53 protein-coding genes (2 of these 53 cut by a window edge) are annotated in these 56,921 nt (G+C 67.2%); 13 read left to right on the top strand and 40 right to left on the bottom strand.

Annotated elements, in window-relative coordinates:
• Window positions 1-904, top strand: partial view of a nicotinate phosphoribosyltransferase gene (locus FHX53_RS04835; protein WP_343050822.1) — the 3' portion only. Its footprint begins 434 nt before the window's first position; only the last 904 of its 1,338 coding nucleotides appear in the window; its start codon lies beyond the left edge, outside the window; its stop codon occupies window positions 902-904.
• Between the two features lie 30 nt (window positions 905-934).
• Here FHX53_RS04835 and FHX53_RS04830 read toward each other — a convergent pair whose 3' ends face one another.
• Genes FHX53_RS04830 through FHX53_RS04820 form a run of 3 tightly spaced genes read right to left on the bottom strand, consistent with a single transcriptional unit; the run spans window position 935 to window position 4,224 of the window.
• Complete coding sequence (locus tag FHX53_RS04830) at window positions 935-2,611, bottom strand: tripartite tricarboxylate transporter permease (protein WP_182490234.1); 1,677 nt, start codon at window positions 2,609-2,611, stop codon at window positions 935-937.
• Window positions 2,612-2,623: 12 nt separating this feature from the next.
• The gene (locus FHX53_RS04825; protein WP_246335493.1) at window positions 2,624-3,211 is read right to left on the bottom strand and encodes a tripartite tricarboxylate transporter TctB family protein; all 588 of its coding nucleotides are present in this window, start codon (window positions 3,209-3,211) and stop codon (window positions 2,624-2,626) included.
• Window positions 3,211-4,224, bottom strand: a complete 1,014-nt coding sequence (locus FHX53_RS04820) for a Bug family tripartite tricarboxylate transporter substrate binding protein (protein WP_182490233.1) — start codon at window positions 4,222-4,224, stop codon at window positions 3,211-3,213. Before FHX53_RS04820 ends, FHX53_RS04825 begins: the two co-directional genes overlap by 1 nt.
• 159 nt (window positions 4,225-4,383) lie before the next feature.
• Here FHX53_RS04820 and FHX53_RS04815 point away from each other — a divergent pair, with 159 nt between their 5' ends.
• From FHX53_RS04815 to FHX53_RS04800, 4 genes are all read left to right on the top strand, one after another.
• Window positions 4,384-6,012: an ATP-binding protein gene (locus tag FHX53_RS04815; RefSeq protein WP_343050821.1), complete on the top strand. Its 1,629-nt coding sequence runs from the start codon at window positions 4,384-4,386 to the stop codon at window positions 6,010-6,012.
• A complete protein-coding gene (locus FHX53_RS04810) occupies window positions 6,009-6,707 on the top strand; it encodes a response regulator (protein WP_182490232.1) in 699 nt (232 codons plus the stop codon). The genes FHX53_RS04815 and FHX53_RS04810 overlap by 4 nt, the downstream gene beginning before the upstream one ends.
• Before the next feature lie 69 nt (window positions 6,708-6,776).
• Complete coding sequence (locus tag FHX53_RS04805) at window positions 6,777-7,781, top strand: TIGR03885 family FMN-dependent LLM class oxidoreductase (RefSeq protein ID WP_182490231.1); 1,005 nt, start codon at window positions 6,777-6,779, stop codon at window positions 7,779-7,781.
• On the top strand, window positions 7,778-9,436 hold the full coding sequence (locus tag FHX53_RS04800) for an alpha-amylase family protein (RefSeq protein ID WP_182490230.1): 1,659 nt from the start codon (window positions 7,778-7,780) through the stop codon (window positions 9,434-9,436). The genes FHX53_RS04805 and FHX53_RS04800 overlap by 4 nt, the downstream gene beginning before the upstream one ends.
• Before the next feature lie 57 nt (window positions 9,437-9,493).
• Here FHX53_RS04800 and FHX53_RS04795 read toward each other — a convergent pair whose 3' ends face one another.
• Window positions 9,494-10,414 carry an IS481 family transposase gene (locus FHX53_RS04795; protein ID WP_182490229.1) on the bottom strand — a complete coding sequence of 307 codons (921 nt, stop codon included), beginning with the start codon at window positions 10,412-10,414 and terminating at the stop codon, window positions 9,494-9,496.
• A gap of 80 nt (window positions 10,415-10,494) precedes the next feature.
• Complete coding sequence (locus FHX53_RS04790; protein ID WP_182490573.1) at window positions 10,495-14,208, bottom strand: AAA family ATPase; 3,714 nt, start codon at window positions 14,206-14,208, stop codon at window positions 10,495-10,497.
• A 106-nt stretch (window positions 14,209-14,314) separates the two neighbouring features.
• Here FHX53_RS04790 and FHX53_RS04785 point away from each other — a divergent pair, with 106 nt between their 5' ends.
• Window positions 14,315-15,406 (top strand): GNAT family N-acetyltransferase, encoded by a 1,092-nt coding sequence (locus tag FHX53_RS04785; RefSeq protein ID WP_182490228.1) that lies wholly within the window; start codon window positions 14,315-14,317, stop codon window positions 15,404-15,406.
• 21 nt (window positions 15,407-15,427) lie between these two features.
• On the opposite strand, the gene mutM is transcribed toward FHX53_RS04785, so the two are convergent.
• The 13 genes from mutM to FHX53_RS04720 all read right to left on the bottom strand — a co-directional run bounded on the left by mutM (window position 15,428) and on the right by FHX53_RS04720 (window position 27,928).
• Window positions 15,428-16,381, bottom strand: a complete 954-nt coding sequence (gene mutM / locus FHX53_RS04780; RefSeq protein ID WP_182490227.1) for a bifunctional DNA-formamidopyrimidine glycosylase/DNA-(apurinic or apyrimidinic site) lyase — start codon at window positions 16,379-16,381, stop codon at window positions 15,428-15,430.
• Entirely contained in the window at window positions 16,381-17,016 is a 636-nt protein-coding gene (gene rnc / locus FHX53_RS04775) for a ribonuclease III (protein ID WP_220476232.1), read from the bottom strand. The genes mutM and rnc overlap by 1 nt, the downstream gene beginning before the upstream one ends.
• A gap of 112 nt (window positions 17,017-17,128) precedes the next feature.
• Window positions 17,129-17,332 carry a 50S ribosomal protein L32 gene (rpmF, locus tag FHX53_RS04770; RefSeq protein WP_055856078.1) on the bottom strand — a complete coding sequence of 68 codons (204 nt, stop codon included), beginning with the start codon at window positions 17,330-17,332 and terminating at the stop codon, window positions 17,129-17,131.
• 49 nt (window positions 17,333-17,381) lie between these two features.
• A complete protein-coding gene (locus tag FHX53_RS04765; RefSeq protein ID WP_182490225.1) occupies window positions 17,382-17,921 on the bottom strand; it encodes a YceD family protein in 540 nt (179 codons plus the stop codon).
• A gap of 96 nt (window positions 17,922-18,017) precedes the next feature.
• Window positions 18,018-19,385 (bottom strand): aspartate aminotransferase family protein, encoded by a 1,368-nt coding sequence (locus FHX53_RS04760; protein ID WP_425488302.1) that lies wholly within the window; start codon window positions 19,383-19,385, stop codon window positions 18,018-18,020.
• A gap of 40 nt (window positions 19,386-19,425) precedes the next feature.
• Complete coding sequence (locus tag FHX53_RS04755; protein WP_182490224.1) at window positions 19,426-20,658, bottom strand: FAD-binding domain-containing protein; 1,233 nt, start codon at window positions 20,656-20,658, stop codon at window positions 19,426-19,428.
• Between the two features lie 99 nt (window positions 20,659-20,757).
• The gene (locus FHX53_RS04750; protein WP_182490223.1) at window positions 20,758-21,915 is read right to left on the bottom strand and encodes an ABC transporter substrate-binding protein; all 1,158 of its coding nucleotides are present in this window, start codon (window positions 21,913-21,915) and stop codon (window positions 20,758-20,760) included.
• Between the two features lie 72 nt (window positions 21,916-21,987).
• On the bottom strand, window positions 21,988-22,788 hold the full coding sequence (locus FHX53_RS04745) for an ABC transporter permease (protein ID WP_343050819.1): 801 nt from the start codon (window positions 22,786-22,788) through the stop codon (window positions 21,988-21,990).
• A gap of 23 nt (window positions 22,789-22,811) precedes the next feature.
• Window positions 22,812-23,630, bottom strand: a complete 819-nt coding sequence (locus FHX53_RS04740; protein WP_182490221.1) for an ABC transporter ATP-binding protein — start codon at window positions 23,628-23,630, stop codon at window positions 22,812-22,814.
• Window positions 23,627-24,550: an ABC transporter permease gene (locus FHX53_RS04735; protein WP_425488301.1), complete on the bottom strand. Its 924-nt coding sequence runs from the start codon at window positions 24,548-24,550 to the stop codon at window positions 23,627-23,629. The genes FHX53_RS04740 and FHX53_RS04735 overlap by 4 nt, the downstream gene beginning before the upstream one ends.
• Window positions 24,547-25,563: a TIGR03842 family LLM class F420-dependent oxidoreductase gene (locus tag FHX53_RS04730; RefSeq protein WP_182490220.1), complete on the bottom strand. Its 1,017-nt coding sequence runs from the start codon at window positions 25,561-25,563 to the stop codon at window positions 24,547-24,549. Before FHX53_RS04730 ends, FHX53_RS04735 begins: the two co-directional genes overlap by 4 nt.
• Before the next feature lie 29 nt (window positions 25,564-25,592).
• Window positions 25,593-27,056 carry a dihydropyrimidinase gene (hydA, locus tag FHX53_RS04725; RefSeq protein WP_182490219.1) on the bottom strand — a complete coding sequence of 488 codons (1,464 nt, stop codon included), beginning with the start codon at window positions 27,054-27,056 and terminating at the stop codon, window positions 25,593-25,595.
• Between the two features lie 23 nt (window positions 27,057-27,079).
• Window positions 27,080-27,928: a nitrilase-related carbon-nitrogen hydrolase gene (locus FHX53_RS04720; RefSeq protein WP_182490218.1), complete on the bottom strand. Its 849-nt coding sequence runs from the start codon at window positions 27,926-27,928 to the stop codon at window positions 27,080-27,082.
• 202 nt (window positions 27,929-28,130) lie between these two features.
• On the opposite strand from FHX53_RS04720, the gene cofD reads away from it, so the two are divergent.
• From cofD to FHX53_RS04705, 3 genes are all read left to right on the top strand, one after another.
• Window positions 28,131-29,138 carry a 2-phospho-L-lactate transferase gene (cofD, locus tag FHX53_RS04715; RefSeq protein WP_182490217.1) on the top strand — a complete coding sequence of 336 codons (1,008 nt, stop codon included), beginning with the start codon at window positions 28,131-28,133 and terminating at the stop codon, window positions 29,136-29,138.
• Window positions 29,139-29,257: 119 nt separating this feature from the next.
• A complete protein-coding gene (locus tag FHX53_RS04710) occupies window positions 29,258-29,716 on the top strand; it encodes a hypothetical protein (RefSeq protein WP_182490216.1) in 459 nt (152 codons plus the stop codon).
• Entirely contained in the window at window positions 29,713-30,585 is an 873-nt protein-coding gene (locus FHX53_RS04705; RefSeq protein ID WP_182490215.1) for an N-acyl homoserine lactonase family protein, read from the top strand. Before FHX53_RS04710 ends, FHX53_RS04705 begins: the two co-directional genes overlap by 4 nt.
• Here the strand turns inward: FHX53_RS04705 and FHX53_RS04700 are convergent.
• Window positions 30,548-31,573, bottom strand: a complete 1,026-nt coding sequence (locus tag FHX53_RS04700; RefSeq protein ID WP_182490214.1) for a substrate-binding domain-containing protein — start codon at window positions 31,571-31,573, stop codon at window positions 30,548-30,550. The genes FHX53_RS04705 and FHX53_RS04700 overlap by 38 nt on opposite strands.
• A 240-nt stretch (window positions 31,574-31,813) precedes the next feature.
• Between FHX53_RS04700 and hisD the strand changes: the two genes are divergently transcribed.
• The 4 genes from hisD to FHX53_RS04680 all read left to right on the top strand — a co-directional run bounded on the left by hisD (window position 31,814) and on the right by FHX53_RS04680 (window position 36,462).
• Window positions 31,814-33,166 carry a histidinol dehydrogenase gene (gene hisD, locus FHX53_RS04695; protein ID WP_246335491.1) on the top strand — a complete coding sequence of 451 codons (1,353 nt, stop codon included), beginning with the start codon at window positions 31,814-31,816 and terminating at the stop codon, window positions 33,164-33,166.
• Window positions 33,167-33,240: 74 nt separating this feature from the next.
• Window positions 33,241-33,984, top strand: coding sequence for a glucose 1-dehydrogenase (locus FHX53_RS04690; protein WP_182490213.1), 744 nt, complete (start codon window positions 33,241-33,243; stop codon window positions 33,982-33,984).
• Window positions 33,985-34,003: 19 nt separating this feature from the next.
• The gene (locus FHX53_RS04685; RefSeq protein WP_182490212.1) at window positions 34,004-34,975 is read left to right on the top strand and encodes a 3-hydroxyacyl-CoA dehydrogenase family protein; all 972 of its coding nucleotides are present in this window, start codon (window positions 34,004-34,006) and stop codon (window positions 34,973-34,975) included.
• A 152-nt stretch (window positions 34,976-35,127) separates the two neighbouring features.
• Window positions 35,128-36,462, top strand: coding sequence for an aspartate aminotransferase family protein (locus FHX53_RS04680; protein WP_220476206.1), 1,335 nt, complete (start codon window positions 35,128-35,130; stop codon window positions 36,460-36,462).
• Window positions 36,463-36,482: 20 nt separating this feature from the next.
• Here FHX53_RS04680 and FHX53_RS04675 read toward each other — a convergent pair whose 3' ends face one another.
• From FHX53_RS04675 to FHX53_RS04575, 21 genes are all read right to left on the bottom strand, one after another.
• Window positions 36,483-37,826, bottom strand: a complete 1,344-nt coding sequence (locus FHX53_RS04675) for an acetyl-CoA carboxylase biotin carboxylase subunit (protein WP_182490210.1) — start codon at window positions 37,824-37,826, stop codon at window positions 36,483-36,485.
• On the bottom strand, window positions 37,823-38,071 hold the full coding sequence (locus FHX53_RS04670; RefSeq protein ID WP_182490209.1) for an acetyl-CoA carboxylase: 249 nt from the start codon (window positions 38,069-38,071) through the stop codon (window positions 37,823-37,825). Before FHX53_RS04670 ends, FHX53_RS04675 begins: the two co-directional genes overlap by 4 nt.
• Window positions 38,068-39,090 (bottom strand): 5-oxoprolinase subunit C family protein, encoded by a 1,023-nt coding sequence (locus tag FHX53_RS04665; RefSeq protein ID WP_182490208.1) that lies wholly within the window; start codon window positions 39,088-39,090, stop codon window positions 38,068-38,070. Before FHX53_RS04665 ends, FHX53_RS04670 begins: the two co-directional genes overlap by 4 nt.
• Window positions 39,087-39,989, bottom strand: coding sequence for a 5-oxoprolinase subunit B family protein (locus tag FHX53_RS04660; protein WP_182490207.1), 903 nt, complete (start codon window positions 39,987-39,989; stop codon window positions 39,087-39,089). The genes FHX53_RS04665 and FHX53_RS04660 overlap by 4 nt, the downstream gene beginning before the upstream one ends.
• A 4-nt stretch (window positions 39,990-39,993) precedes the next feature.
• A complete protein-coding gene (locus tag FHX53_RS04655) occupies window positions 39,994-40,734 on the bottom strand; it encodes a LamB/YcsF family protein (protein WP_220476205.1) in 741 nt (246 codons plus the stop codon).
• A gap of 8 nt (window positions 40,735-40,742) precedes the next feature.
• Window positions 40,743-41,870, bottom strand: a complete 1,128-nt coding sequence (locus FHX53_RS04650) for a phosphotransferase (protein WP_182490205.1) — start codon at window positions 41,868-41,870, stop codon at window positions 40,743-40,745.
• A 68-nt stretch (window positions 41,871-41,938) separates the two neighbouring features.
• Complete coding sequence (fabG, locus tag FHX53_RS04645; protein WP_182490204.1) at window positions 41,939-42,670, bottom strand: 3-oxoacyl-ACP reductase FabG; 732 nt, start codon at window positions 42,668-42,670, stop codon at window positions 41,939-41,941.
• Window positions 42,671-42,713: 43 nt separating this feature from the next.
• Window positions 42,714-44,039: a phenylacetate--CoA ligase family protein gene (locus tag FHX53_RS04640; protein ID WP_182490203.1), complete on the bottom strand. Its 1,326-nt coding sequence runs from the start codon at window positions 44,037-44,039 to the stop codon at window positions 42,714-42,716.
• A gap of 2 nt (window positions 44,040-44,041) precedes the next feature.
• Window positions 44,042-45,064, bottom strand: coding sequence for an LLM class flavin-dependent oxidoreductase (locus tag FHX53_RS04635; protein ID WP_182490202.1), 1,023 nt, complete (start codon window positions 45,062-45,064; stop codon window positions 44,042-44,044).
• A 33-nt stretch (window positions 45,065-45,097) separates the two neighbouring features.
• On the bottom strand, window positions 45,098-46,144 hold the full coding sequence (locus tag FHX53_RS04630) for an LLM class flavin-dependent oxidoreductase (RefSeq protein WP_182490201.1): 1,047 nt from the start codon (window positions 46,142-46,144) through the stop codon (window positions 45,098-45,100).
• A gap of 72 nt (window positions 46,145-46,216) precedes the next feature.
• The gene (locus FHX53_RS04625; protein WP_425488305.1) at window positions 46,217-46,987 is read right to left on the bottom strand and encodes an enoyl-CoA hydratase-related protein; all 771 of its coding nucleotides are present in this window, start codon (window positions 46,985-46,987) and stop codon (window positions 46,217-46,219) included.
• A 108-nt stretch (window positions 46,988-47,095) separates the two neighbouring features.
• On the bottom strand, window positions 47,096-48,277 hold the full coding sequence (locus FHX53_RS04620) for a CaiB/BaiF CoA transferase family protein (protein ID WP_182490199.1): 1,182 nt from the start codon (window positions 48,275-48,277) through the stop codon (window positions 47,096-47,098).
• Between the two features lies 1 nt (window position 48,278).
• Window positions 48,279-49,319 (bottom strand): LLM class flavin-dependent oxidoreductase, encoded by a 1,041-nt coding sequence (locus tag FHX53_RS04615; protein WP_182490198.1) that lies wholly within the window; start codon window positions 49,317-49,319, stop codon window positions 48,279-48,281.
• 2 nt (window positions 49,320-49,321) lie between these two features.
• Window positions 49,322-50,350, bottom strand: a complete 1,029-nt coding sequence (locus FHX53_RS04610; RefSeq protein WP_182490197.1) for an LLM class flavin-dependent oxidoreductase — start codon at window positions 50,348-50,350, stop codon at window positions 49,322-49,324.
• Between the two features lie 97 nt (window positions 50,351-50,447).
• Complete coding sequence (locus FHX53_RS04605) at window positions 50,448-51,362, bottom strand: EthD domain-containing protein (RefSeq protein ID WP_182490196.1); 915 nt, start codon at window positions 51,360-51,362, stop codon at window positions 50,448-50,450.
• Complete coding sequence (locus FHX53_RS04600) at window positions 51,359-52,858, bottom strand: rhodanese-like domain-containing protein (RefSeq protein WP_182490195.1); 1,500 nt, start codon at window positions 52,856-52,858, stop codon at window positions 51,359-51,361. The genes FHX53_RS04605 and FHX53_RS04600 overlap by 4 nt, the downstream gene beginning before the upstream one ends.
• Window positions 52,859-52,899: 41 nt before the next feature.
• Window positions 52,900-53,772, bottom strand: a complete 873-nt coding sequence (locus FHX53_RS04595; RefSeq protein WP_182490194.1) for a sulfurtransferase — start codon at window positions 53,770-53,772, stop codon at window positions 52,900-52,902.
• Window positions 53,773-53,782: 10 nt separating this feature from the next.
• Entirely contained in the window at window positions 53,783-54,634 is an 852-nt protein-coding gene (locus FHX53_RS04590) for an SDR family NAD(P)-dependent oxidoreductase (protein WP_220476204.1), read from the bottom strand.
• Window positions 54,635-54,637: 3 nt separating this feature from the next.
• On the bottom strand, window positions 54,638-55,663 hold the full coding sequence (locus FHX53_RS04585) for a ketopantoate reductase family protein (protein ID WP_182490193.1): 1,026 nt from the start codon (window positions 55,661-55,663) through the stop codon (window positions 54,638-54,640).
• Between the two features lie 8 nt (window positions 55,664-55,671).
• Window positions 55,672-56,550: an MBL fold metallo-hydrolase gene (locus tag FHX53_RS04580; RefSeq protein ID WP_182490192.1), complete on the bottom strand. Its 879-nt coding sequence runs from the start codon at window positions 56,548-56,550 to the stop codon at window positions 55,672-55,674.
• A 111-nt stretch (window positions 56,551-56,661) separates the two neighbouring features.
• A protein-coding gene (locus FHX53_RS04575; protein ID WP_182490191.1) for a substrate-binding domain-containing protein crosses the window boundary here: on the bottom strand, window positions 56,662-56,921 show its 3' portion. Its footprint extends 1,048 nt past the window's final position; only the last 260 of its 1,308 coding nucleotides appear in the window; its start codon lies beyond the right edge, outside the window — the gene reads right to left on this strand; its stop codon occupies window positions 56,662-56,664.

The raw sequence follows: 56,921 nt of genomic DNA, 5'->3' as shown, positions 1-56,921 counted from the left end.
TGACGGGCGCCCTCTGGCCGAGATGGGCTCGCGCCGCACGGGCGAGGAGGCCGCCGTCGCCGCCGCGCGCGCCGCCTACATCGCCGGATTCAGCGCCACCTCGAACCTCGAGGCGGGGCGGCGCTGGGGAATCCCGACGATGGGCACCGCGGCGCACTCGTTCACCCTTCTGCACGACAGCGAGGAGGAAGCGTTCCGCGCCCAGGTCGAGTCGCTCGGCGCCGGGACGACCCTCCTCGTCGACACCTACGACGTGCGCGCCGCCATCGAGACAGCCGTGCGCGTCGCCGGCCCGTCGCTCGGGGCGGTTCGCTTGGATTCCGGCGATCTGCCCGAGCTCGTGCGCGAGGTGCGCGCGCAGCTCGACTCGCTCGGCGCCACCGGCACGCGCATCACCGTCACGAACGACCTCGACGAGCACACGATCGCGGCCCTCCGCGGTGCTCCCGTCGACAGCTTCGGCGTCGGCACCGCGGTCGTCACGGGCTCGGGCTCCCCCGCCGCCGGGTTCGTCTACAAGCTCGTCGCGCATCGCGGCGACGCCTCCGAGCAGTGGATGCCCGTGGCGAAGAAAAGCCCGGAGAAGGTGTCGCTCGGCGGCGCGAAGCGCGGCGAGCGGCTCCTGCACGACGGGCGGGCCCTCGCCGAGCACGTCCTCGTCGACGACGATCGGGACGGAGTGCCCGAGGCGGACGAGGGGACGCCCGCGGACGGCTCGCACGGCGGCACCGTGCGCCCCCTCACGGTCGCCCTCGTGCGCGACGGCGAGATCGACGAACGCTGGGTGGGGCCCGAGGGCGTTCGACGGGCGCGCGTGCACCACGCGGCCGCGGTCGCCGAGCTGCCGCTCGAGGCCTTCCGGCTCGGACGCGGCGAGCCCGTGCTTCCGACCGTCGTGCGCTGACGCCGGTCGACCACGGGCCCGCCGGGCGGGTCAGCCCTCCTCGTCGTCCGAGCGCCGCGCGCGCCACCGGCCGCGTCGCACCGGCTCGTCCGGCTCGGGAGGGATCACGAGCTGCGAGGTCGTGATGTCGGTCGGGCGGTCGCCCGGCCCCCACATCCGGTTGACGGCCGCCGAGACCGAGGTCTCCGCCGCGAGCGCCGACCCCAGTGCCCGCTCCATTCGGCTCTGCCTGCGCCGCAGCCACAGGCCGACGACGATGAGCAGGATGAGGGCGATGTAGCAGGTGGCGGCGAACGGCCGCGTGAAGAGCGAGGTCAGATCGCCCTGGTTAAGCTGCAGCGATCGCCGCAGCTGAGCCTCCCCCATCGGCCCCAGTATGAGCCCGACGACGAGCGGCGCGATCGGGTACCCGTAGCGCCGCAGGAAGAAGCCGAGCACGCCGATGAGCAGCAGGATCACGATGTCGGTCAGGGCGAAGTTCACCGCGAACGCGCCGAGCACCGCGAACGTGAGGATTCCGGCGTAGAGGTACGGGCGGGGGATCTGCAGGAGCTTCACCCAGATGCCGACGAGCGGCAGATTGAGCACGAGGAGGAGAACGTTGCCGATGTAGAGGCTCGCGATGAGCGCCCAGACCAGCGCCGGCTGGTTTTGGAACAGCTGCGGGCCCGGCTGGATGCCGTACGACTGGAACGCCGAGAGGATGATCGCGGCGGTCGCGGTCGTCGGAAGGCCGAGGGTCAGCAGCGGCACGAGCACGCCGGCGGCTGCGGCGTTGTTCGCCGACTCCGGGCCGGCGACGCCCTCGATGGCGCCGCGTCCGAACTCGTGCTTGTGCCTGCTGAGCTTCTTCTCGGTCGCGTACGACAGGAAGGTCGCGACGTCGGCACCCCCGGCGGGAATGGTCCCGATCGGGAAGCCGATCGCCGTGCCGCGGAGCCAGGGGCGCCACGAGCGGCTCCAGTCGGCGCGCGTCATCCAGTTCCGCCAGCCGCGCGCCACCGGGATGAGCGCGACCGGCCCGCGGCGCATCCGCGAGGCGACGTAGAGCGTCTCGCCGACCGCGAAGACGCCCACGGCGACGAGAACGACGTCGATGCCGTCGGCGAGCGGCAGGAGCCCGAATGTGTAGCGGGCCTGACCCGTGAGCACCTCGGTGCCGATGAGTCCGATGAAGAGCCCGATGCCGAGCGACACGAGACCGCGCCAGACCGACGACCCGAGCAGCGCCCCCACCGTCACGAACGCGACGACGATGAGCGCGACGTAGTCGGCGGGCGCCAGATTCACCGCCCAGGCGGCGAGGATCGGCGCAAGCAGGGTGAGACCGACCGTGGCGATCGTGCCGGCGACGAAGGACCCGATCGCCGCGGTCGCGAGCGCCGCTGCGCCGCGGCCCATCTTGGCCATCTTGTTGCCCTCGAGCGCCGTGACGATCGAGGCGGATTCGCCCGGCGTGTTGAGCAGGATGCTCGTGGTGGAGCCGCCGTACATGCCGCCGTAGTAGATGCCGGCGAAGGTGATGAGAGCCGCCGTCGGCTCGAGCGTGTACGTGAGCGGCAGCAGCAGCGCGACCGTCATCGCCGGTCCGATGCCGGGCAGCACGCCGACGGCGGTGCCGATGAGCACGCCGAGGAACGCGTAGAGCAGGAACTCGGGGTTCAGCGCGGTCTGGAAGCCTTCGAGCAGGAGGAGCAGATTGTCCATGACGGTGCCCTTCTAGATTCCGAGGATCGGGCCGAGAAGAGGTCCGGCCGGAAGGGAGAGACCGAGCCCCAGGCCGAACCCGAGCTGGATCGCGAGGCCGAGAGCGAGGCCGACGAGCGCGGCGACCCACCAGCGGGCCGCGCCGAGAGCCCACGCGGCGATCGCGAAGAGCACGGCCGCGGCGAACGCCCAGCCGATGATCGGGATGAGGGCGATGTGGGCGATGATCGCGATGACGATCTTCGCGAGGGTCAGCCAGTCCGTTCCCACGGTCGCGTCGATGTCCTCGCCCTCCTCCTGCGCGCCAAGGCGCCCACGGAGCACCTCGACGAGCACGCCGAGGGACGAGACGATCAGGATGCCTCCGACGAGGTACGGGAAGGCCGTGGGGCCGACCGCATTAGCGGAATCCGGCACCCGGATGCTCGAGGCGCCGACCACGGCGAAGAGACCGAGCGCGAGGGACAGCCCGGCGAAGACGAACTCGCCGAGGCGCCCCCGCCCGCGCGAGGCGTCGACGGGATCGGCAGTGTCCGTGCCCGCCCCGGAGGGGCCGGGCCGCTCGGGCCCGACCCCTCCGCGCATCGACGAATCGCTCATCAGCTGGCCAGCAGGCCGATCGTGCGCAGCGTCTGCCCGATCTCGGCGATGTTGGCGTCGACGAAGTCGGCGAAATCATCGCCGACGAGGAAGGCGTCTGCCCACCCTCGAGTCTCCCGCGTCTCCGTCCAGGCGTCCGAGGCGTGGAGCTCCTCGGCGAGCGATACGAGGGCGGCGCGCTCCTCGTCGCTGATGCCGCCGGGAGCGAGGAGCCCGCGCCAGTTGGTCAAGACGACGTCGTAGCCGGCGTCGGTGATCGTGGGTGCGTCGGGGAGGGCCTCGACCGGCTCGGCCGACGACACTGCGAGCGCTCGCATCGTCCCCGCGTCGACGTGCTCGACGAACTCGCCGATGCCGGAGATCCCTGCGCTCACATTGTTGCCGAGAATCAGCGTGACCGCCTCGCCGCCCCCGGAGTTCGGGATGTAGTTCAGCTGCGCGGGGATCTCGGCCGGGTCGAGGCCCGCGGACTCCAGCAGGAGGCCGGCGAGGATGTGGTCGGCGCCGCCCGCCGATCCGCCCGTGACCGTGACGCTCTGACCGTTCTCGACGATGTCGTCGACGAGGTCCTCCAGAGTCTCGTACGGCGACTCGGCGGGAACGACGACGACGAGCGCCTCCTCCGTAAGTCGCGCAATGGGCGTCGTGTCCTCCAGTCGGCGCTCCGAAGCGTTCGTCTCGACGGCACCCACCATCACGAGGCCCGTGACCATCAATGTGTACGGATCGCTCTCGTTGGCCAGCGCGGCGAGACCGACCGTGCCGCCGGCGCCACCGATGTTCGTGACGGGGGCAGAGTCGACGATTCCGTCGGAGGTGAGCACCTCACTCACGGCACGGCCGGTCTGGTCCCAGCCGCCACCCGGGTCGGCGGGAACGATGATCTGGACGGAGTCCGGAGCGACTGCCTCTCCTGCGGGGGCGTCGGGCCCGGGGGCCGCGGTGGGCGTGGTGCACGCCCCGAGCGCGACGGCCGTCGCTGCGGCGACGAGGACGGTGGTGAACGTTCGCATGGGGTTTGTCTCCTCATTGAGAGCCCGCGTCGTCGCGGGCGGTGAACATGCTGCGTGATCGATGACCGTAGGGCGGGAACGAGCGCCCCGCGATGCGCCGAGGGCTTGTGTAACTATTGGTCGCTCTGGAACTTCTGGTCGGCGGTGCAGACTGGGGTCGTGGGCCGATCGATGTCGCTGCGCGTCCAGCTCCTGCTGCTGCAGGCGCTCATCGTCGTCGCGACCGTCGCCGGCACCGGCGTGCTCGTGGGCGCCCTCCAGGAGCGGCTGCTGCGCGACGCCTATCTCGACAGGATGACCGCCGTCGCGCAGTCCGTCGCCCGACTGCCGATCATCCTCGACGCGTACGGCTCTGCGGATCCGAGCGCGGTGATCCAACCCGTCGCGGAGGTGATCCGGGAGGCCTCGAACGTCACGTACGTTGTCGTGACCGACGCTGAGGGCATCCGCTTCTCGCACCCGAACCCCGCGCGCATCGGCGAGCCCGTCTCGACCGACCCCTCGGTGCCGCTCTCCGGCGAGATCTTCGTCGGCACCGAGACCGGCACCCTCGGCGAGTCGTGGCGCGTGAAGGTACCGGTCTTCGCCGACGACCGCGAGATCATCGGCGCCGTCTCGGTCGGGATCCTCGAGAGCGCGCTCCGCGAGGAGTACGCGGGAAGCCTCACCCCGCTGCTCGCCGCGCTCGGCGGGGCCGCACTGCTCGGCGTGGTCGGCGCCGCGGTGGTCACCGCGATCATCCGCCGCCGCATCTATCGGCTCGAGCCGAAGGAGATCGCCTCGCTCGTGGACGCCAACGAGATCATGCTCCACGGCCTGAGCGAAGGGGTCGTGGCGGTCGACGGAGCGGGCGTCATCACGGTCGCGAACGATGCCGCGCGCGAGCTGCTCGGCACGGGTGATCGCGAGCTCGTCGGCCGACCCGCCGCCGAGGTGCTCGAGCCGGGACTCCGCGCCGTTCTCGACGACGGCGAGCGCGACGGGCGGCTCGTGCTCGTCGGCGAGCGCATCCTCGTCGCCCGCAGCACCGGGCGACAGCGCGACGACGGGCGCGCGGTGGATGCGACCCTCCTCGTGCGCGACCACACCGAGCTCCACGACGCGGTGCGCCAGATGGAGGGCGCGCAGTCGCTCACCGACGGGCTCCGAGCCCAGGCGCACGAGTTCCAGAACACCATGCACGTCGTCGGAGGCCTCCTCGAGCTGGGCCTGCCGCAGGACGCGCTCGCCGTCGTCCGGCGCGAGGGCCGGGGAGGCTCGCTCGGCTCCGACGCCGCCGACGCCCTCCAGGACGAGCCGGAGCTGGCCGCCCTGCTGATGGTCAAGCGCATCCAGGCGCGCGAGCGCGGGATGTCCCTCGAGGTCGACGTCGCCCCTCGCCCGGAGGGCGCCGACGGGCGGCGCACGGGCCTCATCGGCGAGGGCGACCTCGTGACGATCGTGGGCAACCTCGTCGACAACGCCATGGAGGTTGGCGGAGTCGGCACGCGCATCGTCCTTCTCATCGCCTGGACGCACGATCGCGTGACGATCACCGTGGAGGACGACGGGCCCGGCGTGCCGCTCGATCTGCGCCGTCGCGTGTTCGATGTCGGCGTGAGCACGAAGGACGCGTCGGACTCCGCCGGCCACTCCTCCCAGCGCGGCATCGGCCTCGCCCTCGTCCGCCGCATCGCGGAGAGGCATCGCGGCTCGGTCGCCGTCGACGACTCCCCCGCACTGGGCGGAGCGCGCTTCGTCGTCGATCTGCCCGCCGTGCGTCCCGCGCACGAGGAAGCCACCCGATGACCGCGCAGCCGAACGTCGTGGTCGTCGACGACGACGTCGCGGTCGCGGCTCTGCACGAGCGGTTCGTCGTCGCGCACGGTCGCTTCCACGTCGCCGCGGTCGCCCACACCGGACCACTCGCTCTCGAGGAGATCCGGCGCATCCGCCCGGACCTCGTCCTGCTCGACTTCTACCTGCCCGGGCTGAGCGGGCTGGAGCTGCTCCGCGAGCTGCGCGCGGGCGGCGGACAGCAGCCCGAGGTGATCGCCGTGACGGCCGCGCGCGACGTGGAGAGCGTGCGACAGGCGCGCGCCGCGGGAGTGCGGCACTACCTCGTGAAGCCGTTCGGCCCCGCGCAGCTGCACGATCGGCTCGACGAGATCCTGCTGGAGCGCTCCGTCCTCGAGCGGAGCCCGGCGAGCGCTCACCTCGACCAGTCGTCGATTGACGCCCTCCTCGCAGGCGCGTCGCGACGCCCGACGCCCCTGCCGAAGGGCCTGAGCGCCGAGACCCTCGCCGCCGTCGACCGCGCTGTGCCGCCCGACGGCCAGCGGTCGGCGACGGAGATCGGCGAGAGCGTCGGGATCTCCCGTGTCGCCGCACGGCGCTACCTCGAGCACCTCGCCTCGATCGGCCGCGTCGAGCGCTCGCTCGACTACGCAACGGCGGGCCGTCCGAGCGTGCGCTACCGAGCCAGCCGCGCGGCGCGAAGCTGAGCGCGCGGAGAGAGTCCTCTCCACCGGGTGTCGGATCTCCGTAGGGTCGGGGGGTTCGAAGGAGGACGCATGACCCGCATCGGATTCCACGCTTCGCACGAGCAGATCGAACCCCGCGCCCTGCTCGAGGCCGTCGCCCTCGCGGAGGAGATCGGCTTCACGGACGCGATGGGCAGCGACCATTTCGCGCCATGGAGCGAGGAGCAGGGCGAATCCGCCTTCTCCTTCGCCTGGATGGGCGCCGCGCTCGAGCGCGCGAAGAGCATGCTCATCGGCCAGGTGCACGCCCCCGGCCAGCGCATCCACCCCGCCATCAGCGCGCAGGCCATCGCGACCCTGGAGGCCATGAACCCCGGCCGCTACTGGGTCGCCCTCGGCAGCGGCGAGAACCTCAACGAGCGCATCACGGGCGACCCGTGGCCGCCGAAGGAGGTCCGCAACGCGCGGCTGCGCGAGTGCGTCGACGTCATCCGCGCCATGCTCGCCGGTGAGGAGGTCACCCACGACGGCCTCGTGCGCGTCGACCACGCGCGTCTCTGGACCCGGCCGGACGCCCCTCCGCCCGTCCTCGCGACCGCCGTCACGCCCGAGACCGCGGCATGGGCCGCCGAGTGGGCCGACGGTCTCATCACCGTCAACCAGAGCGACGAGAAGCTGCGCCGCGTGAGCGACGCCTACCGCGACGCCGGGGGGCGCGGCGACGTGCTCGTGCAGATTCACGTCTCCTGGGCGCACACCGAGCAGGAGGCTCTCGACTCGGCCTTCCACGAGTGGCGCACCAACGTCTTCGCCCCTCCCCTGTGCTGGGATCTCGACTCGCCCCGCGCGTTCGCACAGGCCGCGGCGCACGTGCGACCGGACGACGTGCGCGCCTCCGTCGTCGTCACCGACAGCGCCGACCACGTGGTCGAGTCCGTCGGGCGGATGCTCGACACGGGCTACGACGGCGCGTACATCCATCACGTCCCGGTCGAGCAACGGCCCTTCCTCGAGCAGGTCGCGCCGAGAATCCTCGCCGCATTCACGGAGCGAGCAGAGCCGGCAGGAGCAGTACCGATGGGAGCGCGAGCATGAGACTCACCGACACGGGCGACCTGTGGTGGAAGACCGCCGTCGTCTACTGCCTCGACATCGAGACCTTCATGGACTTCAACGACGACGGCGTCGGCGACTTCGAGGGTCTCGCCCACCGCATCGACTACCTCGCAGAGCTCGGCGTGACGTGCCTGTGGCTCATGCCCTTCTACCCGACCCCGGGGCGCGACGACGGCTACGACATCATCGACTTCTACGGGGTCGATTCGCGGCTCGGCCACCATGGCGACCTCGTCGAGGTGCTGCGCACGGCGAAGGATCGCGGGATGCGGGTCATCGCCGACCTCGTGGTCAACCACACCTCCGACCAGCACCCGTGGTTCAAGGCGTCGCGCTCGAGCAGGGACAACCCGTTTCGCGACTTCTACGTCTGGCGCGACGAGATCCCGAAGGGGGCGCCGACCAACGTCTTCCCCGACAAGGAGGACGGCGTCTGGCAGCTCGACGAGAAGACCGGCCAGTACTACCTGCACAACTTCTACCACCACCAGCCCGACATCAACCTCGCGAATCCGAAGGTGCGCGACGAGATCGCGAAGGTCATCGGGTACTGGATGGAGCTCGGCTTCAGCGGCTTCCGCGTCGACGCCGTACCGTTCCTCCAGCAGGACGGCGACCCGGGCGTGGACCCGCACGAGCTGCTGCGGTCGCTGCGCAAGTACCTCACCCGTCGTGCGGGCGACTCAGTGCTGCTCGGTGAGGTCAACCTGCCCTTCGAGGAGCAGTACGAGTACTTCGGCGGCGAGGCATCCGACGAGCTGACCATGCAGTTCGATTTCGTCGGCATGCAGAATCTCTACCTCTCGCTCGCCCGACAGGATGCTCGGCCCCTCGCCGATTCGCTGCGCGAGCGCCCCGTCCTGGCCCAGGAGTCGCAGTGGGCGAACTTCGTGCGCAACCACGACGAGCTCACCCTCGACAAGCTCACTGAGGCGGAGCGCATGGAGGTCTTCGAGGCGTTTGCCCCTGACGAGGGGATGCGCGTGTTCGATCGGGGCATCCGCCGCCGACTGCCGACGATGCTCGCCGGAGACCCGCGCCACGTGCGCATGGTCTACAGCCTGCTGTTCTCGTTGCCGGGCACGCCCGTCATCTTCTACGGCGAGGAGATCGGCATGGGCGAGAACCTGGAGCAGCCCGGTCGGCTCGCCGTGCGGACGCCCATGCAGTGGAACTCGGCCGCGAACGGCGGATTCTCACGGGCTCGCTCGCGCCGGCTCGTGGCCCCTGTGACGCCCGACGGCTTCGGCCCCGCGCACGTGAACGCCGCCGACCAGCGCACAGACCCCGACTCGCTGCTCGCGTTCTTCGAGAAGCTCATCCGCCGCTACCGCGCTTCCGTCGAGATCGGGTGGGGCGAGCTCACGATCATCGACGCGGGCGTGGACTGCGTGCTCGTGCATGCGATCCAGGGCACGGAGGGGAGCATGATCGCGGTGCACAACTTCTCCTCCGACCCGCAGGTGATCGACTTCGCGCTGCCGAACGGCATGGGGTCGAATGCCGAGCTCGTCGAGCTGCTGCGCGACGGCGGGGTCGTCGCCGACGAGAAGGGGCGCGTCTCTCTCGCGCTCGAGGCGTTCGACCACCGCTGGCTGCGCGTTCACTCCACCGACGACAAGCGCCTCAGCTGACCGCGCACGTGCGGGGATCTGCAGGGGCACGCTAGCTGTAGTTCCCAGTGACGTTGTTCATGCCGCCGCGAGTGCGGTGATCGGGCTTCTGTGGCCGAGAGAGCCATGGGGTCGCTGCGTGTTGTAGTAGCGCACCCATTCTGGCAGGACCGCCCGACGATGCTCACTGTCGCGATAGGTCGCCGCGTAGGCCCACTCCCGTAGCAGGGTCTGGATGAACCTTTCGGCCTTCCCGTTCGTGCGCGGCCGGTAAGGACGAGTACGAATGTGGACCAGCCCCACCTCGGCGCAGGTCGCAGCCCAGAGTCGAGAGACGTAAGCGGAGCCGTTATCGGTCATCACCTCCTGCACTGTGACGCCGCGGGCGGCGAACCACGCGATCGCGCGACGCAGGAACCCGACCGTGGTCGCAGCGGTCTGATCGGCCAGCACCTCGACATAAGCCAGCCGGGTGGCGTCATCCACGGCGACGTGCACCGCCTCCCAGCCGGCGCCGGCGCTGCGGCGATCTGCTCCCTGGCCCAGAGCTCGCTTGCCGGGGCGGCGGAAGCGGCCCAGGGTCTTGATGTCGAGGTGGATCAGCTCTCCCGCGTGCCGACGGCAGTAGCGGTTCGCCGGCTCCGGCGGGTCGAGCTTGGAGAGCCTATTCAAGCCGACGCGGGCGAGCACGGCGCAGACGGTGGAGACCGCCATCCGAAGCAGCGCGGCGATCGTGGAGGCGGTCTTGCGCAGCCTCCGCAGCTGCACGATCACCGCCTCCACCCGTGCCGGGGTTCTGTTCGGTGACGACTTCGGCCGTGAGGGACGGTCGGTGAGGTTTTCGCCGGCATCGAATCGGGCCAACCATTCGTAGGCGCGACGCTCGCTGATTCCACCGGCGAAGGCCGCGTCGGCGACTTTCCAGTTCAGTTCCCGGACGCGTCGACACAGCAGCCGGCGACCTTCCACAGACAAACGGGCATTAGCGTGAAGCTCCATCGGGCTCCTTCAGGTGAGAGCAACTAGACACCCTCAAGCCTGGAGGAGCTCGACCTGAACAACCTGCCTGGGAACTACAGCTAGCTCGCGCGCTCCTCAGGCGCCTGCACGCGCTGACCGACGACGGCGCTCACGCCGTCCTGCCGCATGCTCACGCCGTAGAGGGCGTCGGCGATCTCCATAGTGCGCTTCTGGTGCGTGATGATGATGAGCTGCGAGCTCTCGCGCAGATCGCGGAAGATCGTCAGCAGCCGGCCGAGATTCGCGTCGTCGAGCGCCGCCTCCACCTCGTCCATGATGTAGAACGGGCTCGGTCGGGCCTTGAAGATCGCGATGAGAAGCGCGACAGCCGCGAGCGAGCGCTCGCCGCCCGAGAGCAGGCTGAGCCGCTCGATCTTCTTGCCCGCGGGCTTGACCGTGACCTCGATGCCCGTCGTGAGCATGCTCTCGGGGTCGGTCAGGAGCAGCTGGCCGGTGCCGCCGGGGAAGAGGATCGGGAAGACCCGGTCGAAGGCATCCTTCGTGTCGGCGAACGCGGCGGCGAAGATGTGCTGCATCGTGTCGTCGAGCTCGTCGATGATCGCGAGCAGGTCGCGGCGCGTGTTCGCGAGATCGGTGAGCTGCTCGCTGAGGAACTTGTGGCGCTGCTCGAGAGCGGCGAACTCCTCGAGGGCGAGCGGGTTCACGCGGCCGAGCTGGCTGAGCTTGCGCTCGGCGCGCGCGAGGCGCGCCTGCTGCTCGGCACGGTCGAAGGGGCGCCCCGCGAGAGCCCCCGACGCATCGACGCCGGCGGCGGACGCGGCGAGCGGGTGCGCGCGGCCCTCGGCGACGAGCTCCGCGACACGAGCCGACTCCTCGTCGGTCGTGGGGTCGAAGAGCGGGGCATCCGGATCGGGGCTCACGCGGGAGGCGGCCTCGGCGGCGACCGCATCGGCGACTGCACGGGCCGCAGCGGTGAGGGCGTCGTCATCCGGCACCCGCACCGCGGGGCCGTACTCGGCGACGAGCACGTCCTCGACGAGACCGAGCTCGTCGCCCGCGCGCTCGAGCAGCTTCGAGAGGTGCAGCTTCTTCTCGTAGATCTGCAGCTCGAGACCGTGGACGTTCTCGGTGATCGCGTGCATGCGCTCGCGCAGCGCCGACTCGGAGCGGCGCAGCTCGCCGAGCTCCTCGTTCTGCTGCTGGCGCTCGGTCTCGGCGCGGTGGAGTTCGACGCGGGCCTCGGCGACGGCGCGGTCGACGGCGGCGAGCACGGCGGGGACCGCGTCGGCGACGCGTGCGGCGCGCTCGACCTGCCTCTGGCGGAGGACAGCGCGACGCGCGGCCTCCTCGGCGGCAGCGCGCTCCGCCTCGCGGCGGCGCTCGAGCTGCACGGCCCGGTCGCGCTCGGCGCGGACGCGCTCGCGCGCGGTCTCGAGCTCGATGCGGCGCTCCATCTCAGTCGCGCGGGCGGTCTCGAGCTCGCCGACGAGCCCGTCGCGCGCGCTCGCGTCGAGCATGGGGCGCGGGCGCGCCGCGAAGTCGGCGTGGGCGCTCTCGGCGCGCGAGACTCCGGACTCGGCCTCGCGCACGACCTCCTGCGCCTTCTCGAGCGATGCGGCGAGGCGCGCAGCCTCGGCATCGGCCGCATCTGCCTGGGCGCGGGCGCGCGAGACCTGCTCGCTGCGGGCCGCGCGGCGGGCATCCTGGTCGCGGACGGCAGCGAGCGCCTCGGTCGCGGTGCGACGCGCGTCGGCGAGCGCAGTGCGCGACTCGTCGAGGCCGAAGCGGGCGCCCTCGATGCCCGTCGAGACGTCGGCGAGACGCTCGGCGGCGGCATCGCGCTCAGCAGCGAGCTCGAGCCGGCTGCGGCCCGCGCCGGAGCCGCCGCGGAGGACGGAGCGCGTGAGCACGTCGCCCTCGCGCGTGACGACGTTGACCGCATCAGTCACGGCGCCGAGCCGCTCGATCGCGGGCCAGGCGGCGCGCGCAGCGGCGAGATCGTCGGCGATGAGGGTGCGCGAGAGCAGGTCGGCGACGCCGGGCGGGGCGGTGACGACGTCGATCGCGGGAACGAGCCCGCCCGTCGAGCGGAGGACCGACGTCGGCGCCGACGCGGTGCGCAGCTCGGCGAGGACGACCTCGACGCGTCCGGCCTCGGCCTCGCGCGCGCGCTCGAGGGCCGCGAGACCGGCGTCGAGGTCGTCGACGAGCACCGCTTCGGCGAGCGTGCCGAGGGCTGCGGCGATCGCGGTCTCGAAGCCGGGCTTCACCTGCAGGTGGTCCGCCACGAGACCCCGCACGCCCTCCGAGCCCATGAGACCCGAGGCGCCGTCGCCCGAGTCGATCGCCTGCGAGAGGGCGCTCACGCGAGCGGCGAGGGCGTCGCGCTCGCGCTCGAGGGCGTGCAGGGAATCCCGTTCGGAGTCGATCGTCGACGACAGCGCCGCGACGCGCGCGTCGGCGGCGCCGAGGGCGTCGTCGAGCTCGGCGTCGGCGTCCGCGGCGTCCTCGAGCGCGGGGAGCGCGGCGAGCTCGGCGCGCGACGACTCCTGGCGGGCACGCGCGGCCTCGAGCGAGTGCTCGTGGCGCAGCAGCTCGCCGCGTGCGGCCGCGAGCGTCGAGCGCGCGACGTCGACGCGGCTCGCGAGCCCCGCGAGCTCGAGGTCGTGCTGCGAGACGAGCGCCGACTGCGCCGCGATCTCCTCGTCGAGCGAGTCGAGGGCGGCGCGCGCGGTCGCGGTGCGGGCGGCGGCCTCGCCGACGGCGCGCTCAGCGTCCGCGACGCCCGACTGCAAGGTCTCCGCCTCGGCGAGCGCCGCGTCGACCATGGCCTGCGTGACGGTCGACTGCATGCCGGGAAGCTCGGACTGCTGGCTCAGCAGCGTGAGCTTCTGCTGCGCGAGCGAGCTGAGCGAGCGGACGCGCTCCTGCACCTGCTCGAGCGCGAACGAGGTGCGGCGCGCGGTATCGACGGCGTCGCCCACCATCTGGCTCTCGATCCGTGACACGCGGATGCGCGCCTGATCGAGCTGCTCCTGCACGACGATGCGCTCGCTCGTACGCTCGCTCTCGCTGCGCTGGTGATCGGCGAGTGACGAGCGCAGTGACACGACCTCGTCCGCGAGGAGGCGCGCGCGGGCATCCCGCACGATCGCGGCGATCGTCTGCGCCTCGCGCGCGATCTCGGCCTGCCGACCGAGCGGGGTCAGCTGGCGGCGGATCTCGCCCGCGAGATCGTTGAGGCGCGTGAGGTTCGACTGCATCGCCTCGAGCTTGCGGACCGTCTTCTCCTTGCGGCGACGGTGCTTGAGGATGCCGGCGGCCTCCTCGATGAAGCCCCGGCGCTCCTCCGGGCTCGCGTGCAGCACGGTGTCGAGCTGGCCCTGGCCGACGATGACGTGCATCTCGCGGCCCAGACCCGAGTCGCTCAGGAGCTCCTGCACGTCGAGGAGGCGGCACGACTGCCCGTTGATGGCGTACTCGCTGCCGCCGTTGCGGAACAGCGTGCGCGAGATCGTGACCTCCGTGTACTCGATCGGGAGCATCCCGTCGGAGTTGTCGATCGTCAGCTGCACCTCGGCGCGACCGAGGGGCCCGCGCGTCGCGGTGCCGGCGAAGATGACGTCGCTCATCGTGCCGCCGCGGAGGGTCTTCGCGCCCTGCTCGCCCATGACCCAGGCGAGCGCGTCGACGACGTTCGACTTGCCCGAGCCGTTCGGGCCGACGACGCACGTCACGCCCGTCTCGAACTGGAAGGTGGTCGGCTGCGCGAACGACTTGAAGCCCTTGAGAGTCAGGCTCTTCAGGTGCACGCGGCGCTCCGTCTCGGGGGTCGGTGGTCGGTGGTCGATCGTCCCTACCGTAGCGGCTCGGTGCGCTGTAGCCTGGCGGGCTGGCCGACGGTTCAGGAGGCGCACGATGACGACGTTCACGATCGAGCAGTTGAGCATCCCCACGAGCCTCGACGCCCCCGGGGCGGAGGACTTCCGCGCGAGCGTCGACGTCCGCAACGCGGTGCGCGTCCACGATGCCGGCACGGACGACGTCGCGGCGAGCGCCGAGCTGCTCCTGCCCGGCTGGCTCGACCCCCACGAGCCGAAGACCCTGCTCGTCGCGCGCGTCGACGGGCGCATCGTCGCGCGCGGGGTGTGCGAGCGGCGCGTCGACGAGACCGAGACGGCGTGGATGATCGCCGAGGTGCTGCCCGAGTTCCGCGGTCGGGGCATCGGGCGCGCGCTGAGCCTCGCACTCGAGGAGGCGGCGCGGGCCGAGGGGCGCTCGAAGTTCATCGTGTACGCGCCCTCGCCCGAGCCCGCGGGCGGGTCGGGCGCGATCGAGCAGGTGGATGCTCCCACCGGGTTCGGCTCCGTCCCCGCCGGCAACCCCGAGGTGCGGCTGCTGCGCGACCTCGGCTACACGCTCGAGCAGGTCGAGCGCGGCTCTCGTCTGCAGCTCCCCGTCGACACGAAGCTTCTCGCTGCCGCGACGGCTCGCGCTCGCGCATCGGCGCCGGAGGCGGAGTACCGCCTGCACTCGTGGGTCGATCGCACGCCCGCGCAGTGGCGGGAGGACGTCGTGCACCTCCTCACCCGTATGAGCACCGACGCGCCGAGCGCGGGGCTCGAGGAGCCGGAGGATACGTGGACGATCGAGCGCCTCCTCACCGACGAGGAGGCGAACGCCGGCGTGCGGGTCGCGCTCACCACGGCTGTCGAGCACGTGCCGTCGGGCGCGCTCGTGGGGTTCACCGAGATCGCCGTGCCGGCCGAGGAGCACCGCTCGCCCTGGCAGGAGGACACGCTCGTCCTGCGCGAGCACCGCGGGCACCGCCTGGGGCTCCTGCTCAAGGCCGATAACCTGCGACTGCTGCAGGAGCGCCACCCCGATCGTCGGGCGATCACGACCTACAACGCCGAGGAGAACCGCCACATGCTCGACGTCAACGAGGCGCTCGGGTTCCGGCCGTTCATCTACGAGGGCGCGTGGCGAAAGGACCTGAGTCTGACGTAGCGACGACCGCGGTTGTCCGTTTCAGTCCGCGCCGCGCACCGCGCGCAGGCGCTGGCAGCGGGGGCAGAAGTGCGACCCGCGGTTCATGAACTGCTCGCGCACGAGCATCCGCCCGCAGCGCGAGCACGGCGAGCCGTGCTGCCCGTAGGCGCGCAACGAGTGGCTGAAGTACCCGGAGGCGCCGTTGACATTGACGTACTGCGCGTCGAAGCTCGTGCCGCCCTCCTCGAGCGCGCGGCGCAGCACCGTGCGAACCTCGCCGAGCAGCTCGCGCGCCTTCCGCGCAGAGATCGTCGACGTCGGCTGGTCGTAGTGCAGGCGCGCCGCCCACAGCGACTCGTCGGCGTAGATGTTTCCGATGCCGCTCACAAGTCCCTGGTCGAGCAGGGCGCGCTTGATCCCCGTGCGGCGGGTGCGGAGCGCCGCGAGGAACCGCGCCTCGTCGAAGGCGGGATCGAGCGGGTCCCGCGCGATGTGCGCCACCTGCCCCGGCACGAGGGGTAGGGCGCTGCCGTGCCCGCCGGGCGCGCCATCGGGCGTGCGTCCGAGCGGGTCGAGCGCCATCGATCCGAAGATGCGCTGGTCCACGAAGTCGACGCGCAGATGTCCATGATCGGGATGCGCGACGCCGAGCACGATGCGCGTGAGCGGGGCGACCTCGGCGTCGACGCTCCGCAGCAGGACCTGGCCGCTCATGCCGAGGTGGACGACGACGGCCTCGACCGGGTCGCCGAACGCGCCCGACTCACCCGCCGGAGCGGCGCCGCCGACGGCCACGGGCATCCACAGGAATTTGCCCCGGCGCACGGCCGAGTCGATGCGGGCGCCGGTCAGTCGGTCGACGAAGTCCTCCGCCGGGCCGTCGTGCCGGCGCAGCGAGCGCTCGTCGAGCACGCGCACGGAGATGATCGTCGAGCCCGTGATGGCGGGGGCGAGTCCGTGCCTGACGACCTCGACTTCGGGCAGCTCGGGCATCAGGCCGAGAAGGGGCCCTGAAGGGTCGTCCAGGCGAAGAGCGCCGCGGCCATCTCGGCCTGCTTCTTGCTCGTGCCCTCGCCGGAGGCGATCGCCTCGCCGGACAGGTGCACCGTCGCGATGAACCGCTTCGAGTGGTCGGGGCCGGTTTCGGTGAGCTCGTAGACGGGTAGCCCGTGGCCGAGTTGGGCGGCGAGCTCCTGGAGGGAGGTCTTCGGGTCCATGGCCGCGCCGAAGCGCGAGGGGTCGGCGACGAGGGGCGCGACGAGGCGCAGGACGAGGTCGGTCGCGGCATCGTCGCCGAGGTCGAGGAAGGTCGCACCGATGAGCGCCTCGAGCGTGTCGGCGAGGATGGACGACTTGTCTCGGCCGCCCGTGAGCTCCTCACCCTTGCCGAGCTTGAGGTGGTCGCCGAGACCGATGGCGCGGGCGACCTCCGCGAGCGCGACCGCCGAGACGAGCGAGGCGCGGCGCTTGGCCAGGTCGCCCTCGTCGAGGTCGGGGTAGCGCGAGTAGAGCATGACCGTCACGGCCTGCCCGAGGATGGCGTCGCCGAGGAACTCCAGGCGCTCGTTGTTGCGGGGCGCGTTGTTCTCGTAGGCCCACGAGCGGTGGGTCAGCGCGACCTCGAGCAGCTCGGGGTCGACGGAGACGCCGAGCGCCCGCGTGAGCTCCGAGCGATCAGGAGTGCTCTCGCGGGCGCGAGCGGGCGTCCGACTCTGCTGAGACGACGCGGCGCCGGACACCTCAGACGTCGGCGACCTTGCGGCCCTTGTACTCGAGGAACAGCGGGGTGCCCGCCGAGTCCTCGACCACGCGGGCGCGGTGCGGCAGGCTGTAGACGACCTTGCCGTTCTCGATGGTCTTGACGAGGGTGGGAACCTCCGCCTTCCACTGCGAGCGGCGCGCGTGGGTGTTGGCGCGCGACTTCTTCCGCTTGGGAACAGCCATGATCTCTTCTCTCTCTCGTGTCAGCGCGCGAGGGCGCCGGAGTCTTCCGTCAGTTCGTGCTCTGGTCGGTGCTGTCGCTGGTCTCTGCGGCAAAGCCCTGCAGAGCGGCCCAGCGCGGATCGATGATCTCGCGCGGCTTCCGCTCCGGGTGGTCGGCCAGGCGCTCGCCGGTCTCGGGATCGAGACCGGGGCAATCGGGTCGGCACACCGGCTGGAACGGCAGCGACAGCACTACCGCATCCCGAACAACAGGTTCACAATCCACGTGGTTGTCGTGAACCGTGTAGTCGAAGGCGTCGTCAGGAGAATACGCGAAAACCTCCTGGAATTCGACTTCGAGCGGCAGCTCGACGCGGTCCAGGCAGCGCACGCACTCGCCCACGGCGGTAGTCGTGACGGTCGCGGAGACGAGGATCCCCTCGTGCAGGCCCTCGAGCCGAAGGTCGATCTCGGTGGGCGTCCCCTGCGGAACCGTGACGACGGAGGCCCCGAGCTGCTCGGGCACGTCGAAGGCGAGCGACTTCTCGCGCATCTCGCCTGCGCGGTGCATGAGGTCGCGCACGTCGACGCGGTAGGGGGAGGTAGGCATAACGCTCCATTCTCGCACGACGGCGGGCGAGCATCCGATTCGAGGATGCCCGCCCGCCGTCGATGCGGACGCGTCGCGCTCGGCGCGCGGGGGCCGTCAGCCGGCCGCGACGGCCGCGAAGGCCTCGTCGTAGGCGACGAGCGCGCGCTCGACCTCCTCCGGCGTGACGATGCACGGCGGCACGACGTGGATGCGGTTGTCGGCGGCGAACGGCAGCACGTGCCGCTTCATGAGCTCGGCCTTGAGCTTCCCGATCACGGCGGCCGGCACGGGCTCGCGCGTCGCGCGATCGGTGACGAGATCGAGAGCCCAGAAGACGCCGAGGCCGCGCACCTCGCCGATCATCTCGTGCTTCTCGGCGAGCGCCCGCAGGCCGGGCCCGAGGTGCTTCTCGCCGATCATCTTCGCGTTCTCGACGATTCCCTCGTCGGTCATCGCGTCGATCGAGGCGACGATCGAGGCCATCGCGAGCGGGTGGCCCGAGTAGGTGAGGCCGCCCGGGAAGACGCGCTCGTCGAAGGCCGCGGCGATGTCGGGCGAGATGACGACGCCGCCGACGGGCACGTAGCCGGAGTTCACGCCCTTTGCGAAGGCGATGAGGTCGGGCACGACGCCCTCGGGGTTGACGGCCTCGCCCTGCCAGGCGAACCACTCGCCCGTGCGGCCGAAGCCGGCCATGACCTCGTCGGCGATCCACACGATGCCGTACCGGTCGCAGATCGCGCGGACGCCCGCGAGGTAGCCGGCGGGCGGCGAGAAGATGCCGGCCGTGCCGGGCACCGACTCGAGCACGATCGCCGCGATCGTGTCGGGGCCCTCGGCCTGGATCGTGCGCTCGAGGTGCTGGAGGGCGCGCTGGCACTCCTCCTGCTCGGTCGTCGCGTGGAACTCGCTGCGGTACAGGAACGGCCCGAACACGCGCAGGTGGCCCCACGCGTACTCGTTGGGCATGCGCCGCCAGTCGCCCGTCGCGGCGATCGCGGCGCCGGTGTTGCCGTGGTAGCTGCGGAAGGTCGAGAGGACCTTGTGCTTGCGGGTCGTGAGGCGCGCCATGCGGATGGCGTTCTCGATGGCGTCGGCGCCGCCGTTGGTGAAGAAGACCTTCGCGAAGCCGGGGCCGGCTTTCTCGACGATGCGCCTGGCCGCCTCGCCGCGCACGAGGTTGGCGTGCGCGGGGGCGACGGTCGCGAGCTCGGCCGCCTGGTGCTGGATCGCCGCGACGACCTTCGGGTGCGAGTGGCCGATGTTGGTGTTGACGAGCTGGCTCGAGAAGTCGAGGTAGCGCTCGCCGTCGTACGTCCAGACATCGCAGCCCGCGGCGCCCGCGATGACGAACGGGGCGAGGGCGCCCTGAGCGCTCCAGGAGTGGAAGACGTACTGGCGATCGAGCTCGAGGGCGCGGGCGCCGTCGGCCGGGTCGAGGTCGGGCTGGGTGGTGTGCGACCGGTTCATAGTGTCGGTCATCGCTATCGGTCCTTGAGTCGGAGGGACGGGATGGTGCTCATTATCGTCCGTCGCGGCCGATTCGCTGAGTGCGCAGGAGCGCAGGGATCCGTTCGCGGAACGGGAAGAACCCGCGCGTCGCGTGCGGCCATGCCGTCGCATCCCACTCGCGCAGCAGCATCGTGAGCGGCAGCCCCTCGGCGGCGAGCTCGGCGGAGGCCTCGTCGAGCCGCGCGCGGGCGGGGCCGACGGGCGCGTGCGGCGTCACGATGGCCGTCGCACCGTGGGCGCGCGCCCACTCGATGAGCGCGGATGCCCGGATCCCGTCGAGCGCGCTCGCCGGTGCCCCGAAGGCGGTCGCCGCGCGATCGCGGCCATCGGCGAGCGCGTGCGCGGTGAACTCGGCCACGAGCGGGCCGCGCATCCCGATCGGGGAGCGCTCCTCCCCCGCCGCCGGGCTCGCGACGGCCACGACCTCGGCACCGGCCGTCTCGAGCTGCGCGGCGAGGCTCTCGGCGTGCAGGTCGTCCTCGTGCAGCAGGAGCGCGACGCGCCCGCGCGGCGGCGCGACGACGACCGGCGGCGCGGCGGGCGGCGGCACGGGCGCGTCGTCGCTCACCGCGACCGCCTCGGCCGCGAGCCCCGTGGGCCGGAAGCGGCCCTCGGTCGCGAAGTCGATGTTCTGCGCCGTCGCGAGGTAGGTCTTGCCGACGGTCTGCAGGCCCGCGACCCACCGCCACGACAGGGTGTTGGAGGCCGGGTCGCCGTCGAGAAGGTGGCGCAGGAAGAAGTCGGCGCCGAGCTGCCACGGCAGGCGCAGCGTGAAGATCCAGATGCTCGCGAACCACATGCGGGCGTGGTTGTGCAGATAGCCGTACTCGACGAGCTCCCGCGCCCAGTCGTCGAAGCCCTCGATGCCGGTGCGCCCGGCGATGGCGTCCTCGTAGGTCGCGAGCTCGGCGGCGCTCAGCGCCTCGAGCGCCGGCGCGATCGCCGCCGTGCACCGCGCCCACACGCTCGGCCGAAGCTCGAGCCAGCCCTTCCAGTACGTGCGCCAGTAGACCTCCTGCACGAACTTCCCCGCCGCGTCGAGCGAGTGGCGCTCGAGCACCGCCTCGACGACCTCGCGCTCGGTGATGAGGCGGTGCCGCACCCACGGCGAGAGCGTCGAGACGTTCGCGCGATCGTTCGGGCCACGGTCGACGTTGCGCTCGGCGGCGTAGGCGCGACCGGCTCGGGGGACGAAGTCGGCGAGCCGCTCCCGGCCCGCGGCGCGCGTGGCGTCGAACGTCATGGGGACATCGTGCGGCCTGTCGGCTGGGAGCCGGGGGCGGGGAAGGGGCGGGATGCTCGACTCGAGCATCCCACCCCCGCAGGTGGTGAGGCGCAGCGGCTAGTTGCCGCCCTCCATGAGCTCGACCTCGATGGGCTCGAAGCCCTCGCCGAACACGTCGACGCCCTCCTCATCGAGCTCGGCGAGAGCCTGCTCGATGTACTCGTTCGTCCAGACGCCCTCCGCGGGCTCTTCGGTGATGAGGCTCGCGCCCGACTCGTTGACAGCGCTCAGCGCGGCGGCGACGGTGTCGTCGAACGCGGCCTCGTCGATGTAGCCGATGCCGTCCGGCGCCGGCCAGATGAGCTTGTTGGTCTCGTTGACCATCCATAGCTCGTGGCTCGGGCCCCAGCCGGAGCCGGCGTCGATCGTGATCTGCGCGGCGTCCTCCGGGTTCTCGGCGGCGTACACCCAGCCCTTGATGACGGCCTTGAGGAAGGCGACCGTGGTCTCCTGGTACCCCTCGTCGCTCTCGAGGCGCTCGGTGTCGGCCCAGATGGCGTCCTGCAGCATCGCGCCGACGGTCTCCTCGTAGCTGATGACGGTGAGGTCATCGGCCGTGTAGAGCTCGCCGGTGTCGGGGTTCACCGTCTCGAGCACCTGCGCGTACTCGTTGTACGTCATCGCCTGCGCCGCGTCGATGTCGCCGGAGAGGAAGGCGTTCATGTTGAAGTCCTGCGTGATGATCTCGACGGTCGACGAGTCGAGACCCTCCTCGGCCATGGCCGCGAAGATCTCCCACTCGTTGCCGAAGCCCCACGAGCCGATCTTCTTGCCCTCGAAGTCGGCGACCGACTCGATGCCGCTGTCGACCCACGCGACCTGCAGCGTGCCGGAGCGCTGGAAGATCTGCGCGATGTTGGTGACGCTCGCGCCGGCCTCGATCGAGCCGAGCACCTTCGGCACCCAGGCGATCGCGTAGTCGACGTCGCCGTTCGCGAGGGCGTCCTGCGGCACGATGTCGCCGCCGGAGGGGATGATCTCGACGTCCAGGCCGGCCTCCTCGAAGTAGCCCTGGTCCTGCGCGGCGAAGTAGCCGGCGAACTGGCCCTGCGGCAGCCACTGCAGCTGCAGCTTGACCTCGGTGAGCTCGTCGCCGCCGGAGCCGCCCGAGCCGCCGTCGGTGCCTCCCGTGTCGGCGGCGCAGGCGGAGAGTGCGAGCGCGGCGGTGAGGCCGAGCGCGCCGATCGTCGCGAAGCGACGGGTGCTGTGGATCATGTCGTGTCCTTTCAGTGATTCCCGGGTGGTGTGGTGCGGGGTCTGGTGGTCAGGAACGGCGGTGCGCTCGCGTCAGGTGCGACGCGCGACGGCGCGCTCGATGGCGAGCGCGACGAGGTAGAAGGCGAGACCGAGAACGATCGCGGCGACGACGTAGGCCCAGGCGCGGGCGTACGCGCTCGAGGCGGCCGAGGTCGAGATGAGCCCGCCGAGCCCGCCGCGCGGGCCGCCGAAGTACTCGGCGACGAGGGCGGAGATGACGGCGAGCGACGACGCGAGGCGGATGCCCGTGAACGTGAAGGGCGCGGCGGTGCGCAGCGTGATGGTCCGCATCGCCTGCCAGGGCGTCGCGGCGTACGCGCGCATGAGGTCACGGTGCACGGGGCGCGTCTGCCGGAGCCCGCGCGCGGTGTTGATGAAGACGGGCACGAAGGCGGCGAGCGCCGCGATGAGCTGCCTGCCGGTCTGCGCGTCCGCGCCGAAGGCGGTATTGAGCACGGGCGCGAGGGCCACGATCGGGACGACCGCGAGGGCGGCGACGATCGGGGCGAGCATCCCGTCGACGATGCGCGCGGCGGAGGCCAGCAGCGCCGCGACGATGCCCACGATCGTGCCCGCCAGCAGGCCGATGAGCGCGTTGAGGCCCGTGAGCCCTGCCGCGCTCGCCATCGACGGCGCGAACTGGGCGATCTCCTCGCCGATCGCCGCGGGGCTCGGCAGCAGGTACGCCTCGATGAGGCCGCTCCCGGCGAGCAGCTGCCACAGCACGATGACCACGACGCCGAGGATGACCGGCGCGAGCACGCGCTCGGCCGAGCTCGGGGCGCGCTCGACGGCGGGCGCGTTCCGGCTCGCGGTCGCTCGACTCGCCACGGCCCGGCTCGTCGTCACCCGGCTCATCGCGTCTCGACTCCGCGCGGCCCCGTGACCGGGGCGCCGTGGAGCGCCTCACGGACCGCGGTGATCATCTCGAAGAACGCGCCGTCCTCCCGCAGGTCGTCGGCGCGGTCGGCGGCGCGGCCGAGGCGCATCGGCACGATGTCGGCGATGCGGCCGGGGCGGGGAGACATGACGACGACGCGATCGCTCAGGTACACGGCTTCGGGGATGGAGTGCGTGACGAAGACCACCGCGGCGCCCGTCTCGGCGGCGATGCGCAGCAGCTCGGTCTGCATGTACTCGCGCGTCATCTCGTCGAGCGCGCCGAAGGGCTCGTCCATGAGCAGGAGGGCGGGCTTCTCGGCGAGGGCGCGGGCGATCGCGACGCGCTGCTGCATGCCGCCGGAGAGCTGATCGGGGAACTTCTGCGCGAAGTCGCCGAGGCCGACGAGCGCGACGAGCTCGTCGACGCGCGCGGCGCGCTCGGCCGGCCCCACGCCGTGCAGCTCGAGCGGAAGGGCGATGTTGCCCGTGACCGTGCGCCACGGGAGGAGGCCCGCCTGCTGGAACGCGATGCCGTAGCGCTGGTCGAGCCTCGCCTGGTGGGCGCTCGTGCCGAAGACCTCGACGGTGCCCGAGCTCGGCGAGTCGAGGTCGGCGATGATCCGCAGGAGCGTCGACTTCCCGCATCCGGATGGCCCGATGAGCGAGATGAACTCGCCGGGTGCGACGTCGAGATCGATTCCGCTGAGCGCGACGACCTCGCCCTGCTTGGTCGAGAACGTCTTGTCGACTCCCCGCGCGCTCACTGCGGTCGGGGTGCTGGTCGGGGTCATGGCGTCGCCTCCGCGCGTCGGTAGTTCCGGAAGATGAGGCCGAGGATCGCGACGGATCCGGCGGCGATGAGTCCGAGCGCCACGGCGCCCGCGATCGGCGCCCACGCCTTCGCCGGGTCGCCGCTCGCCTGCCCGGCGTACTGGATGATGAGGCGCCCGATGCCGCCCTGCAGGCCCGTGGAGACCTCGGCGACGATCGCCCCGACGACGGCGTTCGCCGCCGCGAGTCGGAGCGCCGGCAGCAGGTAGGGCACGGCGGCGGGGAGCCGGACGCTCCGCAGCGTCGCCCACCAGCCGACCGAGTAGGTGCGCAGCAGCTCGAGGTGGATCGCGTCGGGCGCCTGCAGCCCGCGCAGCGCGCCGACGGCGACGGGGAAGAAGGCGAGGTAGCTCGCGATGACGGCGACGCTCATCCAGTCCTGCCACTCGAAGGCGCCGATCTCGATGCGCGAGCCCCAGCTCCGCACGAGCGGCGCGAACGCGATGAGCGGCACCGTCTGGCTCAGGACGATCCACGGCAGCATCGCCGACTCGGCGAGGCGCCAGCGCTGCATGACGAGGGCGAGAGCGATGCCGACGACGACGCCGACGACCCAGCCCGCGGCCGCGATGCCGAGCGTGAGCGAGGCGGCGAGCACGATCTCGAGCCACAGCGGTCTCGCCCCGTCGGCGCGCGTGACGGGCTCGGCGAGGCGCGAGGCCATGTCCCACAGGTGCGGCATGGCGAGGTCGCTCGTGCGCGGCAGGATGCGCGCGTCGGCGATGACGAGCCCGTCGGCCGGGCCGAGCGCCTTGTACAGCTCCCAGATCAGACCGAGCACGACGATGCCGAGCAGCCCGTAGCCCCACAGCCGCAGTCGCGCGCCGCGATCGCGCGCGCGCCGGCGCGGCGGCGTGAGGGCGATCGCGGCGTCGGTCACGCCGTGGCCCGCTTCGCGCCGCGCAGCGCGGGGATGATCGTCTCGCCGTAGACGCGCAGCGTCTCCTCCTTGTTGTCGTGCTGGAGGTAGCCGGCGAACTGGTCGACCCCGAGGTCGCGGAGCGCTTCGAGCTTCTCGATGTGGTCGTGCGCCGAGCCGAGCACGCAGAACCGGTCGACGATCTCGTCGGGCACGAAGTCGACGTGGTCGTTGCCCGCCTTGCCGTGCGTGTTGTAGTCGTAGCCCTCGCGCCCGGCGATGTAGTCGGTGAGGGCCCGCGGCACGTCGCTGCCCTCGCCGTGCTTGGCGACGATGTCGGCGACGTGGTTGCCGACCATGCCGCCGAACCACCGTGTCTGGTTGCGCATGTGATCCCAGTCGGTGCCGATGTACATGGGCGCCGCGACGCAGAACGTGATGCTCATCGGGTCGCGTCCGGCGTTGTCGGCGGCCGTCCGCACCGTCTCGATCATCCACTTGGCGATGTCGAGGTCGGCGAGCTGCAGGATGAACCCGTCGCCGACCTCGCCCGTGAGCTTGAGCGCGAGCGGGCCGTACGCGGCGACCCACACCTCGAGCTCGCTGCCGTGGCTCCACGGCAGCTGCAGCATCGTGCCGTTGTACTCGACGGCCCGCGAGTTGCCGAGCTCGCGGATGACGTGGATCGACTCGCGCAGCTCCTTGAGCGTCGTCGGCTTGCCGTTCGTGACGCGGACGGCCGAGTCGCCGCGGCCGATGCCGACGACGGTGCGGTTGCCGTACATCTCGTTGAGGGTCGCGAAGACGCTCGCCGTGACCGTCCAGTCGCGCGTCGCCGGGTTCGTGACGAAGGGGCCCACCTTCACGCGGTGCGTCTCGGCGAGGATCGCCGAGTAGATGACGTACGGCTCCTGCCACAGGATGTGGCTGTCGAAGGTCCACACGTGGCTGAAGCCGTACTGCTCGGCGAGCTTCGCGAGGTGGACGATGCGGCTGGCGGGCGGGTTGGTCTGGAGTACTGCTCCGAAGTCCATGGATGCTCTTCTCTCGGTGATTCGGAGGCTCAGACGAGGTACTGGCTGAGGCCGCGGCGCAGGTACTGACCGTGCCCGGCCCGCCCGTGGAAGGCGTCGTCGCGGATGACGACCGAGCCGCGCGAGATCACCGTGTCGACCTTCCCGTCGATCTCGAACCCCTCCCACGCCGCATGGTCCATGTTCATGTGGTGCTTGCGGCCCGTCGGGCGGCCCTCGTCGTCGACCGGCATGCCGATCGAGGTGTGGCCGTTCGGGTCGTAGACGACGACGTCGGCGTCGGCGCCCGGAGCGATGACGCCCTTCTTGCCGTAGAGCCCGAACATGCGCGCGGGCGTGGTCGAGGTGATCTCGACCCAGCGCTCGAGCGTGATCTGGCCCGTCACGACGCCCTGGTACATGAGGTCCATGCGGTGCTCGACCGAGCCGATGCCGTTGGGGATCTTCGAGAAGTCGCCGAGGCCGAGCTCCTTCTGGTCCTTCATGCAGAACGGGCAGTGGTCGGTCGACACCATCTGGATGTCGTTCGTCCGCAGCGACTGCCACATGTGGTCCTGGTGGCCCTCGGCGCGCGAGCGCAGCGGCGTCGAGCACACCCACTTCGCGCCCTCGAACGCGCCGTACTTCTCGCTCACGGCCCCCAGCTGCTCCTCGAGCGAGAGGTACAGGTACTGCGGGCACGTCTCGCCGAAGACGTTCTGACCGATGTCGCGCGCGGCGGCGAGCTGCTCGACGGCCTGCTTCGCGCTCACGTGCACGACGTAGAGCGGCGCGCCGGTGAGGTTCGCGAGCATGATCGCCCGGTGCGTCGCCTCCTCCTCCATCTGCCAGGCGCGCGCGACCCCGTGGTAGTACGGGTCGGTCTTGCCCTTGGCGAGCAGCTGCGCGACGAGCACGTCGATCGCGGGGCCGTTCTCGGCGTGCATCATCGTCATGAGGCCGTGCTCGGCGGCGACCTGCATCGCGCGGAGGATCTGGGCGTCGTCGGCGTAGAAGACGCCGGGGTACGCCATGAACATCTTGTAGCTCGTGATGCCCTCGTCGATGAGCCTCGGCAGGGCATCCAGCGAATCGTCGTCGACGCCGCCCACGATCTGGTGGAACCCGTAGTCGATCGCGCAGTTGCCCGCGGCCTTCTCGTGCCAGGCGCCGAGCCCGTCGAAGACCTTCTGCCCCGCCGTCTGCACGGCGAAGTCGATGATGCTCGTCGTGCCGCCCCACGCGGCCGCGATCGTGCCGGTCTCGAAGGTGTCGATCGCGGCGGTGCCGCCGAAGGGCAGCTCCATGTGGGTGTGGGCGTCGATGCCGCCGGGGATGACGTACTTGCCCGTCGCGTCGATGACGGTGTCGACCGAGCCGCGCAGGTCGTGGCCGAGCACGGTCGAGCCGGGCTCGAGCACGGCGACGATGCGCTCGCCGTCGATGAGGACGTCGGCGGCTCCGCGCCCCGTGGCGCTCACGACCGTTCCGCCCGTGATGAGGATGGTGCTCATGGTGCTCCTTCGGGTCGGGCGGATTACGGGCGGGTGGTCGCGGTGTAGGAGTCCGGCCGGCGGTCGCGGTAGAACTGCCACGAGTTGCGCACCTCGCGGATGAGCCCGAGGTCGATGTCGCGCGTGACGATCTCGGTCTCGTCCTGGCTCGCGACCTCGCCGACGTAGTTGCCGCGCGGGTCGACGAAGTAGCTCGAGCCGTAGAAGGTGACGGCGAGGTCGCCGAATTCGTCGCTCTCTGTGCCGATGCGATTGTTCGCGCCAATGAAGTACTGGTTCGCGGCTGCCGCGGCGGGCTGCTCGAGCTCCCACAGGCGGTTCGACAGGCCCGGCTTCGTCGCGCTCGGGTTGAAAACGAGCTCGGCACCGTTGAGGCCCAGTTCGCGCCAGCCCTCGGGGAAGTGGCGGTCGTAGCAGATGTAGACGCCGACCTTGCCGACGGCGGTGTCGAAGACGGGGTAGCCGAGGTTGCCGGGGCGGAAGTAGAACTTCTCCCAAAAGCGGTCGAGGTTGGGGATGTGGTGCTTGCGGTACTTCCCGAGGATGCTGCCGTCCGCATCCACGACCACGGCGGTGTTGTAGTACACGCCGGGCATGTCTTCTTCGTAGATGGGGAGGACCATGACGAGCCCCAGCTCTTTCGCCAGGGCCGCGAATCGCTGAACGATCGGGCCGTCGGCGGGCTCGGCGTAGTCGTAGTACTTGGCGTCTTCGATTATGCCGAAGTAGGGGCCGTAGAACAGTTCCTGGAAGCAGATGATCTGCGCGCCGTCCGCGGCGGCGTCCCGCGCGAAGTGCTCGTGCTTGTCCAGCATGGATTCTTTGTCGCCCGTCCACGTGGTCTGGGTGATGGCGGCGCGAATGGTGGTCATGCGGTGGTTCCCCTTGCGTCATTGAATGAGGGCCAGTGTGCGGTGCGCGCGTTTCGGGCAGATTTCCGCCCGTGTCGCGTGCGTTACACGGTATGGCGCAGGCGCGCAGGTGAACAGGTCGACGCGCACATGAGCACCAAACGACGTGGGCGTCGGGCTCTGTGCGAGACGAGCATCCGGGCCTCGGCAGTAGCGTGGAGCAATGCGTATCGCAGTGATCGCCGGGGGCGTCGGCGGGGCCCGTTTCGTGCGGGGGCTCCGGGAGGCGGTGCGCCGCGCATCCGACATTGACCCGCTGGCGGGCGCCGCGATCGACGTGATCGTCAACACGGGCGACGACTGGTGGCTGGCGGGGCTGCGCATCACGCCCGACTTCGACTCGATGCTCTACACCCTCAGTGGTCAGAACGACGAGCAGCGCGGATGGGGTCGCGTGGGCGAAAGCGAGCGCGTCGCCGGCGAGTTGCAGGCCTGGGGCGTGACTCCCGAGTGGTTCACGCTTGGCGACCTCGACCTCGGTACGCACATCGCTCGCACGTCGTGGCTGCGGGCCGGTGAGACGCCCTCGCAGGTCGCCGCTCGGCTACAACAGCGCTGGGAGCTGGGCGTGCGCCTGCACCCCGCGACCGACCAGGAGGTCGACACGCACGTGATCATCGCGGGCGATCGCGGAGCTGCCGCGGGCTCTCGCGAGATTCACTTTCAGGAGTGGTGGACGCGCTACCGGGCGGCCCTGCCCGCCGCCGGCTTCGTGCAGCACGGCGTCGACCGCGCGGTGCCCTCGGAGGGGGCGCTCGACGCCCTACTCGACGCGGACGTCATCCTCGTGGCCCCGTCGAACCCGGTGGTGTCGATCGGGACGCAGCTCAGCATCCCCGGCATGCTCGAGGCCATCACGGCGGAGCCGGCGCCGATTGTCGGGGTCTCCCCCATCATCGGAGGCGCGTCCGTGCGCGGAATGGCGGAGGCTTGCCTCGCGGCCATCGGTGTCGCTGTCGACGCGGGCGCGATCGCCCGGCACTATGGGCTACGGCGCGATGCGGGACTCCTCGACGGCTGGCTCGTCGCCGAGGAGGATGCGGCGCTCGTCGACGGACTCGAGGCCGATGGCTTCGCCGCGCGTGCGGTTCCCCTGTGGATGCGCGACCTCGACACCGCCGCCGCTCTCGCCTCCGAGGCGGTCGCCTTCGCGCTTGGCCTGAGTTCTTGAGGTGCACGAGCGACTCAGGCGTCAACGCTCGGCCGTCGGAACGCGACCCACCATCGGTGTTTGGTTACGTATACACTACTGACCACTCGCACCAGGTCGGCATCAGCAGAGGGAGCCCCATGCTGCACGTGGAGTCACAGAACCACCCGAAAGATTCGCAGGGTCGACTAGCGTGCTGGGAACTGGCGAGTCGGACACTTCAGGCGACCGGCGCCATCTATCTGCTGGCGATGGCCAGCCGGAATCCCGACCTCCCCGAGATCCACCTGGCTATCGATCGTGTCCACGATTGGCTGCAGGAACTCGAGGACAGCGCGCTGTCGTCCGATCTCGAAACGCGCACCGAGTTGACCCCCGTCGTGTCCTCGCTCAGCCGAGTGACACGGCACCTCCGGCAATTGTTGGAGCCCGGTGCAACGGGACTCCTCCCGGCCGCCCCGCTCCTCGTCAACGACCTCGCCGCGGCCGCCTCGGTTCTTCGGCATGCCCGCGGCAATCGAGACGCACGTACGGAATTCATATCCGCGTGTTGCGCCGCCAACGTTCGACAGATTTCTCAGACAAGGGAGAAGGAATGAGCAACGCAGACTATTCCATCTGGGTCCTCGAGTACGCCCACGCCCCCGAGTACGCGGTGTCGGGTGTGCTGTACGGCGCTCACAACGAGGGCATCGTCAATCTCCCGTACGGATACATCGTGCTGAAGAGCTCGGACCGCGCTCTGATGGTCGACGTGGGCTACAACTATTCGCAGAACGGGAAAGCGATGGCCGACATGTTCGGCGTCATCAACTGGCAGTCACCGGCCACAGTGCTCGGAGAGATTGGGCTCACGCCTGACGACATCACTGACGTGCTTGTCACCCACGCCCACTTCGACCACCTCGGCAACATCGAAGACTTCCCGAACGCTACCTTCCATATCCAGCAGCGTGAATTCTCCCAGTGGCTGTGGGTACTCACCCTGCCTCCGCAATTCCGGTGGCTTCAGAAGGCCCTCAACCCTGACGATATGGTGGCGACGGCGACGCTGGCTGCGGAAGGTCGACTGCGCTTGGTCGACGGCGATGTCGACGACGTTCTTCCCGGCATCGACTTGCATGCCGCCTTCGACACCCACACCTTCGGGTCGCAGTTCATCACGGTGAAGAACCAATCGGGCAAGGACCCGTGGATCATGGCGGGAGACCTCCGGTACGTGAAGGAAAACGTGACCGGCATCGGCGACGATGGCGCCTACGTGCCGGTCGGCTTGGCCTCCGGGAGTCAGCTGGGTCTTCTCGAGACGACAGAGCGCATGATGCAGATTGTCGGCTACGAGGAACGTCGCATCGTCCCCGTCCACGAGGATCGCCTCCCACAGTTCTTCCCTTCGCGCCTTAGCGCGGCCGGGTGTCAGATTGTGGAGATCACCCTCGCGCCCGGGGAAACGAGCCGCGTCGGCTGATAGCGCCCGCTGTACTCCCGCGCTCGATCATGACCGGAGCGTACGTCACGGTCTGCGGAGGTCGTTCCGGGTCGTTAATGCGTTCGATGAGCAGCCGCCCGCCGGTGGCAGCCATCTCTCGAATGGGCTGGCGAACCGTCGTCAGACTGAACGACGCCCACGACGCCATATCGACGTCGTCGTATCCGATCACGTAGCAATCATCCGCATGGAGATCGAACTCGCGAAGGGTATCCAGTGCGCCGAACGCCATGTTGTCGTTGGCGCAGAAGATGCCGTCCGGGCGGACCTCCCGGGTCATGACTCGACGGGTGATCTGAGCCGCAGCGTCGTGGGAAAATGCGCCGTCGAATCGGAAATGCTCGGGAACGTCGTGACCCCTTTCCCTCATCCTCGCCAGAAAACTCTCGGTTCTGTCTCGCGAGGTTGTGGCCTCGGCCGGGCCGGAAATGAGGGCAATCTCAGTTCGGCCGCGCTCGCAGAGGAAGTCGGCGACGGCGCGGCCCCCGGCAGCGTTGTCGCCGATGACCCGGTCACACGCGACGCCTTCGACGTCTCGGTTGATGAGAACCAACGGCCGATTGCGATCCACTGCCTCCAGCAATTCAGGAGATGATGCTGTCGCTGTGGTGAATATCACGCCATCGACCGCGTTCTCGCCAATCGCCTGCAGTGCGTCTGCATGGCTTCCGCCCCCTGCGTTCCAGACGACAGCACGGTAGCCCGCGAGGCTCAGCACACGGGTGAGCTCGTCGAGCATTTGCGCATAGAACGGGTTCGCGAGGTCCGAGACGACCACACCCACCACTCCAGAGCGACGAGTACGTAACGTCTGCGCGCCGGCGTGCGGCACATAGTTGAGCTCCTGCATCGCCGCAAGAACACGCGCCTTCGTCGCGGGCCGGATCTTCGACGAGGAGGTCAAGGCGCGCGACACTGTGGCCTGCGAGACTCCGGCAAGCCGGGCCACATCATGGCTCGTGACCACGCTGTTCCTCTCAGCCTGCGAACCGGGCACCCTCTTTGCAGAGGAGCATAGTCGGCTCGTGTCGACGGCCATTGCGCCGTTCGTTCACGAATGGTCGCTCGGATGGTCATCACTCCGACGTCAGCCCTGAATGTATACGTAGCCACAATGTCAGGATTCGCCTTGTTCCTCAATGTGCATACGTATACCCTGAGGGGATTGGCCGGGCGCGGCCCCGGGATAGTGCAACCGCTCGCGTAAATGGAGGTCATCATGTCCGCTCGTTCCACCCAGACGACAACACCGCTCGTTCTCAAGGCACCGACCGGCGATAGCTCGCAGCGCGGCAACAACGCCGACGTGCGCGCGACGGTCGAATCCGTGATCTCCGACATTCGCGATCGAGGCGATGCCGCCGTGCGCGAGTACTCAGAGAAGTTCGACAATTACGCGGCTGACTCGTACCTGCTCACCGATGAAAAACTGCAGGAGGTGCTCGAGCGCGTTCCGCAACAGGTCATCGATGACATTCTCTACGTGCAAAGCCAGGTGCGTCTGATGGCGCAGAAGCAGCTCGAGTCACTCACAGACTTCGAAATCGAGACGCTACCCGGCGTTCACCTCGGCCAGAAGAATGTTCCCGTGCAGGCCGCCGGTGCCTATATTCCCGGCGGGAAATATCCGCTCCTCGCGAGCGCGCACATGACCATTGTCACGGCGAAGGTGGCCGGAGTCGAGCGCGTTGCGGCGTGCACGCCGCTGATCAAGGGTGAGATGCCGGATGCCACGATCGCGGCGATGCATCTCGCGGGCGCAGATGAGATTTACCTGCTCGGAGGCATCCAGGCGGTTGCCGCGCTTGCCGTCGGAACCGAAACGATCAAGCCGGTCAACCTCATCGCGGGCCCGGGCAACGCGTTCGTTGCCGAGGCAAAGCGCCAGCTGTTCGGCGAGGTCGGCATCGACCTTTTCGCGGGCCCCACCGAGGTGCTGATCGTGGCAGACGGTGACGCCGACCCGTTCATCACCGCTGTCGACCTGCTGTCGCAGGCTGAGCACGGCCCCGACTCGCCCGCCGTGCTCATCACCACGAGCGAGCAACTGGGGCGCGAGGTCCTCGCGCACGTCGACTCGATTCTGCCCGACATGCCGACGCGTGACTTTGCCGAGCCCGCCTGGCGTGATTGGGGCGCCGTGTACGTCGTTGACACCCTCGACACCGCCTTTTCCCTGGCCGACGAGTTCGCGTACGAGCACGTGCAGATCTTGACCAAGAACCCGCGAGACGCGCTCGACAAGATGCACAATTACGGTGCCCTCTTTCTCGGAGAAGGCACCTGCGTGTCCTACGGCGACAAGGTCATCGGCACCAACCATGTTCTGCCGACGCGCGGAGCTGCGCGCTACACCGGAGGCCTGTGGGTCGGCAAGTACCTGCGCACGATTACCTACCAGGAGGTGACCAACACGGAATCGAGCGCGTTCTTCGGCGAACTGTGCGGTCGCGCGTCACGAGTCGAACGGTTCGAAGGTCACGCTCGCTCGGGTGATGTTCGCGTCGCGAAGTACCGGAAGACGGGCATCCCGTGGTCCGACAAGACCTACGCGTCGTGAACCCCGCTCGTGCTGACCACTGACCTCCCCCAGAATCCGACTCACCTCGGCCCCGAGGGAAGGATGCGGCCGCCGTGGTCGGCTCGGTAGATCTCAAGACGGCGCTCGTCACGGGCGCCGGACGCGGCCTCGGGCAGGCCATTGCGGATTCCATTGCCGCCGCGGGTGGAACGGTGTACGGAACCAGCCGCGACCTGGCCACAGCTGAAGAGATCGCCGCACGATACGGCACCGTTCCCATCGTGATGGATGTGCGGGACTCATCGACGATCACCGCCGGTGTGGAGCAGGCGTGGTCTCACGCCGGTCAGATCGACCTGCTCGTGAACAATGCGGGCGTCAACGCCCCGCGGGCTGCCCTTGACGTGACGGAAGAGGAGTGGAACCTCGTACACGAGACGAACGTGCGAGGGACCTTTCTTGTGAGTCAAGCGCTCGCCCGCCACTGGATCGTCGCGACGATCCCGGCGTCGATTGTGAACGTGGCGTCACAGGCGGGCATCGTGGCCATCGAAGAGCGTGTAGCCTACGGATCCAGCAAAGCTGCTGTCATTCATCTCACGAAGCTCCTCGCCCTGGAATGGGCGCCACACGGCATCCGGGTGAACGCCGTCGCTCCGACCTTCGTTCGCACCGAGCTGACAGCCTCGACGCTTGCTCGCCCGGAATGGGCGGCGCAGTTGCTCGCGCGCATCCCCCTGGGGCGTTTTGGGGAACCGGAGGAGGTGGCCCACGCCGTCAATTTCCTCCTGAGCGACGCCTCATCACTGGTGACCGGCCACACACTCGTCATCGATGGTGGCTACACCATTCAATGAAGTACGGAGAGAGGCTCTGATGTCGAACACACTCGCTCACGTCGCTGTCATCGGCGCGGGTTACATGGGCGGTGGCATTGCACAGGTATTCGCGATGGCCGGTCACTCGGTCGCCATCGCGGATCGCGACTACGAGACTGCCCAGAAGGCCGAACGCAGACTCGTTGCTCAGGCACGGCTTTTCGAAGATGCTCACCTGATTCCTGCCGGTGCGGCAGAGAACATCGCCGCCAACATCTCGGCAGCTCCGTCCATTGAGGACGCGGCTACCGGAGCCGACTACATCAGCGAAGCCGTCCCAGAAATCGAGGAGCTCAAGCTCTCGACCCTGAGGCGAATTTTCTCTGTTGCGCAGCCCGAAGCAATAGTGGGCACCAACACGTCGGCTTTACCCATCGAGGCTCTCGCGGTGGCCGTCACCGATCCCGGACGTTTCCTGGGCGTGCATTGGATGAACCCCGCGCCGTTCATCCCGGGTGTGGAAATCATCCCGTCGTCCATGACCACCGCCGAGACCCTGGCCACGGCGGAAGCAATCATCCGAGATCTGGGGAAGTTCACTGCCCGCGTCTCTGATACGCCCGGCTTCGTTGCCAATCGGCTGCAATTCGCCCTGTACCGTGAGGCCGTCAGGATCTTGGAAGAAGGAACGGCGACCGCCGACCAGATTGATGCTGTCGTGCAGAACAGCTTCGGATTCAGGTTGGCCCTCTTCGGCCCGTTCGCCATTGGTGACATGGCGGGACTCGACGTGTATCACTCCTCGTATCAGACGCTTGAGCGAGCCTACGGCGATCGCTTCTCGCCACCCCGGAGCCTCGTCGATCTGGTGCAGTCGGGAAACCTCGGGGTAAAGTCCGGGCACGGATACCTCGACATACCTGATTCCGAACGTGCCGCGCTTCTCGAGTTCCGCGACCGCGCCTACGCGCGACTGTCTCAATTACGGACCGAACTGGGTGCTGCCCCGGGAATCGGGGCGCCTAAATAAGCCGAACTGCGCGACGTACTCCACACCACGCACGACCTGACAACCAGCGGCCGCACAGAGAGATCTGCCGCGGCGGCGAACCGCCCCGAGGGGTGCCGTAACAGTGACCACAGAGGAACGGAGTCGCAGTGGCCGCCAGAGATGCCATGCACATGACCAACAGCTACAGCCGGTCAAACGGCGTGCAGCTTGCTGCGCAGGACGCAGCGCTGCTCGACCGGCGAGAGCGCGTCCTCGGCGCTCCGTATCGGCTCTTCTACCAGCGCCCCGTCCACTTCGTCCGTGGAGAAGGCGTCTTTCTCTATGACGCCGACGGCAATGACTATCTCGACGCGTACAACAACGTGCCCGTGGTCGGCCATTCGAACCCGGTGGTGCGTGCACGGGTGTCTGAGCAACTCGGCATTCTGAACACCCATACCCGCTACCTCACCGATGGCGTGGTGAGCTATGCGGAACGACTCATCGACCGCTTTGGTGGCGCGGTCGAGCAGGCTGTGTTCGTCTGCTCCGGGAGCGAGGCCGTCGATCTTGCCCTGAGGATGGCGCGGCACGTGACCCGACGCCGCGGCATCATTGCGACGTCCCACGCCTACCACGGCACGACAGACGCGGCCGCCGCAATCTCGCCGAGCCTGGGACCGAACAATGAGGTCCCTGCAGACATCGCGCTCGTCGCCGCTCCCGATCTGGGTGCCTCAGATCCACAGACTGAAGAGCGTGAGTTCGCCGCGCGTGTCGACCACGCCATCGCGGATTTACGCGCACGAGGTGTCGAGCCGGCTGCCCTCATCATCGACTCGATCATGTCCAGTGACGGCCTGCATGGTACCGTGCCCGTTCTGGGTGCCGCCGCCCAGGTCATCCGGCGTCATGGCGGGCTGTATATCGCTGATGAAGTGCAACCGGGATTCGGCCGCACCGGCGACTGGTGGGGGTTCGAGCGTCACGAGCTCGCCCCCGATCTCGTGGTCATCGGCAAACCCATGGGCAATGGTGTTCCAATCGCCGCTGTACTCGGCCGCGCCTCTGTGTTCGACAGTTTCGGGGGTGATGTGCGTTACTTCAACACGTTCGGCGGCAACCCCGTCAGCATCGCAGCCGCCGACGCGGTACTCGACGAGATCGACGACCGGGGATTGCGCGACAATGCCGCCACAGTCGGAGCGGATCTGCGTGCGGCGCTCTCCTCGTTGGCAGCCGAGGATGACGGAATCTCGTCCGTTCGAGGTGCGGGGCTCTTTCTGGCACTGGAGCTACAGGATGACGGCGTACCGAACGCTTCGCGCGCCACTGCCGTGGTGAACCACATGCGTGACGCGCGCGTCCTGATCAGCGCCTCGGGCCCGGCGGAGAACGTCTTGAAAATCCGTCCGCCTTTGGTATTCGGATCGGAACATCTTCCGAGACTCGCCGATGCGCTGCGAGCCGCGCTGGCTGCCAGCCCTGGAGGAGACCCGGTCTCTGGTTCCCCCGTCACGTCCTGATCCGCGCGAGTTCGTTCAGATCAGAGGAGAGTGGACAAGTTCTTCTCCAGGGTGTGGGTCGCGTAATCGGCCTCTGCGAACCAGGACTGGCTCACGAGCTGTCGGGTAACGGGAAGAGTCGTCACGACACCGTCGATCACGGCCTCGTCCAGTGCGCGTGTGAGCCTGCGGATCGCCTCGTCGCGATCCGCTCCGATACACATGATCTTGGCGATGAGGGAGTCGTAGTAGGGGTGGATCGTGACCCCCGTCTCGATGAAGGTGTCGACGCGCACTCCAGGACCCGCAGGTAGCCGACAATAGGAAATCTCACCAGGACTGCCGAGAAAATGGAAGTCCGGGTTCTCGGCGTTCACTCGGACCTCGATGGCATGCCCTCGAACGGCAACACTCGCCTGGTCGATCGAGAGCGGAGCCCCGAAGGCGCTCCGCAGCTGCTCCACACAGATGTCGACACCGGTGATCATCTCGGTGATGCCATGCTCCACCTGAACGCGTGCGTTCACCTCGATGAAATACACACCACCGTCGGCGTCGACGAGGAACTCGACGGTTCCTGCGGACGAGTACGACATCGCGTGGGCGAGGTCGAGTGCGTACGCGTGGAGTGCGGCACGGGTGTCGTCGGACAGCGTGGGGGCTGGCGCCTCCTCGACGACCTTCTGCCGAAGGCGCTGAAGAGAGCAGTCGCGTTCGACAAGGTGGATGCAATTGCCATGCTGATCGCCCAAGATCTGCACCTCGATGTGACGGACGTCGGAGAGCGCCTTCTCCACATAAATGCTCGCGCGGCCGAACGCTGCCTGCGCTTCGCGAATCGCCGACTCATAGGCAAGCTCGAGTTCTGACTCGCTGGTGATGAGTCTGATCCCTTTACCACCGCCGCCCTCGGCAGCCTTCAGGAGCACCGGATAGCCAATCTTGAGCGCTGCGGCTCGGGCCTCGTCGAGGTCATTCAGCACGTCTGAGCCGGGTACCACGGGTACTCCACACGACACAGCAAATGCCCGGGCTTGCGCTTTGTCCCCCATGCGATCAATGACCTCAGGTGATGGCCCGATCCAGATCAGTCCCGCCTCGATCACTCGCGCCGCGAATCCGGCATTCTCAGAAAGGAAACCGTACCCGGGATGGAGAGCATCACATTCCATCTGCATCGCAGCCGCGATGAGAGTGTCTTGGTTCAGATAACTGTCCTGTGCGGGGGCAGGCCCGATGCGCACAGCGTCATCCGCGAGGGTCACGTGCAGAGATTCGGCGTCGCAGTCCGAGTACACGGCAACCGCCTCGACGCCGGCATCACGGCACGCGCGAACTATGCGGACCGCAATCTCACCGCGATTCGCGACAAGCACTCGGCTCATGGCCCCGCCTCGAGCTCCACGAGGCTCGCGCCCATCTGAACGCTCTCCCCATTGTCGACGTGATACTTCACGAAGATGCCGTCGCGGTCGGCCGTGACCTCGACAAACATCTTCATCACTTCGATGATTCCAATCTGCTGGCCCGACATCACCGACTGGCCGGGCGTGAGAAAGGGGTCGGACTCTGGGGCAGGTCGCTGCCAGAAGATACCGGGGGCTGGAGCGACGATCGTGGTGCTGGTCATGGGAGTTCTCCTTCGACGGGGACGGTGGATTCGTGCGGTGGCTGACCGAGTAGGCGTGCAATCTGTGTCAACTCCGACTGCGCGCGTCGCCGCATCGCCAGCGCATCCTCGAAGGACACCTGCCGGAACGTGACGGTGTCGGGAGTCTTGAGTTGAGCGAATCGGTCGAGGTCAGACGAGACGATGGTGCCGAAGGTCACGTAGCCACCCCCGGTCACCGCGTCTCTCAGCAGGCAGATAGGCTCTGTCCCGCTCGGAATCTGGATCGATCCGAGGGGATACCCGAGGTTCACCACATTGCTGGGGTCATCCCCCGCCCCGAAGGGTTGCGCGCGCGACTCGAATTCCATCGGGGCGCCCGTGAGACGGTAACCGGTCCGATTGGCTTCGTGCGAGATCGTGAAGGTCGTCGAGAAGAAGAGCGACACCGAGTCCGCGGTAAAGCGGTAGTGGCACAGGCCCGGGACGACCGAGATTTCGACATGGGCGCTCAGCGGTGGGCGAAGCTCCTCCGGAAGGCTTGGCGCGCCGGTGTCGCTTGCCAGGACATCGGCACTCGGACCCATCGGAAGTCGGTCCCCCGCCACGAGCGGCCGCCCTTCGTGTCCGCCAAACCCAATAGTCTCGTACGTTGATCGACTTCCGAGCTGCAGGGGGACGTCGACTCCACCGCGCACCGCAAGGTAGCCCCGACTGCCCTTCGACATGGGGCCGATGGCTAATGTTTGACCCGCGAGAACCCGGAGCCGCGTCCAGAGCGGCTGCGGCACACCGTCCACGGCAATCTCGACGGTCGCACCGGTCACGGCAACGTGGGTGTCGCGCTCGAAAGTAATCGCAGGACCGACGAAGACGAATTCGAGAACTGCGGCACCCGGATCATTTCCCACTAGCAGATTCGCGATGCGAAAGGATCTCTGGTCCAGAGCTCCGGACGGTGGCAAGCCGAGGGCGTAGTAGCCGTCTCGACCAGCGTCTTGCACAAGAGTGCGAAGGCCTGGGGCGGTGACATGCATCATGGGAGGGCCTCCTTGAGCTCCACGTTGTATCCCCGCCAGTCGCTTGTGTGCCGATCAATCGAGAATTCCAGCTCGGCTTGGCGGAATCGGTAGGTGTCGGCCTCCATCGAGGAGCGAATGTCGAAATACTCGTCGAGGTCTATCGCCCGGAATGCAAGAAGGGTGCCCGCAGTGAAGAGCACGGGACGGTCCTCAAACCCTGGCCGCGTTTGGCTGAGGTCGACGATGTCGATAGGTGTTCGTCCCAGCAGCTGGACGCCGCCGCCGCCGAAGGACGGGTACACGTTCGTGAATGCGCCGCCGTGACCGATCGAGCGCGAGGGGGTTTCCGTGCGAGGACGCTTGTACTTGGGGGCCTGAATCTGCATGTCGCGAGGAACCAACTGCACACTCTCCGCATTACCCGGAACGAAGTTGGGGAACGTGACGATGAAGGGGTGTGCAGAGTGCGCGGCGGCGAGTTCGTCGATGGACGCAAATCCATTGACCCGAGCCACATACTCGATATCCGTACTGTTCGGATCCTGGTGTCGATCTCTGAATTTGAGCAACGTTTCGCGGGTCCAAGGATCGTCATACAGTACGGGCACGTCGACGATGCGCGTTGACAAAGTGGTCAGATCAGCGCTCACGGCACGCTCGTGCTCCTCACGCAACTGGCTAAGAAACGAATCCAGATCAAGTACGTCGGGGTCGAAACGGATCATGTAGCTCGCGTGCGCCGGGCAGATATCGATGACGCCCGGGACCCTCAGGTTCGTCAACGTCTTCGCGAGCGACTGAATGGCGAGCGCTTGAGCGATTCGCATGTCCTCAGAGAGCTCAATGAAAATGAACTCGTCGCCGCCGAAGCTCAACCGCGCATCGGCAGGGAACGGGATGTAGGTCGGTTTCGTCATGAGATCACCGAGCACGTGGGCCGACCGCGTGGCCAGCATCAGAAATGGCGCGTCGCACAGCCGCGGCGATCTCCGGCGCGTTCGCCCGGTCGCCATGCACGCACATGCTCTCAATGTTCATCGGAACCGTCCCCCCGGTGTTGGTCTGCACATGTCCCTGGACGATTCGCACCGCTTGTCGTGCCACTGTGATGGGATCCTTGGGTTGCGGAACAGGTTCAATCACATTCATCCCGTCGTCATCGAACTCAAGATCGACGGCGTTCTCGCGAACCACGGTGCAGCCCGCGGCCTCCAGCTCATCAGCGCCAATACCCGGAGCCAGATAGACCGGTAGCCCCGGGAACGACCTCGTCAGGCCACGCCCGACGGCGTCAGCGACTCCCCGGTCGATCGATATGGTTCGATACAGCGAACCATGGGGCTTGACGTGTCGCAGTTCGCCGCCGCGTTCACGCACAATCGCCGCGAAGGCGCCGACCTGGTAGAGCACAAGATCGACGAGGGCATCGGCCGGCATCGGGATGGCGCGGCGTCCGAACCCCAGCAGGTCCTGGTATCCGGGGTGGGCGCCGAGGCTCAGGTCGTGGGCAATCGCTTGTTCGACCGTCTTGCGCATCGTCGTGGGATCGCCCGCGTGAAAACCGCAGGCCACATTCACCGCATCGATGTGCGCGAAGAGCGCCTCTTGGTCGCCCAGTGTCCAGCGTCCGAAGCTCTCTCCTGCATCCGCGTTGATCTCCATGGAGTTCCTCATTTCTGATTCGTAGGGGGCATCGGAGGTGCCGAGGATAATCCGCTAGGAGCACTCTCTTGCGACTCCTCGGCAAATGATCGGAGGGTCGCGGCGGCGGCGTCCGGGGAGGTCTCGAGAAGAGACTGGAGCGCCGGCCAGGTCGCAGCCATCCGCGCATGTGCGTACGCACTGTTCTCCCCTGTGCTGCGCTGCGTCCAGGTGCTCGCATTCACGGCAAGTCGAGCAACTCCGAGTGGGTAGAGCAGGTCAAGTTCACCTGCCGTCAGAGTTTCGTGTCGCAGGTAACCGCGGACCACGTCGCAGAACGCGGGGAAGGCATCCGGCTGACGGAGGGTCGCGTACGACGCGGCCACTGCTAGTTCAGCCACCCGTGCCGTGAGGACGGCGTCGTTGAAGTCGACAACGCCTGACACGTACGGTTGGCCATGATCGTCGACCTTCGCAAGGAGGTTGAAATCGTGGAGATCCTGATGGACGACCGACAGCGGGAGTTCCGTGATTTGATCGGCGACGGCATCGAACCAGTCGAGCGCGTGCTCCAAGTACTGGCGACGATCCCACGATGCGGCGTGCATGGTTGACCGGATGGAGGCTCCGCTGGCGACCGCTGCCCAATGATGGTCGCGCTGTCCGTGCGCATCCGAGTTGAGCGGGCTCAGGCTGGTGACGATGTCAGCGGCGAGCGCGCCCACCTGTTCGCGGTAGGAGCGCGTGGTCTCGCCGAGTTCGGATGCGTTTCGACCGTCCACCCAACTCGTGAGACGAATCAGGAACGTGCGATCGCCCCTTCCCGGGAACGACGAACAGTATTCGCCATTACGCTGCGGAATGAGCCGCGGAGTAGCGACGGACAGGGGGCGCAGCTCCAGCTGCCGCAGCACGCGGTTCTGCCACTCGACAGAATCGACATCCAGCGGTTCCGGACTGAGCCGAACGAACCAGGATGTGCCGTCGATATCGGTCGCGCGACAATTGACATCGAGCTCGCCGGGAAGAAGGTCGACATCGGCGATTCGCAGTCCGTATCGCTCCCCGATCACAGCAGCTACAGCGTCGCCTGAAAGAGCCGCGTTCCGTGGATCGAAAACCACTGTCGTACCCATTTCCCTCGGTGATTGCGGCATCCGGCGAGCGTTGCCTGTTCGTGGATGCGCACGGTGTGCGGTAGTAGATCGTCGTCAGCGTGCTCCCATCAGATGCCACGCCCCCCGGAGACTTCGATGACGGTGCCCGTGAGGTATCGGGAGAGGTCACTTGCGAGAAACAGAACCACATCGGCCACCTCTTCAGGCTCACCGAATCGACCCAGCGGAATGTCCCGTAACCTCTCCTGCTTGACCGCGTCGGGCATGGCGTCGATCATCGCCGTGTTGATGACCCCCGGTTGGATGGCATTCACACGAACCCCGGCGAATCCGACCTCTTTCGCTGCCGCCTTCGTCATGCCGACAATGGCGGCTTTCGCAGCACTGTAATTGGTTTGGCCTGCATTCCCGACCTTGCCGGAGATGGACGACATATTGATGATCGATCCTCCACCACTGTCACGCATCACGTCGGCCGCCGCCCGCATACCCAGCCACGTGCCACGAACGTGCACATCGATCACCGCATCGAAGTCCTCGATCAGCATCTTTCGCATGGTCGCATCACGGGTAATGCCGGCGTTGTTCACCCACACGTCGAGGCGTCCGTACCTCGTGAGAGCAGTCGAGACAACACGGTTCACGTCATCCGGATCCGATGCCCCTGCAATGACGCTGGTGAGCGCTGGGCCGGCATCAAGACGTGCGATTGCTCTGCCCAGCGCCTCTTCGGAGACATCGGTGATGACGACGGATGCGCCTTCCTCAAGGAACCGTCGGGCCGACGCAAGCCCAAGCCCCGCGGCGGCGCCGGTGATGACCGCGACCTTCCCGTTCATCAGCAAGGCTGACGCCCCCTGCACAACCACACGCGGCCCGTATTCATGTGTTGGTGGTGCGTTCAAGGAGCTTTTCCTTCGCCGCTCCCGGGCGTTCGATTCGACCCTCGGGCACAATCGAGACGACCGACCGCACGGTGAGCCGATCGCTCAACATTCGCTCTATGGCCACCGCCAGCTCGTCTGCTGTGCGAGTACTCGATGAGGCCATCTCAACTCGAATCTTCAACGGCTGTGACGTGCTGTGTCCCTCGAAATCAACATCGATCTTGAGGTAACCCGTCGCATCCGGCGTGAAGTGCACGACGATGTCCTTAACCGCCGCGGGGAAGACGTTGACCCCACGAACGATCAGCATGTCATCGGCACGACCGTGGGTCTTGATCTTGTACGCACTGCGTCCGCAAGCGCACCCTGTCCCGGACACCGTCACGATGTCGCCCATCCGGTAACGCACCAGGGGGGTAGCTCGACGCGCAAGTGCCGTGTACACCAGTTCACCCGTGACACCCTCTTCGAGAGGGAGCGGCTCCAAGCTGTCGGGATCAATCAACTCCACGTGCAGCGCACCCTGTGAGCACAAGTGCATGCCGTCCTTCTCGTCGCACTCCGCCCAATACGTGCTGCCGAAGTCGGCGCCGCCCATCATGTCGCGCACATCTGCGCCCCACAGCGACTCCATGCTCTCTCGAATGGCCGGCACTCCGCCCCCGGGCTCACCCCCGACGGAGATCTTGCGCACCGACAGCTCGCTAGCCTGCTTGCCGAGAACATCGGGGGCGGCGGCTCCGAGGTACGCCACCATCGACGGGGTCGCACACAGGGCGACCGGCTTCAGGTGGTCGATCGCCCTGAGCAGCCTTTCGGTCCCCGCCTCAGCACCGAGCGGGATGACGCAGCATCCCAGATGCTGCAGGTGCTGGACGTTCACCAGACCCCCTACGAAGCCCTTGCCCATGGCATACCCGTGCATCACCCAGTCGCCTGGTCGAAAGCCGTTCGCGTAGAAGACGCGCGCGCCCATCGAGTTCCAGACAGCGAGATCCTCGGTCGACGCCGCCACGTAGGTCGGCATCCCCGTCGTGCCGGACGATGACTGGATCTGAACGACCTCTGCCTCGTCGACAGCGAGATGGAACCCGAGTGGAGGGTGTGCGATGAGGCTCTCACGCAGATCTTCCTTGGTGGTGAAAGGTAAGGCACCAAGATCAGCCAGTGATGTGATCTGGGAACGCTGCTTCCCGAGACGGCGCTGGTAGAACTCAGAGCGATCGACCACATAGTCGAGCTGCCGTTGCAGGAGCGACTCATGCAGGGCGGTGATGTCGGACCACGGCTGAGTCTCGAGGGAATCGAAGGTTGGGGACATCTCTACGCCAGCTTTCGGATCTCATCAGGCAGACCGAACATGCGGAACTCGGGAACGACTGCCTGGCCAAAGAGCTGAACCGCCTTCGCCGTCTCACCGTGGTGCATCGAGTGGTACGCGATACGGGCTACGACGTAGTTCACACCGAGCTGTTCTTGATAGCGGTACAACTGCTCGATGCAGGTCTCTGCATCCCCGATAATGAAGCGGTCGCGGGCGAGTTCCTCGAACGAGTCCCACTCCTTGACGAGTCCCGCACGCGCCATTCTCTTGTAGAGGCCTGCAATGGCGTCCGCCGCGAGCTCGTGGGCATGCTCCGTTGTCCGAGCAATGAAGACCTCACGCGCGAGGGGAACCGTCGCGCCCTCCCGCTGGGTATCCGCGTACAGATCGTGCAGCTCAGACAGCGGCAGGTGGGCCGGAGCGAAATAGGGAACTCCCACTTCCTTGGCCAACTGAGATGCGACATCCGACCCGCTCACCCACAGCGGCACCTCCAGCTGGGCCGGCTTCGGCTGAACCGAGATCTTGTCGATCCCGCGTGCCTGGATGTGCACGTCGTTCTCCATCGGGATCGTGTGAAATTCGCTCTTGTGCGAGAACGGGTTGGGCCCCCAGGACTTCCGCAGCACGGCGATGTCGTCCAGCATTCGCTCGATGGTGCCGGACCCGCGCCAACCGTACTGTTCCTGCTCAGTCGGTACCTGCGCCGCCACGATCGTGCGCCCGTTGCTGATGTTGTCGATGCACGCGACCTCCTCGGCCAGGTACATCGCATTCACCAGTCCCAGCACGGGCATGACCCCCACCCGCACGAACTCCGTGCGCTGGGCAAGTGCCGCCCCGATGACGGAGGCCGATGAATTGAAGTGATCTGGAGTGAAGTGGCGCTCGCCCGCCCACACCGAGTCGAAACCCCACCACTCGGCTGTCACGGTTTGCTCGAGAGCTTCCTCGTAGACGTCGACCTGCTTCTTTGATGGGTCCGCAATCTCCATGGTGAGCGGACCAAGACCAAATCTCATGATTTTTCTCCCTAGGTGTCGGTGTTCCGACGGTCAGATGTTGGGAATGACCTCTGTGGCGAGCAATTCGAGCGAGCGAAGATATTTCGCCCGGGGAAGCGAGTCGAAACGAGTACCGAAGATGACGTGCGTGCACCCGGTAGCCGCGATCTCGCGAAGGCCGCGCACGACCTTCTCCGGCCGCCCAATCGTGCGCTCGTGAACGTTCACGAGCCGATCTGCTGCGGCATCGAGATCCCGCGGGCGGTCGAACCCGACCGGTTCACCCTTCTCGTCGACGAGATAGCGCCACCCTCCCAGCTGCTCGCGGAGGAGGAACCGCAACGAGGGGAGTGCCTCCCGATAGGCCTCGTCATCGGTTTCAGCGACCCAGCCGCGTCGCAGAACACCCATTTTGGCGTGGGACACGTCCACGCCGTACTCTTCGGCGCAGGTGTAGTACAGGTCGATCTGGTGTCGTAGCTGCTCCAGTGTGAGCGCATCAGAGAGAATGATCGACGCTCCCATCCGAGCCGCACGCCTGATCGGGTCGGGGCCGACCGCCGCGACCCAGATCGGAACGTCCGACTGGAAAGGCTTCGGTGTCACCTCCACGTCGGGAACATCGAACTGATCCCCCGCGAAGTTGACCGGACCATCGGCGAATGCGCGACCAACGATCTCGACCCCTTCTTCGAATCGGTGACGCCGGATGCGTCGATCAATGTTGAAGCCATCGAACTCGTTGTCTCGATATCCCAGCGCGAGCCCCAGGTCCAGGCGGCCGCCCGACAACTGGTCCAGCACTGCCGCCTGCTGCGCGACGCGCAGCGCCTCGTGCTGGCTGAACAACAACGCTGCCTGGCCGATTCGGATCCGTTTGGTGGCCGCGGCGATTCCTCCCGCGACTGTCAGCAACGACGGGCAATAGCCGTCGTACCAGAAGTGGTGCTCGGTCTGCCAGATCGTCTTGATGGTGGAGAACTGATCGCAGAATGCAGCATCCTCCATCAACTCCTTGTAGAGGTAGGCGAAGTGTCGCGGCCCAGCTTTCGTGGACTGCAAACTCCAAATACCGACACCGATCTCGAGTTCTCCCACAATGACTCCCATCCCTGTGCTTAGCGGTGAATAGTGAATGTTGCGACGTGAAATTCTGCTCGCGCTGTCACGTCAACGGAACGAGCCGAAGTCAGGCTTTTCGTGATTCACGAACGCGTTCACACCGGTTTTGGCTTCATCTGTTTGAACGAATATCCCGAGACTGTCGAAGGCCATCGCCGAGATTCCCGCGATCGACTCCGTGTCCGCGTTGAAGGAGTGCTTGACGACCTTCAGCGCCGTGGGGCTCAGTGCGAGCATTTCGTCGGCCCACCGGCGGACCTCGTCCCGCAGCTGTTCGATGGGGACCACGGCGTTCACGAGACCCCAGTCGTGCATGGTCTGTGCTGAGTAGCGGCGGCAGAGCATCCAGACTTCACGCGCCCGCTTGCCGCCGATTATGCGCGCCAGATAAGCAGTGCCGAACCCCGCGTCGAACGAGCCCACGCGCGGCCCCGCTTGACCGAACTCGGCATGCTCAGCCGCGATGGTGATGTCACAGACTACGTGGAGCACCTGCCCGCCGCCGATCGCGAACCCATTGACGGCAGCGATCACCGGCTTAGGGACGTCTCTGATGAGCCGCTGAAGATACTCGTCTTGGAATACGTTGTATTCCGTCGGGCCGTAGTCGCCCTCCTGCTGGCGGAGTTTCTGGTCGCCGCCCACGCAGAATGCTCGTTCTCCTGAACCGGTCAAGGCGATGACGCCTACGGCCGGGTCTCCCCACGCGAGCTTGAAGCAATGGATGAGTTCGTCGATCGTTTGACCTCGGAATGAATTCATCCGATCGGGTCGATCGATCGTGATCCACGCGAGTCCGTCCTCGACTGCGTACGTCACGTCGTCCAATTCACGACTTTTCATCACATTTCCTCTCTCGAGGGCACACGGATTGCGCGCCCGCTGCCCGATTTCTGGTTACCACCGCGGCCTGTCTTCTTGACCCTGTCATCTGCTCGCCCACGCGCGTCCGCCTGACGTTTCGAGAGACAGCATTTCCAGAACATGGTCGGTGTCGGCGCCCAGGACCGGGGGCGGCGAGGGACGCTCGGGCTTCTGCCCGTCCAGCCAGAAGGGAACACCCTGCACACGAATTCCCCCGGCGACCGGGTGCCGGAGCTCCATGATCATCTCGTTGAACTGAATCTGGGGATCATCCACCACTTCGGCGTAATCCATGACGCGACCAGCCGGTATGCCAGACCGTTCGAATTCCACGAGCCACTGTGCTGTAGTTCGCCCGACGAGGGCATCGTTCACCATGACTCTGAGGTTGTCGCAGTGCGCTACTCGCTGTTCGTTGTCCGCAAACCTCGGGTCGTCGACAGCGATCGGGAGCGACAGGAGGTCGTGAAGAATCCGCCAATGCTTCTCGTTGACCACGGCCAAGACGATCGATCCATCGCCCGTCTCGTATACACCGGTCGGAGCCGTGAAGGGTGATTCCGCACCGAGCATCGACGGCTGCTCCCCTGTCGCGAGGTAGCTTGAGACCCAGCACGCCTGGAGGGCGAAGAACGCGTCCCGCAACGACACATCGACACGTGTGCCCGCGCCCGTCCGTGCACGCTCCACGAGCGCGCTCAGAATGCAGGTGCTCGCCATGGTCGCGGCATAGACATCCGCCGCGTTCGTCCCGACCTTAACAGGAACGCCTCCGGGTTCACCGGTGATCGCCATCATCCCCGATTCCGCCTGGAACAGCAGATCGATGCCAGGGCGCTGTGCCATGGGACCGTCCGGGCCGTATCCCGACACGGCGCAGTACACAAGTCTCGGATTGATCTCGGACAGGTCGTCGTAGCCCATGCCGAGTCGCTCGGCGATACCGGTGCGGTAGTTGTGCACCAGGACGTCGCAGGAGGCGGCCAGTTGACGCGCCGCCTCCTGCCCTGCGGTCTCACGCAGGTCCAGGACCACGCTCCGTTTGCCCCGATTCACCGACATGAAGAAGGCGCTTTCTCCCTCGACGAAAGGTGCGAAACGCCGCGCCATGTCTCCCTCCGGCGGTTCCACCTTGATGACCTCCGCTCCGAGATCCGCGAGGAGCATCCCGCAGTACGGTGCCGCGACGAGCGCACCGAGTTCGAGGACACGAATGCCCTCCAGCGGTCGGCGCGGTTGGCCCATGTCAGACTCCGCGAAGGATCTGGATGGGAAGGTCGGGCATCTTGAATACCGGCATGACCTCACGGCCGAACAGGGTCATCGACGCCACGAGCTGCGGGAATGCCATGCCGGGGAAGTGCATCCGGCAGATGAGGTGATCGATCCCGTGCGCCTCGTCCAATTCCCGAATCTGCTCGATGACCTGCTCGGGAGTGCCGATGATCATCCGGTCCGCGGCCAGTGCGGCAACGTCGCTGGTGTCTCCGGACCAGAGGCCCCATTCGCGATAGTTGTCGAATTGGCGCGCGAACGCTTCACCGCACTCGTCGAGCGGATTGCCGTGAGCCGAGACGTACACGTCCCTAATGAGGACGCGGGGTGCTCGGATCTCTCGGTGCGTGCGTGCATCGTAGTGATCCCAGAGCTCGCCGAGGGCGGAGTTACCCGTCACAGCACCAAGGATCATCGGAAGACCGTAGTGAGCCGCGAGTGAACGGCCCTCCTCCCAGAAACCGCCGAGCCACACGGGGAGTTCGAACTGCACGGGCTTCGGCGTGACCGTGACGGTGCCGGTCGTGTTCTCGGTGTGGCCGTCGAGCTGCGCAGGGATCGTCCACGTTGCACCCTGGTGATGGAACGGGCGCGCCGACCAAGCGGAGAAGAGAACATCGAGGGACTCCTGGAACCGGTCTGCGTACTCTCCTGCGTCCACCTCGTACCCCGCGATCTCGTGCGCGACGGCGTTAATCGGAGCAATGATCGCTCGACCGGCAGCGAGGTTGTCGAACGTTGCGGCATCCTCCGCAAGGTAAAGCGGATGGGAAAGCCCGAGGATGGGCAGGACGCCCAAGCGAATCGCGTCTGTCCGTGCCGCGAGAGCCGACGCCGCCACGAACGCAGACGGACAGTAGCCGTCGCGGGTGAAGTAGCGCTCCGCGGTCCAGGCCGAATCGAAGCCCAGATTTTCCGCGAGCACAACAGCGTCGCTGATGATCTCGTATGCCTCCGTCGCGCCAACCTTGCCGACAGCCTCGGCAGCGAAGGGTCCTAATCCAAATCGCATGGTTATGCCTTCCTTGTGGTTGCGACGGCGGGCGCCACCTCGCGGGCGAGGAGCTCCATGGCGTGGTGCAGTTGCTGCGGCGTCTGTGACACGAGGTGGCTCCGCGCGACGACGAAATTCACACCAACACTCTCGAGGGCACGCAGCTTGCGGATCACCGTGTCTGGAGTGCCGATCGCAGCGTTGTTGCGGATGACTCCCTCGGCCGCCATCCGGAGTTTCTCGGGCTGCTCGAATCCCAGCGCGTTTCCGTTCTCGTCGGAGAGATAGCGCCAGCCGCCGAGCTGTTCGAGCAGGAAGGATCGCAGCCGGGGAACGACCTCCGCCTCCGCCCGCGCGGCCGAGTCATCGACCCAGACGTATCGCAGGATCCCGAAGCGCACGTTGGTGCTGTCGACTCCGTGCTCGTCGGCTGTCTTTTTGTACAGCTCGACCAGTTCTCCGGCGCGCTGGTCATCGTGAGCGTCAGACAGGAGGATGTCGAGACCGCGTCGCGCTGCGCGCTTCACTGCGGCGTCGCTCACTGCGGCCACCCAGATCGGCACCGGGTCCTGAACGGGCCGAGGTGTGATGACGGGCCCGCCATAATGGATGGGACGACCGGCTCCCGCTGCTGCGAGCACATCAAGCGCGTACTCCATTCGCTGCGCGCGCTCTTTCCGGTGAATACCAAGACCGTCGAACTCCTCATCGCGATAGCCAAGAGCGACCCCGAAGTCCAGCCGGCCGTTAGACACCTGGTCGAGTGCAGCAACGCCCTGCGCCACGCGAATCGGATCATGCTGCGGCAGCAGGAGACAGCCGGTGCCGATGCGCAGCCTCGTGGTCGCTCCGGCCATGTAGCCCCCCGCCGCCAGCAACGAGGGGAGATACCCGTCGTACCAGAAGCGGTGCTCGGTGAGCCAGAGCGACTCGTATCCGAGATCCTCGGCAACCTGCGAGTCTTCCGCGAGACGTCGATACAACGTCGCGTGCGCCACGGGCGCAGAGCGTGTGCTCTGCATTCCCCATAGACCGATTCCGATGTCCATTCTGTCGCTCCTTGTTCTGGTGGATCGTGAATGCTCACGACGTTGATCGAGAGCCCCTGTTGTGACGCCATGGCATCGGCGTCATCCCCCACGCGAGTCAGAGACCTCCGGCGGTGAGCTGGGTGTGCTCGTTGAGAAGCAGCTGCTCCACCTCGGTGCTCGTCTGGTTGATCGCCCCGATCGTGCGTATCTGTGCTGCCATCTGCGGCGTCCTCAACCCCGCGAGCGTGATGCGACCGTGGTTGTAGACGGTGAAGGTGCGAAGCGCGCGCATCACGACGACCTCGTCGCAGGCCTCTCGGAGGCCCTGGACAGTGCGCGCCGAAAGCGCTGACGCTCCGTACCGACGGCGCGCCATCGAATCAGGAAACACGACCTCGATGCAGGCGGTCGCTTGGGTGGACTCGGGTTCAATATTGGAGACGTTCGGCGCGAGGAGGGTCACAGCGTCGTTGTCGTAGAGGTCGACCAGCCGATATCGGACCTTGATGACGTCGGGACTCGAGGCAAGGGAAGGGGCCACCTCGTCGCGTACGATCGCTCGAAAGCCCTCGAGGTCAGAACCCGCTCGGCGGCGGAGGTACAGCATGTACTTCTCGTACTGCCCCAGATCGCCGTTCGGAGAATCGTCGACGCAGTCGTCGATCAGAGTTGCGACGTTCTCCGTAGTCGCTTGGTAGGAGATGGTCTTCGCGAACACGTTCTGTTCGTCGTTCATCAGTGGCGACAATGAGGCGGCGAAAGCCTCGAGGTTCTCCCTCGTCGCGAAGGTGATCTCAGCGTCTCCGAAGAAGCCCGGGGACCGAGTGGTGTCCGACGACAGTTCGTCCGAGCCCGGAAAGAGGCGTCCGGTGACGTCATCGAGATGATGCTGGAAATACTGATGGATGCCGGGGAGCCGCGAGGATATCTGAGTGTGGGCTCCTGACCAGTAATCGAAGAACAACCCCCGGTCCAGCCCTCGTCGCGGCCACAGCAGGTTCATCATGGCGACCTCGATGGTCTCAGTCATCGTTCTCCACCTCTCATGCTTCTCGATGCCCCCTGATCCGGTTGCCCAGCTGCATGGCCGACGCGCTCGGCACCCGCCATGGCGAGTCCCGTCACGGGAATGCTGCTCGGCAGGGCGGCCCACCCGAGATAGGAACCCTCAAGTTCTGTGATGTCCAGCCCCGAGCGGCGCAGGGCGCTGGCGACGACACTGCTCCGCACGCCGCTCTGGCAGTACGCGACGATGGTTCCGTCGTGGGGCAGGCGGTCGAGTGATCGCAGGACGCGAGCACCACTGATGTGGTCAGCGCCAGGTATGTGCCCGTCCGCGTACTCTGTCGCGTTGCGCACATCGAGAAGCAGCGAGTGCTCGAATCCGTCCAGATCTTGGGGCGCTATGGTCTTGGGCGTCGTCAGCTCGAGCCCCTCGAGACCGGTCGCATAGCCGACAACGGAATCGATACCCACTCGGCAAAGATGGTCGCGTTGCGACTCGGCTTCACGCCGGTCGTGAGCGAGCAGGACGAGCGGCCGGTGCTCCGCCTCGGGGTCGTACACCCATGCGCCATAGCTTGCCGTCTTCGCCGGGCCCGGAATGTTGAGCGACCGTTCGACGGCCCCCCGGTGCACCTCACGATTGTGACGAGTGTCGACGAAGATTACCTCGTCGCGAGAGAGTGCAGCAGCCAGTTCCTCAGGTGAGTATTCGATCAGGGCGGGCGGTGCTCCGATGATGACCGGGCCGTTCTTGTTTTGAGCCTTCATACGCGCGAAGTAGAAGGGGGCATCCGGCTGTCCCTGCAACAACTCGTCGACGAAGCCCTGCTCGTCATCGTTCCGGAGGTACTCGCTCCACCAGGAGAACGCACGTTCGTACCCGACGGTGGAGGTCGGAATCGCCCCCAGCGCCTTGCCGCAGGCGCTTCCCGCACCGTGAGCGGGCAAGACCTGCACGTAGTCCGGAAGCGACAGGAAACGATCGCGCAAGCTCGCGAAGAGATCCTTCGCCCCTGGGAAGCGCGTGTCTACGTGGCCGGCGACCTCGTCGAGAAGGTCTGGGCGACCAACGTCGCCCACGAAGACGAAATCACCGGTGAGGATGAACCCTGGCGCGTCGGCCTGCGCCCCGTCCGTGACGAGGAATGACATGTGTTCCGGCGTGTGGCCAGGGGTGTGCACGGCCTTCACCAATACGTTCCCCAGGATGATGACGCAGCCATCCTTCATGCGGACCGCGTCATCGAAAGCCGGTCCGTAGGTCCAGTCCGGACCGCCTTCATCCGAGACGAACAGGGCGGAACCTGCTCTCGTGGCCAACTCTCTACTGCCGGACAGGTAGTCAGCGTGGATGTGAGTCTCGGCGACCGCCGTGATCGTCATGCCGTTGGCCCGGGCTAGGTCGAGATACTCATCCACGTCGCGTCGCGGATCCACGACAATCGCCTCTCCCGCCGCCTGGCAACCGATCAGATAGCTCGCGTGGGCGAGGTCCTCGTCATAGATCTGTTTCAAGAGCACGGCAACTCCTCTCGTTCCAACGTGTCCAGTGGCGCAAACCCTCAGGCATCGCGAGACCCCGGCGCCCCCGTGCCGATGGGCAGGTCATCACGTCGACCCCACTCGTCCCACGAGCCGTCGTACACTCGCCACGCAGTCCTTCCCGTCACGGCCATGCCCAGCGCCAAGATGCAGGCCGTCAAGCCCGACCCGCAGGTCAGCACCGTCTCGGTGACGTCATCGCGGATCCCCGCAGCCTTGAGTCGTGCATCGATCTCGGGTGTCGGAATCAGAGTTCGCTGTTCTGCATCGAGCAGGTCTCCCCAGTAGAGATTGAGGCTTCCTGGGATGTGTCCTGACCGGGTACCCGGATAGCGGTCCTCTTCCGTTCCTGCGAAGCGTCCCGGGGTTCGAGCGTCGAGGATCTGCGTCGACTCGTCCCCGATGCGGCTCTTGACATCCCGCCACGAGGCGAACCTCTCGCCACGCTCCCTCACGGGATACGTGGCCTCCGGAAGGACCACCTCTCCCGACTCCACAGCGCCGTTCCTCTTCTTCCACGCGACCATGCCGCCATCCAGTACCGAGACCCGGTCGTGGCCGTAGAGATTGAGGAGCCACCACACTCGGGCGGCGCTGTAGAGACCGAGGGTGTCGTAGGCGACGACGTGGGTGTCTTCCGTGATGCCCAGGCGCCCCATTTCCTCGGCGAACACCCGAGGGGGCGGCGCTTTGCGCGGGAGAGGATTATCCGGATCCGCCACGACCGAAAGGTCGAAGAAGATGGCGCCTAGTATGTGCTCAACCAGATACTCTGCGCGGGCATCTCGACCAGTGTCGGGTAGGTGAACGCTGGCATCCACAACGACGACGTCCGGGTCATCGAGGTGAGCGACAAGCCAATCGGTGCTCACAGTGGGGGTGGTCATCGTCATCGAAGACTCCTTAGGGACTGCCGAGCGCCACGCCACCGTCGACGAGAAGCTCGATACCGGTGATGTAGCGGGATTCGTCAGAGGCGAGGAAGAGCGCTGCGCGGGCGACATCCCACGCATCGCCCATGAAGCCCATCGGCACTTGCTCATCACGGCGGCGCCACATCTCTTCGATGTCGCCGTCGCCGTATGCCTCGGCAAGGTGAGCCATGTTCTCGACCATCGGAGTCTTCATCAGGCCAGGCAGGATGGTGTTCACGCGAATCCCCCTGCTCGCGAACTCCGCCGCGACGGTTCTGCTCAGGTGGTTCATCGCCGCCTTCGTGGAGTAGTAGGTCGCGTAATTGACACCCGTATAGCGGATCGAAGCGACGCTCGAGATGTTGATGATGGTGCCGGCGCCCTTCTGAAGCATTACGGGAATGACGTGCTTCATGCCGAGAAAACAGGATTTGAGATTCACGTCGTGTGCGAGATCCCAGGTTTCGACGTCGAGTTCGGTCACACCTCCGCCCGGCGCGATGCCGACGTTGTTGTCCAGGATGTCGATACCGCCGAATGTGCTCACGGCAGACTCGACGACGCGCACGACGTCTTCTTCCTTGGCAGCGTTGGCGTGGATGTACTCAGCGGTGCCGCCCTCGCCTCGGATCAGTTCCGCGGTCTCGCGCGCGGCGTCCTCTTTGATGTCCGCGCAGAGCACTGCGGCGCCCTCGCGCGCGAACAGCACGGCCGTCGCCTTGCCGTTGCCCCAACCTGGCCCGCTCGACCCCGCACCCATCACGAGGGCTGTCCGCCCCTCCAAACGTGGCATCCTGTCATCGACCTTTCTCATCTGTTCGTCCTTCGTCGCGTCGGGCATGGCTCACTCGACCGTCGCCGACAGGAGGTCATCGAAGAACGAGAGATTGCCCAGCCCAGGGCGGACGGTTCCCTTTTCGCACTGTCGGATGATCTCGGCGCACCGCTGATTCAACGGCGTGGGCACATCGTTGTCGGCGCCCGCACTGACTACCGCGCCATTGATCACGTCAACCTCTGTCGGGACGCCGCGCTCGAGATCCTGCAGCATCGACGCCTTCGTCGCTCCCAGTGCCTCCAGGAGGGCGTCCAGCTCCTTGCTCGCGGCCGACAACCCTCCCGGACCGTCCACGTCGATACGCTCCGGTCGAATGCCCGCGACCTCGTCGAGGCTCAGACCCATCGCTTCAGCGACGCGTAAACCTTCCGTCCACATCCCGACGGCAAGCTGCCGTCCACCTGCGGTGCCGACCGCGGTGGCATAGTCGGCGCCCGCGATCGTGCCCAGCCCGGAAAGCGAGCTGTTCAAGAGGAGCTTCGACCACACCTGACCGACGATGTTGTCCGTCGAGTGAGCCGGCGCTACCACGCTGAGCAGATCAATGAGCCGGACCAGCCGATCAGAATTCGACCCGTAACGCCATTCACCCACGGCGAACGGCGCCAACGTGGTCTGCCTCACGTGGCCGGCTGCAATGAACGTCGCGCCCCAGGAGACGGTGCCGACCAGAAGCCGACCGGCACCGACGACACCTGCGATGACCTCCTGGATGAGCCCGTTGCCCAGCGAGACGTAGTTCTCCACTAGTCCACTGTCGCGGAGCGCTGTCACGACGCTCGGAACCGCCGGTGCTTTGAGCGTGATGAGCGCGTAGTCGTATGGCTCGCGCACCTGATCCACACTCGCGATCACCTGGAGGCTTGTCGTCATGGTCGATCCATCGGGCAGCTCGACGAGGGCTCCCGGGTTCCGGCACGCAGCGGCGTGCGCCGCGTTGCTGTCCACGCAAACTGTGTCGATACCCGCGTTCGTGAGCTTCGATGCGATGACGGTGCCTAGTGCACCCGCTCCGACGACAAGGACTCTCATACCCTGACTCAGATCAGGTTGTTCGGATCGTCGACATCAGAGTAGAGCGTGTTGATTCCGTGCTGGCAGAACGCCTGTTCGTCGGCGGTGAACGGCCGAAGAGGCTCAGGCGCGTGCGGCACTGTGTCGTAGAACGGCTTGTCGTGGCTCACCATCACCGAGGCTCCAGTGGCCTGAGCCAGCGCCACGATGCGGTGCACCGAGTCGGCAGCCTGCTTGGCGTCATAGATGATTCCGCCGAGCACGTCAGCAGAGATGTTCTCACGACAGTTCACCGCATCACCGGTGATGATAAGGCTGCCGACGTCAGGCACATCCCACAGGGCGATCGACTGGTGCCCGGGAGTGTGGCCCGGGGTCGAGATCAGTTGAAAGCCCGGAAGGATGGTCCAGTCACCCTGGGCGAAACGCCAGTTGATCGTGGGATCGTCGTACTCGTGCCGAACGTACGGGAACGCGGCGAAGCTGTCGAGATTCATGGCGAAGCGGTACTCGGCCTTCTGCACGATGTGCAGTGCTTTGGGGAAGTAGGTCGCGGCGCCGCAGTGATCGTGATGAAGATGCGTGTACACGACCATTTTGATGTCATCGGTGCTCAGACCGACTAGCTTCAGTTGCTCACTGATCACCTGGTGCTTGCCCATGATCGGCCTCGCCGCAGTGGCCAGCGCACCCCATCGCTCCTCCGCCATCTTCTGGCCCTGGGCGATCAGGGGGTCGTTGCCGGTGTCGATGAGGACGAAACCGCGGCTCGTTTGGACGAGGAACTGCCGCACCGCGATCCGGATCTTGGTGCCCGGATTCGTGAGATTGAGCATAACCGAGGCATCGAGCTCTAGCTCCCCGCCGTCGAGCACGTAAACTTTTTCGACTACTGTCTTTGCCACTTCCTGCTCCTCGCTACTACGTGGTCACACTGGGGTGAAGAGGCGGGTGGCCTTCGCCTGATGCGAAGGTTTCTCCGTGACGGCGAAGGCCACCCGCTTTGCTCATGGAACTCAGCCCTGCGAGCATCCTTCAACATTTTGAGGGAGTGTTGCCTGCGTCCAACCCTCGGGGCAGGCTTCCCGAGTGACGAATCGCACTGACTCATCCTGCTCGAAGCCCTGGAGGTAGGAAGCAGTGAACGGCACAGCCTCTGCGCCGGCCTCAGGCTCGCCGGTCTGAGACGCACCCAAGGTGGCCTCAGGCAGCATCTCGTTGAAGATGTCGGCCGTCGACTCGTCGCCCACGGTGCCGGGCTCGAACACGTTGCAAC

Source organism: Microcella alkalica (assembly GCF_014137945.1).
Lineage (GTDB): Bacteria > Actinomycetota > Actinomycetes > Actinomycetales > Microbacteriaceae > Microcella > Microcella alkalica.
Note: the sequence above shows the minus strand (reverse complement) of the source record. Positions and strands in the feature narration are given on the sequence as shown.

What these genes read in the sequence shown, in the direction of transcription:
- FHX53_RS04830 (WP_182490234.1), bottom strand. Translation starts at nt 2,611, where the DNA reads ATGGACAATCTGCTCCTCCTGCTCGAAGGCTTCCAGACCGCGCTGAAC.
- FHX53_RS04825 (WP_246335493.1), bottom strand. Translation starts at nt 3,211, where the DNA reads ATGAGCGATTCGTCGATGCGCGGAGGGGTCGGGCCCGAGCGGCCCGGC.
- FHX53_RS04820 (WP_182490233.1), bottom strand. Translation starts at nt 4,224, where the DNA reads ATGCGAACGTTCACCACCGTCCTCGTCGCCGCAGCGACGGCCGTCGCG.
- FHX53_RS04810 (WP_182490232.1), top strand. Translation starts at nt 6,009, where the DNA reads ATGACCGCGCAGCCGAACGTCGTGGTCGTCGACGACGACGTCGCGGTC.
- FHX53_RS04805 (WP_182490231.1), top strand. Translation starts at nt 6,777, where the DNA reads ATGACCCGCATCGGATTCCACGCTTCGCACGAGCAGATCGAACCCCGC.
- FHX53_RS04800 (WP_182490230.1), top strand. Translation starts at nt 7,778, where the DNA reads ATGAGACTCACCGACACGGGCGACCTGTGGTGGAAGACCGCCGTCGTC.
- FHX53_RS04795 (WP_182490229.1), bottom strand. Translation starts at nt 10,414, where the DNA reads ATGGAGCTTCACGCTAATGCCCGTTTGTCTGTGGAAGGTCGCCGGCTG.
- FHX53_RS04785 (WP_182490228.1), top strand. Translation starts at nt 14,315, where the DNA reads ATGACGACGTTCACGATCGAGCAGTTGAGCATCCCCACGAGCCTCGAC.
- mutM (WP_182490227.1), bottom strand. Translation starts at nt 16,381, where the DNA reads ATGCCCGAGCTGCCCGAAGTCGAGGTCGTCAGGCACGGACTCGCCCCC.
- rpmF (WP_055856078.1), bottom strand. Translation starts at nt 17,332, where the DNA reads ATGGCTGTTCCCAAGCGGAAGAAGTCGCGCGCCAACACCCACGCGCGC.
- FHX53_RS04765 (WP_182490225.1), bottom strand. Translation starts at nt 17,921, where the DNA reads ATGCCTACCTCCCCCTACCGCGTCGACGTGCGCGACCTCATGCACCGC.
- FHX53_RS04760 (WP_425488302.1), bottom strand. Translation starts at nt 19,385, where the DNA reads ATGACCGACACTATGAACCGGTCGCACACCACCCAGCCCGACCTCGAC.
- FHX53_RS04755 (WP_182490224.1), bottom strand. Translation starts at nt 20,658, where the DNA reads ATGACGTTCGACGCCACGCGCGCCGCGGGCCGGGAGCGGCTCGCCGAC.
- FHX53_RS04750 (WP_182490223.1), bottom strand. Translation starts at nt 21,915, where the DNA reads ATGATCCACAGCACCCGTCGCTTCGCGACGATCGGCGCGCTCGGCCTC.
- FHX53_RS04740 (WP_182490221.1), bottom strand. Translation starts at nt 23,630, where the DNA reads ATGACCCCGACCAGCACCCCGACCGCAGTGAGCGCGCGGGGAGTCGAC.
- FHX53_RS04730 (WP_182490220.1), bottom strand. Translation starts at nt 25,563, where the DNA reads ATGGACTTCGGAGCAGTACTCCAGACCAACCCGCCCGCCAGCCGCATC.
- hydA (WP_182490219.1), bottom strand. Translation starts at nt 27,056, where the DNA reads ATGAGCACCATCCTCATCACGGGCGGAACGGTCGTGAGCGCCACGGGG.
- FHX53_RS04720 (WP_182490218.1), bottom strand. Translation starts at nt 27,928, where the DNA reads ATGACCACCATTCGCGCCGCCATCACCCAGACCACGTGGACGGGCGAC.
- cofD (WP_182490217.1), top strand. Translation starts at nt 28,131, where the DNA reads ATGCGTATCGCAGTGATCGCCGGGGGCGTCGGCGGGGCCCGTTTCGTG.
- FHX53_RS04710 (WP_182490216.1), top strand. Translation starts at nt 29,258, where the DNA reads ATGCTGCACGTGGAGTCACAGAACCACCCGAAAGATTCGCAGGGTCGA.
- FHX53_RS04705 (WP_182490215.1), top strand. Translation starts at nt 29,713, where the DNA reads ATGAGCAACGCAGACTATTCCATCTGGGTCCTCGAGTACGCCCACGCC.
- hisD (WP_246335491.1), top strand. Translation starts at nt 31,814, where the DNA reads ATGGAGGTCATCATGTCCGCTCGTTCCACCCAGACGACAACACCGCTC.
- FHX53_RS04685 (WP_182490212.1), top strand. Translation starts at nt 34,004, where the DNA reads ATGTCGAACACACTCGCTCACGTCGCTGTCATCGGCGCGGGTTACATG.
- FHX53_RS04680 (WP_220476206.1), top strand. Translation starts at nt 35,128, where the DNA reads ATGACCAACAGCTACAGCCGGTCAAACGGCGTGCAGCTTGCTGCGCAG.
- FHX53_RS04675 (WP_182490210.1), bottom strand. Translation starts at nt 37,826, where the DNA reads ATGAGCCGAGTGCTTGTCGCGAATCGCGGTGAGATTGCGGTCCGCATA.
- FHX53_RS04670 (WP_182490209.1), bottom strand. Translation starts at nt 38,071, where the DNA reads ATGACCAGCACCACGATCGTCGCTCCAGCCCCCGGTATCTTCTGGCAG.
- FHX53_RS04665 (WP_182490208.1), bottom strand. Translation starts at nt 39,090, where the DNA reads ATGATGCATGTCACCGCCCCAGGCCTTCGCACTCTTGTGCAAGACGCT.
- FHX53_RS04660 (WP_182490207.1), bottom strand. Translation starts at nt 39,989, where the DNA reads ATGACGAAACCGACCTACATCCCGTTCCCTGCCGATGCGCGGTTGAGC.
- FHX53_RS04655 (WP_220476205.1), bottom strand. Translation starts at nt 40,734, where the DNA reads ATGGAGATCAACGCGGATGCAGGAGAGAGCTTCGGACGCTGGACACTG.
- FHX53_RS04650 (WP_182490205.1), bottom strand. Translation starts at nt 41,870, where the DNA reads ATGCCGCAATCACCGAGGGAAATGGGTACGACAGTGGTTTTCGATCCA.
- fabG (WP_182490204.1), bottom strand. Translation starts at nt 42,670, where the DNA reads ATGAACGGGAAGGTCGCGGTCATCACCGGCGCCGCCGCGGGGCTTGGG.
- FHX53_RS04640 (WP_182490203.1), bottom strand. Translation starts at nt 44,039, where the DNA reads ATGTCCCCAACCTTCGATTCCCTCGAGACTCAGCCGTGGTCCGACATC.
- FHX53_RS04635 (WP_182490202.1), bottom strand. Translation starts at nt 45,064, where the DNA reads ATGAGATTTGGTCTTGGTCCGCTCACCATGGAGATTGCGGACCCATCA.
- FHX53_RS04620 (WP_182490199.1), bottom strand. Translation starts at nt 48,277, where the DNA reads ATGGGCCAACCGCGCCGACCGCTGGAGGGCATTCGTGTCCTCGAACTC.
- FHX53_RS04615 (WP_182490198.1), bottom strand. Translation starts at nt 49,319, where the DNA reads ATGCGATTTGGATTAGGACCCTTCGCTGCCGAGGCTGTCGGCAAGGTT.
- FHX53_RS04610 (WP_182490197.1), bottom strand. Translation starts at nt 50,350, where the DNA reads ATGGACATCGGAATCGGTCTATGGGGAATGCAGAGCACACGCTCTGCG.
- FHX53_RS04605 (WP_182490196.1), bottom strand. Translation starts at nt 51,362, where the DNA reads ATGACTGAGACCATCGAGGTCGCCATGATGAACCTGCTGTGGCCGCGA.
- FHX53_RS04595 (WP_182490194.1), bottom strand. Translation starts at nt 53,772, where the DNA reads ATGACGATGACCACCCCCACTGTGAGCACCGATTGGCTTGTCGCTCAC.
- FHX53_RS04590 (WP_220476204.1), bottom strand. Translation starts at nt 54,634, where the DNA reads ATGCCCGACGCGACGAAGGACGAACAGATGAGAAAGGTCGATGACAGG.
- FHX53_RS04585 (WP_182490193.1), bottom strand. Translation starts at nt 55,663, where the DNA reads ATGAGAGTCCTTGTCGTCGGAGCGGGTGCACTAGGCACCGTCATCGCA.